Genomic DNA, 57,671 nt, shown 5'->3' on the forward strand with positions numbered 1-57,671 from the left:
GTCTCGATGGCCACGGCCGCGTGCGCGGCGAAGGACCCGAGGAGGGCGACCTGTTCGCGTTCGAAGACCCTGGCCCGGCGGTCGCCGGGGCCGGGCCGGCCGGGCCCGTGGGCTCCACGTCGTTCAGGTCGCGCTCGCGCGTCTCCTGCGCGCAGGCGATCGCGACGACCGTCAGCAGCGCGGCGGCGATCACGTACAGCGAGATCGGCGTCGAGGACCCGAAGTCCGCGAGGAGCGCCGTCGCGATGAGCGGCGCGGGCGCGCCGGCGGCGACGGAGGAGAACTGCGCGCCGATCGACGCCCCCGAGTACCGCATCCGCGTCGCGAACATCTCCGAGAAGAACGCCGCCTGCGGCGCGTACATCGCACCGTGCAGGACCAGGCCGACGGTGACGGCCAGCAGCAGGGACGGGAACGACGCCCGGTCGATCAGCGTGAAGAAGGGGAACATCCACGCGCCCACGCCCACCGCACCGATCAGGTACACCGGTCGGCGGCCGATCCGGTCGGAGAGGGCGCCCCACAGCGGGATGACCGCGAAGTGCACCGCCGACCCGATCAGCACCGCGTTGAGCGCGGTCTGCTTGCTCAACTCCACCGCGGTCGTGGCGTAGACGAGGATGAACGCGGTGATCACGTAGTAGCTGATGTTCTCCGCCATACGCGCGCCCATCGCGATGAGCACATCGCGCCAGTGGTGGCGCAGCACGGCGACGAGCGGCATCTTCTCCACGGTTCCGGCGGCCGCCTTGCGCTGCTCCGCCTGGGCCAGCGCGGCCTTGAAGACCGGGGATTCATCGACAGAGAGACGAATCCACAAGCCGACGATCACCAGCACACCGGAGAGCAGGAAGGGGATGCGCCAGCCCCAGGCCGTGAACGCCGCGTCCGAGAGCACGCCGGTGAGCAGCGCCAGCACACCCGTGGCGAGCAACTGGCCGGCCGGCGCGCCCGTCTGCGGCCAGGAGGCCCAGAACCCGCGCCGCTTGGCGTCGCCGTGCTCGGAGACCAGCAGGACGGCGCCGCCCCACTCGCCGCCGAGGGCGAAGCCCTGGACCAGCCTCAGCACCGTGAGGAGGACGGGGGCGGCCGAGCCGATCGTCGCGTGCGTCGGCAGCAGACCGATCGCGAAAGTGGCGCCGCCCATCAGCAGCAGGCTCAGCACCAGGAGCTTCTTGCGTCCGAGTCGGTCGCCGTAGTGCCCGAAGACCAGCGCGCCCAGGGGGCGGGCCGCGAAGCCGACCGCGTAGGTCAGGAAGGACAGCAGGGTGCCCACGAGCGGGTCCGAGTCCGGGAAGAACAGCTTGTTGAAGACCAGGGCGGCGGCCGAGCCGTAGAGGAAGAAGTCGTACCACTCGATGGTCGTCCCGATGAGGCTCGCGGCGACGATGCGCTTGAGGCTGGCGGGCGTTGGTGGAGCGGTCGCGGGGGAGGACATCGGCACCACTTCCTGGCGGTTGGCGGGGACGTTTCGTGTGTCGCCACACCGTAGGAACGCCCAGGTCACCGGCGTATGTGGTGGGACACCATAGTTCAAGGGGCCGGAGTGCGCGTGGCCACCATGGGGGCACGGCATATGTGCCGCGCCCATTGAGCCACCCTCAGCACTTTCTCTTGTTCGTGGACAAAGTATGGACGGTTCCGGAAGTTGTCCCTACTGTGAGCGTCGCTTTGCCACGGAACTGCGTTCGACCCGCTGAGTGCACGCAGGAGGAAGAGTGAAGCCCCGCCCCGCACCCGCCGTACCCCCCCGCACGCCCACCCCGCCCACGGCGAGTTCACGCCCGCCGCCCCCACCGCCCCCGCCGCCTCACCGGACTGATGCTCGCCGGACTCATGAGCGGCCTGATCGCGCCGGTCACCCCGGCCGCCGCCGCCCCGGCCACCCCCGCCGCCGACCCGCCGCCCCGCCCGTTCGGGGACCTGCCGCCCCAGGAACCCGGCGTCACCCTGCGGGTCTTCGACATCCGCTCGCCCCTGGAGCGGCTGTGCGACCTCAAGCCCGCACAGACACCCAATGTCGACAAACTGATCCCCACCGCCGACTGGACGTCCACCGACGGCTTCGGCTTCTCCGACAACTTCGTCTCCGAGATCACCGGCAACCTCGACGCGCCCTCCGCCGGCACCTACGGCTTCCGGCTGATCAGCGACGACGGCTCGCGCCTGGCTATCGGCGGGCAGCAGGTCATCGACCACGACGGACTGCACGGCCCCGAACCGAAGGACGGCGAGATCCACCTCAACGCCGGCTACCAGAGCCTGCGCATCGACCACTTCGACGCGGGCGGCGGCCAGCAGCTCACCCTCCAGTGGAAGCCGCCGGGCGCAAGCGGCTTCACGACCGTCCCCAACTCCGCCCTCAGCACCGACGCCGACGTCGTCCGGGTCACCGCGCCCGGGCGCAAGGAGTGCGAGGGCAGCCTCGACGGCCCGGGCGACGGGCTGCCGCTGGAGGACGTCAACCCCGGGTACACCCTGACCGACCTGCGGCCCGAGGGCTTCGAGCCGCAGGTCTCCGCGATGGACTGGCTGCCCGACGACCGCCTCGCCATCACCACCTGGGGCGGCAGCGACCAGACCAAGGGCGAGGTCCACCTCCTCGGCAACGTCACCGGTGACACCGGCCCCGACCAGGTGACCCACAAGAAGATCGCCGACGGGCTCAAGGAACCCATGGGCATCGCATACGTCGACGGCAAGCTCTATGTGTCCGAGAAACACCAACTCACCGAGCTGACCGACACCGACGGCGACGATGTGATCGACACCAGGCGCAAGGTCGCCGGGTGGCCCTTCGGCGGCAACTTCCACGAGTTGCCTTCGGGCTCCTCCACGACAAGGGCTCCTTCTACCTCAACCTCTCCGTCGCCATCGACTACGGCGGCGCCACCACCGACCCCCAGCCGGCACCGAACCGCGGCACCACCATCAAGGTCGACCGGGCCACCGGGAAGATCAGCTACCTCGCCGGCGGCCTGCGCACCCCCAACGGCATCGGGCGCGGACCCGGCGGCGGCCTCTTCGTCACCGACAACCAGGGCGGCTGGCTGCCCTCCTCCAAGCTGGTGCACATCGAGCAGGACCGGTTCTTCCACCACCGGACCAACCCGCCGGGCCCCTTCGACGCCCGGCCCGTCACCAAGCCCGTCCTCTGGCTGCCGCAGAACGAGATCTCCAACTCGCCCAGCACCCCGATGCGGCTGGAGAGCGGCCCCTTCGCCGGGCAGATGGTCTTCGGCGACGTCACCTACGGCGGCCTCCAGCGCGCCGACCTGCACAAGGTCGGCGGCGCCTACCAGGGCGCGGTCTTCCGCCACACCCAGGGCCTCGAAGCCGGCATCACCCGCGTCAGCACCGGACCGGACGGCGCGATCTACGCCGGCGGCCTCGGCGCGGACGGCAACTGGGGCCAGGCCGGCAAACTCCGCTTCGGCCTCCAGAAGCTCACCCCGAACGGGAAGACCGCCTTCGACATCAGGACGATGCGCCCCACCGCCGACGGCTTCGAACTCACCTACACCAAGCCCCTGTCGCAGGAGACGGCGGACCGGCTCACCGGAGCCGCCTACTCCGTCACCCAGTGGCGCTACGCCCCGACACCCGCCTACGGCGGCCCCAAGGCCGACGAGGAGGCCCTCACCGTCACCGCCGCCAAGCTCTCCAAGGACCGGCGCAAAGTGACGCTCACCATCCCGGGCCTGAAGACCGACCGGGTGTCCACGTCCGCTCGCCGCGCCCCTTCTCCGCGGCCGGCGGCGAGCAGCTCTGGTCCACCGAGGCCTGGTACACCCTCAACGCCCGCCCCGGCGGCGCGAAGGAGCCGGTCACCACATACGACGCCGAGTCCGGGCGGCTGTCCGGCGGCGCCGCCGTGGACACCGAGCACACCGGGTACACCGGTGGCGGCTTCGTCGACGGCTTCGGCGCCCAGGGCGCCACCGCCCGCGTCGACGTCGTGGTCGACAAGGCGGGCTCCTACGACGTCGGCCTGCGCTACGCCAACGGCCCCCACCCCTTCACCGGGACCAAGACCGTGAGCGTCGCCGTCGGCGACGGCGCGCCCCGGCAGCTGTCCCTGCCGTCCACCGGAGCGTGGAACCGCTGGTCCACCGCCACCCAGCGGCTGAACCTCGCCAAGGGCCGCAACGCCCTCACCTACGCGGTCCGTGAGGGCGACACCGGCCATGTGAACCTCGACGCGGTGGAGGTGCGCAGGCCCGGTTCGCGGATCACCCTCTTCGACGGCGGCAGCATCGCCGACGCCTGGCAGCACACCGACGGCCGGAGCCCCGACTGGCCGCGCACCGCCGAGAAGTCGATGGAGGTGTGCTGCGGTGACCTGCGCACCAAACAGCACTTCCAGGACTTCCGGGCCCATGTCGAGTTCCGCGTCCCCCAGCTCCCCGACGACGTGACCGGCCAGGACCGCGGCAACAGCGGCGTCTACCTCCAGGACCGCTACGAGGTGCAGATCCTCGACTCCTACGGGGTGGCGAAGCTCGCCGACAACGAGGCCGCCGCGATCTACCAGAAGAAGGCCGCCGACGTGAACGCGTCGACGGCCGCGGAGACCTGGCAGACCTACGACATCACCTTCCGCGCCGCCCGCTTCGACGCCGACGGGAAGAAGACGGAGGACGCGCGGATCACCGTCGTCTGGAACGGCCGGACGGTGCACGACGCCGTGGCCGTGAACGGTCCCACCGGCGCGGGCGATCCCGAGTCACCCGCGGCGGGGGCCATCCGTCTCCAGGACCACGGCAACAAGGTCCGCTTCCGCAATGTGTGGGTCGAACCACTGACCTGACCGATCCGTTCCGGGCGTGACCCGCTGACACCCCGTCAGCGGGTCGCGCCCGGTGCCGGCAGGAAACCGGAGCGGACGAAGAAGTCCAGGCAGACGCCGAACAGTTCCTCGTCCACGACCGGGCAGTCGACACCCGAGCCCGCCAGGGCCCTCCGGGTGGCCGTCGTGTCGAAGACGAGGCCGCCCTCGGAACCCGCGCCCTCGGTCTCCGCCGCCAGGGTGCTCAGCAGCGGGAAGGCCGCGTTGCCGGGGTCCGCCCGGACACGGTCCAGCCACTCCCGCGCGCCGAGGTCGTCGAGCCGGTAGCCGGCCCGGCGTAGCCAGCCCACCACCGTGTCCAGGCGGGTCAGCCGCCCGGCGGCCAGGTGGAAGGTGCCGGACGCGGCGCCCGGCTCCCGCGCGAGGGCGGCCACTGCCCCGCTGACGTAGTCCACCGGCGCCAGGTCGAACGCGGTCTCCACACCACGCGGCGCGCCCTGCGCCTGGACGCACGCCTTGAGGACCAGCCACAGGAAGTCGCCGGTCTGGCAGGCACCCGTCACCGAGTCCCCGAAGATCCGGGTGGGCCGGTACACAGACACCGGCAGTCCCCGCGAACGGGCCTGCCCGATCAGGCCCTCGGCCACCCACTTGCTCCGGGTGTACCCGTGCTCCAGGGCACCGGGCGGGCCGGTCGGGTGCCCGGCGCCGATCACCGTCCCCGGCACGCCCGGTGCGAACACGCCGACGGTGGAGACATGGTGGACGGGGACCGTCCGGTGGCGGGCCGCCAGCCGCAGGATCTCCTCCGTGCCCCGGACATTGGCGTCGCGCAACTGGGCGTAGGAGTAGACCAGGTTGACCGAGGCCCCGGCGTGGTGGACGACGTCCACCGTACGCGCGAGGCGGTCGAACTCCGCCTCGGTGAGGCCCAGTCGGGGTGCGGCGAGGTCGCCGGGCAGGACGCTGATCCGCTCCCGGGGCACACCGTCCCCCAGGCCGTACCGCTCCAGCGCCTCGCGCAGCCTGCCGGTGGCGTGGGCCCGGTCGCGTCCGCGCACCAGGCAGTGGACGGTGGCCCGGGTGCGGAGCAGCAGCTCGCGCAGGAGGAAGGCGCCGAGGAATCCCGTCGCTCCGGTGAGCAGGACGTTGCGGGGATCCTCGGCCACGGCGGTGACCTCGGCAGCCGGGACGATGTCGGCGGCCAGCCGCGCCTCCGCCGACAGGTCCGGCTCGGCGGGGGCGGCGGTCGTGGACGGTGCGCCGTCGTTGGCCGTGGCGTCGACCAGGCGCGCGAGACCGGAGAGCGTCGGGGTGGTGAACACCGCCTGGAGGGGGACGGCGGCGCCCAGTTCCGTGCGCAGCGCCAGGACCAGACGGGTCGCGAGCAGGGAGTCGCCGCCGAGGGCGAAGAAGTCGTCCCGGACGTCGATACCACCGGGACCGCCGCCGATACCACCGGTGTCACCGAGCCCGTCGAGCCCGTCGAGGCCCAGCAGCCCGGACCAGATCCGGGCGATCGCCGCTTCGGTGGGCGTGCCGGGCGCGGCCGTGGGCCCCGTGCCGCCGGGCGCGCCCGTGGACGTTACGCCGGAGGCGGGCCGCCGCGCCGCCAGGGCCCTGCGGTCGACCTTGCCGCTCACAGTCAGCGGAAACGCGTCCAGCGCGATACCGCGCGCCGGGACCATGTAACCGGGCAGCTCCCGGTGCAGCTCCGCCATGAGCGCGTCCGCCGCCGGGACCCCGGAACCGGCCAGGTAGTAGGCGATCAGGCGTTTTCCCGCCCCGGACCCCGGGTCGTGCGCCACCACCACGGCGTCCGCGACCCCGGGCACGGCCCGCAGCACCGCCTCGACCTCGCCCGTCTCCACCCGGTGGCCACGGATCTTGACCTGGTCGTCGTCGCGCCCGAGGCACTGGATACGCCCGTCCGGCAGGAACCGGGCCAGATCCCCCGTGCGGTACAGCCGGCCCTCGTCGGTGCGGACGAACTTCTCCGTGGTCAGCTCCGGCCGGCCCGCGTAGCCCCGGGCCAGCACCGGCCCGCCCACGCAGAGTTCGCCCACCGCGCCGACGGGCACCGGCCGCAGCCGCCGGTCGAGCAGCCGGACGCGCGCACCGTCCACCGGCCGCCCGATGGACGGCAGTTCCGGCCAGGCGTACGGGTCGCCGGTGAGCAGCCCGGCGGTGACCACATGGGTCTCCGACGGCCCGTACTGGTTGTCCAGCGTGGCGTCGCACAGCGCGGCGAAGAACCGTCGCACGGCCGGGGTCGTCTGCAACTGCTCGCCCGCCGTGACCACCTCGGTGAGGGAAGGGCACCGGCGGTCGGTGGCGCAGGCGTGCTCCACCAGTTGCTGCAGCGCCACGAAGGGCAGGAACAGTCGCTGGACGTGCTCGGCCTCGATGAGGTCGAGCAGCCGCTCCGGGTCCTTGCGCGTGTCGTCGTCGACCAGGACCAGCGTGCCGCCGGTGGCCCAGGTGGCGAACAGCTCCTGGAAGGCGACGTCGAAACCGAGGGAGGCGAACTGCAGGGTGCGGGTGCCCCAGCCGGCGGCGGACCGGCGGGACTGCCAGTCCAGCAGGTTGGACAGCGGGCCGTGCGGCATGGCGACGGCCTTGGGGCGACCGGTCGAGCCGGAGGTGTGGATCAGATAGGCGAGGTCGTCCCGGGTGACGGGCACCCGGTCCGCGTCGCTCGTGCGCGGGGCCTCGGGGACCTCGTCGAGGAAGCAGTGCCCGACGCCCGCCGGGAGTCCCGCCCGCCCGGCCAGGGCCCGCCGGGTGAGGACGGTGGTGACACCGGCGTCCTCGGCCGCGACGGCGAGCCGGCCGGCCGGATGGGCCGGGTCCAGGGGCACATACGCGCAGCCGGCCTTGAGGACGCCCAGGACGGCCACCGGCAGATCCCGGGAGCGCTCCACACAGACGCCGACCGGGGTGCGCGCCAGGCCCCGGGCGATCAGATGCGCGGCGACGGCGTCGGACCGCCGGTCCAGCTCGCCGTAGGTGAGGTCCTGCCCGCGCAGGCGCACCGCCACCTCCCCCGGCCGCTCACGCGCCCGCCGCCGGAACGTTTCGTGCGCGGGGACGAACGTTTCCGCCGCCGGGGCGGTCCCCGCCCGGCGGGCGAGCAGCTCCCGCTCCTCCCGGGGCAGGATCTCCAGGTCCCCGACAGGGCGGCCGGGTTCGGCGACGGCGCTCGCCAGCAGGGTGCGCAGGCGGCTCGCGAGCCGGTGCACGGTGGCCGCGTCGTACAGGTCGGTGGAGAACTCCCAGAGACCCCGGAAACCCTCCCCGGCGGGGATCAGGTGCAGGAAGGTGTCGTACTTGGCGGTCCCGGAGTGGACGTACAGCCGTTCCGCGGCCACGCCCGGCAGATCGAGGTCCGGGGCGGGCGCGTCGTCGAGCGCGAAGACGACCTGGAAGAGGGGGAAGCGGCTCAGCGTGCGCTCCACCCCCAGTCCGCGCACCAGATGGCTGAACGGCAGGGCGCGGTGGCGGACGGCCGACCAGACCGACTCCCGTGCGTCGCCCACCAGTTCCTCGAAGGACAGCCCGGCGGCGGGGCGTTGGCGCAGCGGCAGCACATCGGTCAGTGAGGCGATCATGCCGGCGGTCCCGGAGGTGTCCCGGTGGGAGACCGGGGTGCCGATGACCACGTCCTCCCGACCGGTGTGCCGGCCGACCAGCACGGCCAGCGCGGCGGCCAGGACGGCGAACGGGGTGGTCCGCAGCCGGCGGGCCAACTGCCTTACGCCGCGGCCGAGTACGGCGTCGACGGTGAACTCGATCCGGTCACCGCCGGGGCCGAGCACCCCCGGCCGGGGCCGGTCGGCAGGGAAGGAGGACTCCTCGGGGGCGTCCGCGAGCTCCCGCCGCCAGTGGGCGAGGGCCGCCGCCCGGGCCGCTTCGCCGTCCGCGCGCCGGGCGGCCGCGTACGGGCCGAACCGCGGGGGGAGCGCGGGCAGTGTCGGGCGGCTCCCGTCCAGGGCCCTTCGGTAGAGGGCGCCGAACTCCCGGTCGAGGATGCTGAAGCACCAGCCGTCGATCACCGCGTGGTGCACACAGACGGCGAGCACATGGTCGTCCTCGGCGAGGCGCAGCAGGGTGGCCGTCAGCAGCGGCGGCCGGGACAGCGCCACGGGCCGGGACACGGCCTCGCGCAGGGCCGCGTCCAGGCCGTCCGCCGTGACCTCGCGGACGGTCAGTTCGACGGGCGCGGCGGGCAGGACCTGCTGGACCGGGCTGCCCGCCACCAGGACCAGGCGGCTGCGCAGCGTCTCGTGGCGCTCCACGATGCCGGTCAGCGCGCTCCGCACGGCATCGGCGTCCACCGGCCCGCGCAGCCGGTTGACCCAGGACTCCAGATAGCGCGAAGTACCCTGCTGCGCCTGGTCGTTGAGCCAGATCGACTCCTGCTCGTACGACATGGGGTACTCGGCGAGCACCCCGTCCGCGCGCCGGGCGGGCTCGGTCGGACCGGCCAGCAGGGCGGCCCGGTCGATCTTGCCGTTCGGGGTGCGGGGGAGCGAGGCCCGCCGGTGGACGCGGGTCGGGACGAGGTAGCGGGGGAGGACGGCCGCCAGGTCCGCGCGCACGGTGTCCGGGCCGCCGTCGCGGTGCCCCTCCCCGTCCGGCGGGTCCCCCGGCAGGTCGCCGGGGGTGTAGAAGAGGGCGAGGCCGTCGTATCCGTCCGCGTCGCCGGGCCCGGGTACGGGGACGACGGCGCAGTCCCGTACCGCCGGCAGCCGCCGGGCCGCCGCCTCCACCTCGGCGGGCTCGACCCGGTGTCCGGCGATCTTCACCTGCCGGTCCCCGCGGCCCCGGAAGTGCAGCACGCCGTCCGCGTCCAGCACACCCCGGTCGCCGGTCCGGTAGAGCCGGGTGGGTCTTCCGCCGATCGGGACGGTCACGAAGGCGGCGGCCGTGGCCCGTTCGTCGTTCAGATAGCCGTCCGCGAGTCCGGCTCCCGCCGCGCAGATCTCGCCCTCCGCGCCGGGCGCCACCGGCACGGTCCCGTCCAGGAGGTGCACGCTCGTACCCGGCACGGGCCGGCCGACGGGGACGCCGCCCGGACGCTCGCAGTCCGCGGCGGTCACGGTGTGCGCGGTGACGAACACACAGCTCTCGACCGGGCCGTAGCCGTTGACCAGGGTCACCCCGGGGTGCGCGGCGAGGAAGGCGCGGGCGTGCGCGGCCGAGAGGCGCTCACCGCCGGTGAGGACCCGGGCCACACCGCTGAAGCAGTCCACGTTCTCGTCGACGAAGAGGTGGAAGAGCCCGGCGGTGAGCCAGAGGGTGTCCACGCCCTCGTTCTTGACGAGGTCCACCAGGTCGCCCGGGAGGAGGTAGTCGCTCGGCACGATCACGGAGGTCCCGCCGGTGGTGAGCATCCCCCACAGCTCCAGGCCGAACGCGTCCCAGGACGGCGGTGCGGCCTGGGGCATCACCCGTCCCGGGCCGAAGCCGGGGAGGCCGCCGCCCGGCGCGAACAGCCGGGTGGTGGCCCGGTGGGGCGAGACCACGCCCTTGGGCGCGCCCGTGGTGCCCGAGGTGAAGAACACCGCCGCGGGGGCGGTGGGCGGGACGGCGGCGGCGCGTCTCGCACGGACGGGCCGGTCTCCCGTGCGCGCGTCGGCCGCCGGGTCGGGGCGGCGGATGTCCGGGGCCCAGTGGCGTGGACCGGGGGTGCGGGTGACGACGACCGGGGTGTCCAGGGCGGCGGTGATCCCGGCGATACGGGCCGCGGGCCAGCGGTGGTCGAGAGCGGCGTACGCGGCACCGCACTTGAGGGTCGCCAGCAGCACCACGACCAGCTCCCGCGAGCGCGGCAGGACGACGGGCACGACCTGGCCGGGCCGCACGCCCCGGGCGGCCAGCTCGGCGGCGCAGGCGTCGGCGAGGGCGTCCAGCCGCCGGTAGCTGGTCCGCTCGCCGCCGCAGACCAGGGCGACGGCGTCCGGCCGCACGAGTGCCTGGTGGGTCACGGCCTCATGGATGAGCCGCCCATCGAGCGGCCCGCCCGCGGGCGCGCCGACCGGCCCGCCGACCGGTTCGCGGGCCGGCCCGCCGACCGGTTCGGGGGCCTTGCCGCGGGGGCGGTGGGCGGGTGCCGCGTCCCGGCTGTCCGCCCCGTCCGGCCCGCCGGGGCCGTCCCGCCTGTCCGGCCCGCCGGGCGGACGGGCGGCCGTCCCGGCGTCGGGCAGACGGCCGGCCGGGCCGGGCCCGGCGTGGTCACGGCGGCCGGGGCCACCGGCCTCCCCCGCAGGGGCCGCCCCCGGCGCACCGGGGCCGCCGGCCCGCGCGGCGGCGACGACCGCGCACAGCCCGCCCAGTGTGTCCTGGTCGAAGACGACCGCCGGGTCCACCCGGACGCCCAGCTCGTCGCGTATGCGCGCGCATATCCGCAGGGCGTGCAGAGAGGTGCCCCCGAGATCGAGGAAGCTGTCCTCCGCCGTCAGCCCGTCGACCGCGAGCACGGACGCCGCGATCCCCACGACGGCCCCCGGCAGGGTGCGGTGGTCGGCGGCGGGGCGAGGGGACATGGCGGGGACCTTCGGTTCGGTCGCGGGAGGCATCTCGTCGGTACGGACGGTCCGTTGGGGCGTCATGCCCCCATCGTCGCCTCCGGCGGCTCGCGCCTTCCCAGGGGATCGGCAGGACGGCTCTGAGCTGGGTGAACTCCGAGCACCCCGCCAAACTGAAACGAGAGTTCATTATTGACAGGGCGAGGCTCCGAGTCCAAACTGAAATGAAGCTTCACTTCAACAACTCTGGAGGTCGTCGTCATGTCCGGATCCGGACCCGGAGTGGTGCGGGTGCACCACCTGAACTGCGCGTCGATTCAGGGACTGTCGATCCACGGCAGGCACCTGGTCTGCCACACCCTGTTGCTGGAGACCGCCTCTTCGGGCCTGGTCCTGGTGGACGCCGGCCTGGGAACGGCGGACTACGCGGACATCACCTCGCGGCTCGGCAAGGAGTTCGCCTACGGCTACGCCCGCCCCAAGGTCGATCCCCGGCTGGCCGCCGTGAACCAGATCCGGGCCATGGGCATGGACCCCATGGATGTCCGCCACATAGTGCTGACGCACATGGATCTCGACCACGTAGGGGGTCTGTCGGACTTCCCGCACGCCCGGGTGCATCTGCACAGCCTGGAGCTGAAGGCGGCGATGGAACGGGCGTCGTTCCGGGCGAAGAAGCGCTACCGGCCGCTGATGTGGGCGCACGACCCGCACTTCGTGGAGTACCGGGACCTCGGAGAGCCATGGTTCGGCTTCGAGGCGGTGCGCCGGCTGGAGGGACTGCCGGAGGAGATCCTGTTCGTCCCGCTGTTCGGGCACACCCACGGGCACTCCGGGGTCGCGGTGGACACCGGGCAGGGCTGGCTCCTGCATGCCGGGGACGCCTACTTCGACCCCCGGGAGGTCAAGCAGGCCAAGCGCCGGTGCGCACCGAAGGTCGCCCTCTTCCAGCGGATCGTCACCACCAGCAGCGGGCAGCGCTTCGCCAACCAGGCGCGCCTGCGGGACCTGGCCCGCAACCACCCGGAGATCGAGATCTTCTGCGCGCACAACCCGCATGAGTTCCCCGGGGACCCGCTCGCGCCCCGGACAGGCGTCCGCCGGGTCGCCGACCGCACGGAGTGAGGCCCGCCATGCCCGGCCCCGAACCTGCGCCCGGCCCCGAAGCCGTACCTGGTCCCGAAGTCGCGCCCGGCCCCGAACCTGCGCCCGCCCCGGCGGCCGGTTCCCGGCCCGTGCCGGACGGCACCCGGGCCCGCCCGGACCGGCAGCGGGCCGGAAACTAGGGCGCGGCCGGCGCCGCCGGGGCTCCCGCCGCGAACAGGGCGGCGAACCCCCGGGCGTGCTCCCGCGCGGAGGTGTCGGCGAGCAGGGCCTGCTGGGCGGCGAAGCCCATGAGCAGGGAGAGCAGGGCGGCCGCCACTTCCGACGGCACGGCGTCGGCCGGGAGTTCGCCGTTCTCCTGCCAGGTGGTGGCCGCGGCGGTCAGCAGTTCACGGAAGGCGCGGTAGGCCGGGGCCGTCTTCTCCAGCAGGCCCGGGTTGCTCAGCGCGGCGCTCCAGCCGTGCAGGGCCACCCTCGGCAGCGAGTACGACTCCCGTTCGGCGAACCGTTCCAGCGTGCCGGTGAGCTGCGCCACGAGGACCGGCGGGGGCGGCAGCGGATCGGCGGTCAGATGGGGGAGCAGTTCCGCCGTCAGACCGTCCAGAGCCGTGCTCATGGCGGCCTCGATGCCCTCTTCCTTGCTGCGGATGTACTTGTAGACCGTGCCGGTGGACAGTCCGCTGAGCTGGATGATGCCTTCCATGGTCGCGCCCTGGAGGCCGTCGCGGTCCACGCACGCGCGGACGGCGTCGAGGACCTGGGTGCGCCGGGCGGCGAGATAGGCGTCGGAGACTCGGGGCATGCCGTCAAATTAGAGGTTCCGTTCAGTTTTGACAAGGCCGCCCCACCCGCGCTCGCCTCCCTGTCGCTCCCGCCTGCCTGCCGCATCCGCCCGCCCCGCCCCCGTGGAAGGGAAGACGAGGCCGCGCGCGGCGGGGTCGCGCCCGACCCGGGCCCGTGGCCGACTGGAGAGAACGGGAGAGACAGGTGCCGACTTCCGGGACGGGTGAGGAACAGGTGGCGAACCGGATGCCGAAGGGGACCCCGCAGGAGCGCCAGCGCCGGGGCGGCCGGGGCGGCGTGCTGGACGGACGGGTGGCGGTGGTCACCGGCGCCGGCCGGGGCGTCGGGGCCGCCCTCGCCCGGGAGCTGTCCGCGTACGGCATGCGGCTGGCCCTGCTGGGGCGGGAGGTCGACACCCTCTCCCGGGTGGCCGCCGGGCTCCCCGGAGAGGCCCGCTGCTTCGAGGTGGACGTCACGGACCGGGCGGCCATGGCCCGGGTCGCGTTCCGGGTGGCCGACGAGCTCGGCCCCGCCTCCGTCGTCGTCGCGAACGCGGGCATCGCGGCGACCGGCCCGTTCGAGAGCGGCGACCCCGGGCTGTGGGAGCGGGTCGTGGAGGTCAACCTGCTGGGCAGCGCCACCACCGCGCGCGTCTTCCTCCCGCACCTGCGGCGGACCCGGGGGTACTTCCTCCAGATCGCGAGCACGGCCGCGTTCGGGGCCGCGCCGATGATGAGCGCCTACTGCGCCTCCAAGGCGGGCGCGGAGTCCTTCGCGCAGTCCCTCCGCGCGGAGATCGCCCCGGAGGGGATCGCCGTGGGCATCGCGTACCTCCACTGGACCGGCACCGACATGACCCGGGACATCGGGGAGCATCCGGTGCTGCTCGCCCTGCGCGCCGCGCAGCCGCGGTTCGCCGGGCGGGTGCAGGCGGCGGGCGAGGTGGCGCGGCGGCTGCGACACGGCATCGAGCTGCGGGCGACGAGTGTGCACTGCCCGGCCTGGCTGCGGCTCGTCCAGCCCCTGCGGCCCCTCTTCCCGCCCCTGGTGGCACGCGTCGCCCGCACCCGTCTGGCCCGCCTCGACCCCGTCGAACTCGACCGGACCGCGGGTGTCCTCGGCCCCGGCGGCGAGGCGGACTGGCGCGCCGCCCACCGGGTCACCTGACCGCGATTCCCTCGGGAACCACGGCCCCGCCGCGGACGTGGACCCGACCGGCCGCCGTTCCCGGCGCCCGGGGGCTCCGTCGTACGCTGGAAGCGGCCCTGTCGAACCTCTGAACCCTGATGCAGAGGCCGCGATGACCGACCCCTTCGGCTTTCTCACGACACCCCGCAGCCCCGTGCCCGCGCGTCCTCCCGCCGAGCGGATCGGGGACTGGCAGGAGGTGCACGGCGGGCGGCCCCTGCTGCCCCTCGTCTCCCGGCAGGCCGCGCGCTGCATGGACTGCGGAATCCCGTTCTGCCACAGCCAGTGCCCGCTCGGGAACCTCATCCCCGAGTGGAACGCCTATGCCGCGCACGGGGACTGGGCGGCCGCCTCGGAGCGGCTGCACGCCACCAACAACTTCCCCGAGTTCACCGGCCGGCTCTGCCCCGCGCCCTGCGAGGACGCGTGCGTCCTCGCGATCAACGCGGACCCGGTCACCATCAAGAACGTGGAGCAGACCGTCGCCGACCAGGCGTGGGAGCGGGGGCTCGTCGCCCCGCTGCGGCCCGGGCGGCTCAGCGGCCGCACCGTCGCGGTCGTCGGCTCCGGCCCGGCCGGGCTGGCCGCCGCGCAGCAGCTCACCCGGGCCGGCCACCGGGTGACCGTCTACGAACGCGCCGACCGCGTCGGGGGACTGCTGAGGTACGGCATCCCCGCGTTCAAGATGGAGAAGCGGCACCTGGACCGGCGGCTCGCGCAGATGCGGGACGAGGGGACGGAGTTCCGCCCGGGCACCGAGGTGGGCCGTGATCTCGACGCGGCGGAGCTGTGCGGCGGTCATGACGCCGTGATCGTGGCCGTCGGCGCGACCGTGCGACGCGAACTCCCGGTGCCGGGACGTGAGTTGGGTGGCGTCCACCAGGCCATGGACTACCTGACGGCGGCGAACCGGGCCGCCGAGGGCGACGGCGACGAGCCGTCGGACGGACCGCCCGTCGGCGACGGCCCCGTGCCGGCGCCGCTCGACGCCCGGGGCCGGCGGACCGTGATCGTCGGCGGCGGCGACACGGGCTCCGACTGCCTCGGTACGGCCCTGCGCCAAGGCGCGGCCACCGTGGTCCAACTGGACATCAACCCCGAACCGGACGGGCGGCGCCCGGAGGACGAGCCATGGCCGGTGCACCCCCGCGTCTACCGGATCTCGCACGCCCACGAGGAGGCGCGGGGACGGCACGGCGCCGACCCGCGCGCGTTCGCCACGGCCACCGTCCGCTTCGAGGACGACGGCACGGGACGGGTGCGCGGCCTGCGCCTGACCGGGGTCGAGCCGTCGACGCGGCGGCCGCTCGCCGGGACCGAGCGCGTACTGCCCGCCGATCTGGTCCTGCTCGCGCTGGGATTCGACGGGCCCGAGCACAGAACGGGACTGACCCGGGCACTCGGCCTCACCCGGGACGACCGGGGTGCCTACGCGCGGAACGCGGACTTCAGCGCGCGCCCGGCCCCGCCCGGTGCGCCGGGAGCGGGGGAAACGGAGGAGGGGACGCCGGTGCCCGACGGGGTCTTCGTCGCGGGGGACGCCGGTCGCGGGCAGTCCCTCGTCGTCTGGGCCGTCGCGGAAGGACGGGCCGCGGCCGCGGCGGCCGACCGCTACCTCACCGGCGCGACCGACCTGCCCGCCCCCGTGACGCCCACGGACCGGCCCCTCCGGACCTGAGCCCACGCCCGGACGCCGGGCCCGCCGGACCTCGAACCCGCCCGGACCTCGAACCCGCCCGGGCCCCGGGCCCGCCGCATGCCGGGCCCGAGCGCCGGCCCGCGCCCCCGAAGAAACGTCACGCCGGAACCCGCGCGCCCGAGGCGAAACGTCACACCCGTTGCCCACGCCCCCTGGGCGAAACGTCACGCCCCGGTCAGCAGCTCCCGCACATACGCCGCCGTCTCCGCGTCCCGCGCCGCCGTGAGCGGGAGCGCGTTGCCGCCCGCGAGGCGGAACGGTACGCCCGCGGCCGTGGTCTGCGCGCCGCCCGCCTCGGTCACCAGGAGCAGGCCCGCCGCGTGGTCCCAGGCGTGCTCCCAGCAGAAGGCCGTGGCGTCGAGTGCCCCGCGGGCCACCGCCAGATACTCCAGCCCGGCGGAACCGGCGCACGGCCGGGGCGCGACCCCGTCGGTGCGCAACCGCAGCAGGGCCCGCCGCGGATCCGGAGCCGAGTGCTCCGGGTCCGAGACGGCCACGGTCAGCGCACCCGTACGCGGGGACGCGTCCGCCCGCAGCGCGGCCCCGTCGAGCCGGGCGCCCCCGCCGCGCACGGCGGTGGCCATCGTGTCCGGCACGGGGGCGTACGTCCAGGAGGCGAGCACCTCGCCCCGGTGGGCCAGCGCGACCAGGGTGCAGAACCCCGCCTCGCCGCGGACGAACGGTCTGGTGCCGTCGATCGGGTCGACGATCCACACGGGCCGGTCACCGCGCAGCGCGCCGTACACCGACGGGTCGTCCGCCACCGCCTCCTCGCCGACCACCGCGCTGCCGGGGAGCAGCCCGGTGAGGGCGGCGGTCAGCCGCTCCTCGGCGAGCCGGTCGGCCACGGTCACCAGGTCGTGCGGGCCGCTCTTCTGGGCCACCTCGTCGGCGGTCAGCGTGCGGAAGCGCGGCAGGATCTCGGCGGCGGCCACCTCACGGATCACCGCGGCGACCCGCTCCGAACACTCTGCGGGGAACCCCTCGTCGATCATCCGCCCATCAGACCACACCCGGCGGGGTCCGAACGCCACCCCGCCGGGGTGACGGTGGACGGACCCGCTGGATCCCGTGGCGCCGGGTCCCCCACAATGTCTCCCGCGGTTCCCGGGCCCACCCGGCGACCGCGCGAGACGAGCGCACACAGCGCAGGACCACACAGTGCACGACCACACAGCGCACGACCACACAGTGCACGACCACACACCGCACGACGCGAAAGGGAGCACCCCCGCATGGCCGGCAACGCAGACATGGTGGCCTTCATCCAGGCGCGGCTGGCCGAGGAGGAGCAGATCGCGCGGGACGCCGGGGGCGAGAGCTGGCGCTGCCCCGCCGATGTGCCGGGCGAGGTGCACGACCGCACCTCCGGTATCGCGTTCACCGTGCGCGGGGCCGGCTACGACCGGCACATCGCCCTCCAGGACCCGGCCCGCACCCTGGCGCGCATCGAGACCAGCCGGGTGCTGATGGGCGAGTACGTGGAGGTCGCGCATCTGGACACGGACCGGCCGGCCGCCGACTTCGACTCGGGCCGGGCCGTGGGGCTCGGCTTCGCCGTCCGCCAGCTCGCCGCGGAGTGGGCAGGGCACCCCGGCTACCAGGCGAAGTGGCTGCCGCGCTTCATCCGCTGAGAGCCCGGACGAAGGGCCCGCCAGGGAAGCGGGGGAGGGGCCGGGAACGGGCCGCCGGCGTGTGTGTCGGCCCGTCCGGGGCCGCGCGCGGGCGGTAGTGTCCGTGCCGTTCCCGCCCGCACACGGCCCGAAGGTCAGCCCGTGCAGCAGCCGTTCGTCGCCCTCGTCGTCAGCCGGGTCCTCGGGAGCCGGTGGTGGCGCGCCTTCCATGTCAGGGCCGCGCTGTCGGTGTCGCTGTTCACGGTCGTGGTGCTGCTCGCCGGGTCCGCCCTCGTGGTGACCGCCGAACGCGGCGCGCCCGGCGCCAACATCACCTCCTTCCCCCGGGCCCTGTGGTGGTCCGTGGAGACGGCGACCACCGTCGGATACGGGGACCTGTACCCCGTCACCCTCTGGGGCCGGGTGGTCGCCGGGGTGGTGATGCTCGCCGGGATCACCACCTTCGGGATGGTCACGGCGGCCATCGCCACCTGGTTCGTCGGCCGGGCGCACCGGGACGCGCGGGCGCTGGGCGAGGCCGTGCACCGGGTGGCGGGCGAGGGGGAGCAGGCCGCCCGCGACGAACTCCGTTCCCTGCACGAGCGGTTCGACCGCGTGGAGCGCCTGCTCGCGGAGCGCGGCGACCGCTGACCGCCGCGCTCCCGCGCCGGTGTCGGCCGAACCCGGCGTGGCACAGGGCGAGTTCGGCCGGTCTGATCCGGCGGCCCCGTGGGCAACCGGACAGTATGACGAAACTTCTGCGGAGGGACGGCGAGCCCGGCACGGGTTCCGCCGTGACGCGTGGTGCGAGGGGTACGGTCGCGGCCGTCGTGGCGGCGGGCGCGTGCCTCGTCCTGCTGGTGGCGCTGGTCGCCGGGTTCAATCCGTTCGGCGGGATCGGTGACCTCTTCGGCGAGCGCACCGAGGACCGGACCGGTCCCGCCCTGCTGAAATCCGTCCGGGACCTGGACCGTTACGAGGGCGCGGCCGGGGACTTCCAGGTCGTCGTGGACCTGGAGAAGGACACCAGGTTCCTGCCCGACGCCATCCGCGGCACCCGCACCCTGTTCGTCGGCGCCGGAAGCGTCTCGGCCTACGTCGACTTCGGCTCCCTCGGCGAGAAGAACGTCCAGGTGAACGAGGACCGGACGGAGGCCACCATCCGGCTCCCGCACGCCCGCCTCGGCTCCGCCACCCTGGACCCGGACCGCTCGTACGCGGTCGCCAAGGAGCGCGGGCTGCTGGACCGCCTCGGCGACCTGTTCTCCGGCAACCCGGCCGACGAACGCGCGGTGCACCGGCTCGCCGCCGACCACATCGACAAGGCGGCCCGGGAGAGCGAGCTGACCGGCCGCGCGGAGAAGAACGCCACCGCCATGCTGGAGGGCCTGCTGGGCTCGCTGGGGTTCCGAACCGTGACCGTCGTCTACGGTTGAGCCCTCTGATCCCCCCATCGCCGCCCGGACGAGGGCACGCGCGCCTGTGCCACTGTGTTCGACGGGGATCACGGGCGGCTACGGCTGGCCGCTGGTGCTGAGCCTGGCGGTCTCCGTCGAGATCGCGGAGACCGCCGGCGGCAAGACGGTCCGGGTGCGGCTGCCCCTGACCTGAGCCCCGGGCCGCCTGAGCCCCGGGTCGACGGCGGCGCGCGGGAACGGTCACACGGTATTCACACCCGGCGGGTCTTGCGGACGTCCGGGGCGGCAACACGAAGAACACCGGACAAGGAACCGCGTCCTCGGGAGGTTCTCCGTGACAGCCGTCGCCCTTCTCATACCCCCGCTCCTGCTCGGCCTGGTCGTGCTCCTCGACCGCTACGAGGAGTACATGCGGGCCACCAGCGCCCCTCGCCCACCGCGCGGAGTGCCGCCGGTCCCGCCGCTGCCCCTCGCCACCGGCGCCCGGACCGCGGGCGGGACCGGGCAGGCGGCCGGAGGTGATGTCCGCTGACCGCGGGAGAGTCCCGCGCGTCCCGGAAGCCGGCCGCCACCACCGACAGCGGGTGGGACGGCCGGCTTCCGGGACGCGCGAGGCGGGTCACGAGGTGTGTCGGAGGAGCGCGATCTCCGCGCAGATCGTCTTGCCGCCGTCGACGGGTGTGACCGTGACGTCCCGGCTGAGGCGGCGCACCAGGCCCCAGCCGAAGCCGCCGGGCCGCAGTCCGGGCGTGGTCGGGGCCTGCGGAAGTTCCGGGGAGCGGTCGGTCACACAGATGTGCACGGCGTCCCCCGTGAGCGTGGTCGCGAAGGCTGCCACGCCCCCGCCGTGGCGCAGGGCGTTGGTGACCAGTTCGGACGTCACGAGGAGGGCGTCGGCGACCGCCACGTCCGCCTCACTGCCGGTGTCCACCGGCCCGAGCGCCGAGACGAGCAACTCGCTCACCCGCCCGCGTGCTTCCGCTGCGGTGGCGGGCCGCTGCTTGTGGCCCGTGGCGAAGTGTTCCGTGGTCATCCTGCCCTCCTCCGTCCTGGTTCCCGCCCTTGGTCCCCGTCCCTGGTCCCGTCGCGCACGGCGGCGCACAGGCGAACGGTCGCAGAGGCGAATGGGAATCACACGCTCCTGGGCGTCCGCGGTGCGGGCGGCGCTGCGGCCGGACCCTTCCCGGGCCCGGGGCACGGCGGCGCGGAGCCGCCTGTCCGGCGGCCGGGGGGCGGATGGTGTGCCAACTCCGCCCCGCCGGGCTCGTGTACGTTGATGCGTGTTGCCCGTGGTCGCGTGAGCAAACCGCCCCGCAACGCCCGGGTGTCCGGCGGGCGCGGCCGGTAACCTCCTCGGCGCCCTCGCGGAGGGCGCCGACCCGGAGGACCCGCTGCTGGACGTGGTCGCCGCCGTGCAGGCCCGGGTCGGGGCGGAATGGGCGGCGAACCGGCTGACCGTGGCCCAGGAGCACGCCGCCACCGCCATCAACGAACGCGTCCACCCTCGTCCTCTCCGCGGCCGGGGATCTGGACCACGAGACCAGCCCCGACGCCCTCGCCCTGGTCCGCCGCGCGCTGGCCGGCCACCCCGGCCCGGCCGCCCTGCGCCTGGACCTCTCGGGTCTGAGCGTGATCGACTCGATGGGCCTGTCGGCCCTGCTGGTGATCCGCCGGCTGCCCCGGGACGCGGGCGCCGACCTGTGGCTCGACGGACGCCCGGAGCACCTGGACCGGCTCCTCGACCTCACCGGCACCCGGGAACATCTGACGGGCGGGGGCTGACCAGCGGACCCGCTGGTCAGCCCCCGCCCGTCGGCGGCCGGCCGCGCTCAGTGGGACCGCGAGGGCCGGTCCGTGCACAGCGCCCAGATGATGAAGACGTCGATGGCGATGGAGACGATCGCCCACACGGGCACATACGGCAGCCACATGAAGTTGAGCACCAGGCTCAGGGACGCGAGGCCCACGCCGAGCCCCCGGGCCCACGCCGCCTCGCTGAGGATGCCCCAGCCGGTGGCGAGCAGGACCACACCGAGGATCAGCAGGATCCAGCCCCAGGACGTGACGTCGAACTTGAAGACGTACTGCCCGAGCCGCGCGTAGACATCGTCCTCGGCGATGCCGGCGATGCCCTTGAAGATGTTGATCAGACCGTCGACGAGGAGGAGGACACCGGCGAAGACACTGCCGCCAGCCGCCCACGGGTTGGGCCCGGCGGACCCCGATCCACGTGACGTCGTCTGCTGGGACATGGGAACCTCCGGGCGCACGGGACGCCGGTCGCCCCGCGGGAAGGGCCCGTCCGGGCCACCTCCTCGATGCCGAGTCCCAGCGTGGGCCGAACGGGTGAGCACGGCGACCGGGATGCGCCCGAACGGGTGAAGCGGGTGGGCTCCCGCCGCGCGCCGCGCCGGGGGCGGCGGCACGTCCGAGCCGGGCCGAGAACGGCCGGCGGCGGGCGGGTGGCGGCAGGGCGCCGGCACTTCCAGGCCGGCGGCCGGGTGACGGTACGGGTGGGCCGGGCCGAGGACGGGTTGGCGGCGGCACTTCCGGGCCGGGCCGGGGACGACGGCCGGTGGGGTGTGGCGGTACGGCAGGCGGGCCGGACCGCCTCAGAGGGTCTCGCTCAGCGAGTCCGCCAGCCGCCGCCGCGCCGTGCGGGTCGCCGGCAGCGCCGCCGCCGCGGCCGCGCCCAGGACGGCCGCCGCCGCGACCCCCGCCAGGACCACCGCCGAGGGCGCCCGGGCCACACCCGCGCCCAGGCCGCTCGCGCGGGCCTGCGCGTCCACCAGCCAGCTGCCGGACACCACACCGGCCCCCACCGCGAGGACCGCCGCGGCCAGCGCGGTCAGCGCCGCCGCCGTCACGATCACCGCGCCGATCTGGCGCGGGGTCAGCCCGATCGCCTTCAGCGCCAGCAGATCCCGCCCCCGGTCCCGCACCCCGGTGCCGATCAGGGTCAGCAGCTCGATCAGGCCGATCAGGGCCAGCACCCCGACCACGGCCGTGATCACCGCCCGCGCCGGTTCCAGGCGGTCCGCGGGGTTGGACGTCTCCCGGATCTCCAGCGCGCCCCCGGCCGCCCCGGACAGCTCGTCGGCCACCGCACGGGGGTCCGCGCCCGGCCGCAGGACCAGCGCGTGGAAGCCGGTCCGCAGCTCCGGGTCGCGTTCCCGCAGGGTGTCGAGGGTGGTGACGGCGACCCGCCCGGCCGCGTCCGGCTCGATGCTGCGCCCGACGATGTGCAGCAGTTGGGGCCGCCCGCCGACCGTCATCCGCACCCAGTCACCCACCTCGGCCCCGAGCAGGTCGAGCAGCCCCTGACCGGCCACCGCCTCGTCCGGGCCGCTCGGGGCGCGGCCCTCGGCGACGGCGGAGGGGTAGGGGGCCTCGGCCGTGCCCAGGCCGCGCAGGACGACGGTGCCCGTCTGCCCCGGCACCAGCGCCGCCGTCTCGGCCCCCGGGTGGGCGGCCGCGACCCCGGGCGTCCGGGTGAGCAGCCGGGCCAGCTCCGCGTCCGATGCCCCACCGGGCTGCTCCGCGCGGACCGTCAGGGCGGCGGGCAGGCCCATTCGCTCCGGACGGTCCCGGAACTGGTCCAGGGTGGACCAGGCGACCAGCGCGGCCGTGATCAGCACCAGCGGCAGGGCGAGCCGCAGTACGGGCAGCAGGGTCCGCGCACGCAGCGGGAAGGCCGCCCGCCAGCCGAGCACCAGCGCCGGCGGCACCCGCAGCCCCAGCGCGCGCCGGCCGAGGGCGGTCATCGGCGCGGCGGCCGGGAACGCGGCGCGCGCCACCGGCACGGGCGGTACCCGGCCCGCCCGCCAGGCGGCCAGCGAGGTGGCGGCCGCGATCAGCAGCACCGCCCCGACCGGCACTCCGGTCATCAGCGCCGTATGGCCCGGCAGGTCCTGCCAGACGGCCACGGCGTCCCCGATGCGGCCCGGTATCCGGGGCCCGAGGACGGCCGTCGCCGCCGTGCCCAGCGCCACCCCGAGCAGCGCGAAGGCCAGATGTTGCACCAGGAACGCCCGTACCACCTGCCCCGGGGTGAAGCCCACGGCCTTGAGGACGGCGATGTCCCGCAACTGCCCGCGCACCCGCGCGGCGACCGCGCCCGAGGCGGCGAGCGCGGCGGAGAGCAGCGCGCCCAGGCCGAAGACGGCGAAGAGCTGCCCGAGGAGCCGGTCGTCACCGCCCGCCTCCGCACGGGCCTGCTGCCACTTGGTGACCTGGGCGACCCGGTCCGCGCCCAGCAGGGTCACGGCCCGCTGGACGGTGAAGTCGGTGTCGGCGGGGTCGGAGAGCCGCAGCCCGGTCGTCTGCTCCCCGGCCGCCCCCGTCGCGGGGCCCCCGGTGACCTGATCGAGAACGCCCGGGAGCACCCAGCCGACTCCCGGGTCGCCGCCCGGCCGGTACCGGGGCTCCGCCGCCTCGGCGACCCCCGCGACCCGCAGCGCGAGCGGGGAGCCGTCGGGGCCGGGGACCCGTACGGTGTCGCCGGGCGCGGCCCACAGGGCGGCGGCCACGGACCGCTCCAGCACGACCTCCGCCGCGCCGGGCCGCCCGCTGAGCCAGGAGCCGCCGGTGAGCAGCGGCCGGGCGGTCTCCGGCGGCTCGGTACCGGTGGCGCGCAGCTCTACCCCGGCCCGCGCGCCCCGGGCGGTGGCGGTCACCGTCGCGGTGCGGAAGGGGCCGGACACGGCCTCGACGCCGTCGAGCCGGGAGAGGGCCGCGGTGTCCGCGCCGGCGCGGGTGTGCAGCCAGATGTGGGCGCCCTGCGACTGGTTGAAGATCCGCTGCCAGGGGTTGGCCGCGTAGCCGAACAGGGCGCCCGCCAGCAGCAGGGAGGCGATGATCCCGGCGCTCGCGAGCACCACGAACAGGGCCTCGCCGCGGTGCGCGCGGAGATCGGCGTGCGCCCAGCGCAGCGTCGCCCGCACGGTCAGTCCCGCAGTTCGAGGACGCCGGACACCCCGCCGCGGGCGGCGCCGCCGCCGTCGCCCAGCTCCGCGTCGTCGGCTATCCGCCCGTCGAAGAAGCTGATCACGCGGTCGGCGGCGCTGGCCATCCGGGCGTCGTGGGTCACCATCAGGACCGTCTGGCCGCGGGCGTGGAAGCGGGAGAGCAGCCGCAGGACCTCGCGGGTGCCCTTGCTGTCCAGGCTGCCCGCCGGCTCGTCGGCCAGCAGCAGCGCCGGGTGGTTGACCAGGGCCCGCGCCAGGGCGACCCGCTGCTGCTCGCCGCCGGACAGCTCACCGGGCACGGCCCGCTCACGGCCCTCCAGGCCGAGTTCCGCCAGCAGTTCCGCGCGCGAGGCGCGGGCGGCGGCGGGGGAGGCCCCGGCGAGCAGGGCGGGGAGTTCGACGTTGTCCGCGACGGTGAGGTTGGAGACCAGGTTGAAGAACTGGAAGACGATGCCGATCCGCCGGCGGCGCAGCTGGGCCCAGCGGGCCTCGCGGTAGGTGTCGACGCGCTCCCCGTCGAGCCACAGCTTGCCGCTGTCGGGGCGCTGGAGGCCGCCGACCAGGTGCAGCAGGGTGGACTTGCCGGCTCCGGAGGGACCGGTGACGGCGACGAACTCGCCCGGCCGCACGGTCAGGTCCACGCCGCGCACCGCGTGCACGGGCGTGCCCTCCCCGTGGTGGGTCTTGACCAGCTGCTCGGCCCGCACGATGGGCGGTGCCTCGCCCCCGGCCGGGGCCTTGCTCACTCCAGCTCCTCCTGACAGCGCTCCAGCCAGTCCAGATCGGCCTGCAGATGCAGCATGGCGCCCTCGATCAGCAGCTGGGAGACCGTGTTGTCCCGGTCCTCGGCGGCGGCGAGCTTCGACAGGTTCCGCATGGTGTTGAGGTACTGCCGCCGCTGCCGGTTGATCAGGGCGACCGGATCGGCGAGGCCCGACTCGGGGGCGAGGGCGAGCTTCATGAAGAACTCGTCGCGCACCCGCGGCTCGTCGGTGGTCTCCTCGAACCAGGCCAGCACCGCCTCGCGCCCGGCCTCGGTCAGCCGGTAGGTGCGCTTGTTGGGCCGGCCCGACTGCTCGACGTCCTCGCCGTCGATCAGACCGCTCTTCTCCAGCCGGCCGAGGGTGACGTACACCTGGCCGACGTTCGGCTGAGGGTACGCGGCGCCCAGGAGCTTCTCAAGGTCCTGTTTCAACTCGTACCCGTGCGCGGGACCGCGGGTGAGCAGTGCCAGGAGCGGCAGCCGCACGCGCTCCCCCTCTCTCCCGCTGCGTAGTTTCCTGTTGGTGTCCGGTGGCCGTACGGTTCGACGGCACGGTGCGCCCGCCTGCGCCTTCGGGCACAGTGCGGACACCCCCTAGTATCGCCCATGCCTAACCGGTATATATAGGCCACGATGTTCGGCAGCGCAGCCGGATCGCGTACCGGGAGGAAACCTATGCGGTGGATGCGTGCCGCGGGTAGGGGTCTCCTGGTCGCGGCGGTTCTGCTCGCCGCGCACGCGGGCGCCGGGGTGCCCGGCGGCGGCGCGGCGGGTGCGGGCGCGCGTGGCCCGATGACGCTGGTGACGGCCGGCGATCTCACCGGCTATCTCCCGCCGCTGATCGAGGAGTGGAACGAGGAGCACCCCGAGGAGCGGGTCACCCTCGTCGAGCTGCCTGAGTCGGCGGACGAGACCCGGGCGCAGATGATCAGCGAACTGCGCGCCGGCAGTGACCGGTTCGACGTGCTGAACATCGACGTGGCCTGGACCTCGGAGTTCGCCGCCGCGAAGTGGATAGCGCCGCTGGAGCGGGACCGCTTCGAGCTCGACGCCTTCCTGAGCCCGGTGGTGGACACCGCCACCTTCGACGGTCGGCTCTACGCCGTGCCGTATGTGACCAACGCGGGGCTGCTCTACTACCGCAAGGACATCCTGGAACGCGAGGGCCTGGACCCGCCGCGCACCTGGGAGGAGCTGGCCCGCCAGGCGCGCGAGGTCGCCCCCCGCCATGGACTCGACGGCTACGCCGGCCAGTTCCTGCCCTATGAGGGCCTCACGGTGAACGCGACCGAGGCGGTGCACTCGGCGGGCGGATCGATCCTGCGGGACGACGGGGACCGGGTCAGCGTCGACTCCCGGGCGGCCCGCGCCGCCTTCGGCTTCCTGGCCGGCGGGGTCCGCGAGGGCTGGATTCCGCGCGAGGCCCTCCAGTGGAAGGAGGAGGAGTCCCGCCGGGCGTTCCAGCAGGGCGAACTCCTCTTCCTGCGCAACTGGCCCTATGTGTACGCCGACGCGGCGGCCAAGGGCTCCCCGGTCGCCGGCCGGTTCGGCGCGGTGCCGCTGCCCGGGCCCGGTGGGCCGGGCACCAGCGTCCTCGGCGGGTCGAACCTGGCGGTCAGCAGCCATGCCCGCCACCCCGCCTCGGCCGCCGACCTGATAGCGCATCTGACCGGCGAGACCGTGCAGCGCCGGGTGCTCACCGAGGGCTCGCTGCCGCCGGTGCGGGCGGATCTGTACGAGGACCCGGCCCTGGTGCGCGCGTACCCGTATCTGCCCACGCTGCGGCAGAGCGTGCTGAGCGCCGTGCCCCGCCCCAAGAGCCCCCGCTACGACCAGGTGAGCCTGGCCGTGCAGGCGGTCGTCCAGGACGTGATGGCCCTGCGGGGGACCCCCGACGAGGCGGTCGCCCGCCTGGCGCGCGAACTCGCCGCCATCTCCCGCCGGGGCTGAGCCCTCTTTCACCCGCTCTCGACCCCCTACTTACGCGTTAAGTAGGGGGTCGAGGTGCGTCCGGGTCTTCGATCATGAGTAAACAGGGACAAATCACCCCAGTTTTCGGCGTTCTCACGACACACCGTTGACACCTTTCCGTCGCTGCTACTTAACATGCATGCATAACGCGGCGCCCGCTCGTGGCGCCCCTCGCATCCAGCAGAAACAGGTCGACGCGAGATGCCCAGCACCCTTGCGGCCGGTACCGGCCATCCCTTCCGCAACGCCCCCGGCGCCGACGCCTGGTGGCGGGACGCGGTGATCTACCAGGTCTACGTCCGCAGCTTCCTGGACAGCACCGGCGACGGGATCGGCGATCTCGCCGGCGTCCGCGCCGGACTGCCCTACCTGCGCAAACTCGGCGTCGACGGCATCTGGCTCAGCCCGTTCTACCCGTCCCCGCAGCACGACCACGGCTACGACGTCGCCGACTACCGCGACGTCGACCCGGTCTACGGCGACCTGGCCGAGTTCGACCGCCTGGTGGCCGACGCCCACCGCCTCGGCCTCCGGCTCCTCCTCGACATCGTCCCCAACCACTGCTCCAGCGAGCATCCCTGGTTCCGCGCCGCGCTCGCCGCCCCTCCCGGCGCCCCCGAACGGGCCCGCTTCCACTTCGCCCCCGGCCGCGGCCCCGGCGGCGAAGAGCCGCCCAACAACTGGCGGGCCATGTTCGGCGGCCCCGCCTGGAGCCGCACCACCGGCCCCGGCGGCGAGCCCGGCGAGTGGTACCTCCACCTCTTCACGCCCGAGCAGCCCGACCTCAACTGGCGTGACCCGCGCGTCGGGGACGACTTCGAGGACGTGCTCCGCTTCTGGCTCGACCGGGGCGTCGACGGCTTCCGGATCGATGTCGCGGCCGGCCTCTACAAGCACCCCGACCTGCCCGACTCCGACGACCCCGAGGCCGACGAACGCAGCCGCGACTCCGTCAACCCCCTCGCCTGGAACCAGCCCGAGGTCCACGGGGTGTGGCGCCGCTGGCGGGCCGTCGCCGACGAGTACGCGGCCCGGGACGGCCGCGACCGGCTCCTCGTCGGCGAGGTCTCCGTCCCCACCGCCCGCGAACACGCCCAGTACGTGCGCCCCGACGAACTGCACCAGGCGTTCTTCTTCGACCTGCTCAGCGCCCCCTGGGACGCGGCCGCCTTCCGCTCCGTCATCGACGAGGCCATGCGGGACATCGCAGGCACCGGCTCCACCGTCACCTGGGTCCTCAACAACCACGACCAGGTCCGCACCGTCACCCGCTACGCCGGTGAACCCGGTGTCGAGGGCAGCGGACTCGGCGCCGCCCGCGCCCGGGCCGCCGCCATGCTGATGCTCGCCCTCCCCGGCGCCGCCTACGTCTACCAGGGCGAGGAACTCGGCCTCCCCGAGGTCCTCGACCTGCCCGACGAGGTGCTGACCGACCCCATCTTCCGCCGCACCGGCAGCCGCCGGCGCATCCGCGACGGCTGCCGCGTCCCGCTGCCCTGGTCCGGCCACGCCTCCCCGTTCGGCTTCAGCCAGGGCGAGGCCGGTGCCCGGCCGTGGCTCCCGCAGCCCGAGTGGTTCGCCGCCCACGCCACCGACCGGGCCCTCGCCGACACCCGCTCCTTCTGGCACCTCTACCGCGAGGGCCTCCAACTGCGCCGCTCCCTGCCCCAGTTGGGCGAGGGCACGCTCCGGTGGCTCGACGCCCCGCCCCAGGTGCTCGCGATGGCCCGGGGCGACGGCCTGATCTGCGCGGTCAACTTCGGCACCGAGACCGTCCCCGCGCCCGTCGCCGCCACCCCGCTGCTCGCCAGCGGCCCCTGCCCCGACGGTCTGCTCCCCGGCGCCACCGCCGCCTGGTGGACCGCCGACCACGCCTGAGCCCCCTGCTCGTCGACCCCTCCCACCCCTCCCGGAAGGACCCGGACCATGCCACGACCCGCCCAGCCCGCCCGCAACGCCCGCCGCAGGCGCACCCTCACCGCCACGGCCGCCCTCGCCGCCGCCGTCGCCCTCACCGCGACCGCCTGCGGCGGGAACGCCACCCCCGCCGGCGGCGGTGAACTCAGCGGTGAGACCGTCACCGTCGCCGGTGTGTGGACCGGCAGCGAGCAGAAGAACTTCAAGAAGGTGCTGGACGCCTTCACCGAGAAGACCGGTGCCAAGACCGTCTTCGTCCCCTCCGGCGACAACGTCTCCACCTTCGTCGGCAGCAAGATCGAGGGCGGCAACGCGCCCGACGTGGTGATGGTTCCGCAGGTCGGCGTGCTCAAGCAGTTCGCCGCCGAGGGCTGGCTCCAGCCCCTGTCGAAGACGGCCGAGAAGAGCGCCACGGACGGCCTCGCCCCGGTCTGGAAGGACTACGGCTCGGTCGACGGCACCTACTACGGCCTGTACTTCAAGGCCGCCCACAAGTCGACCGTCTGGTACGACCCCGAGGCGTTCACCCAGGCCGGTGTCGAGGAGCCCGCCACCTACGAGGAGCTGCTGGAGACCGGCCGCACCCTCGCCGACTCCGGCCGCCCCGCGTTCGCGATAGCCGGCGAGGACGGCTGGACCCTCACCGACTGGTTCGAGAACATCTACCTCTCCCAGGCCGGACCGGAGAAGTACGACAAGCTCGCGCAGCACGAGCTCAAGTGGACCGACCCCAGCGTGGTCACGGCGCTGACCACCCTCGGCGAGGTCTTCAAGGACCGGCAGCTCGTCGCCGGCGGCCCCCAGGGCGCCCTGCGCACCGACTTCCCCGCCTCCGTCGAGCACGTCTTCGGCCCCGAGCCCAAGGCCGGCATGGTCTACGAGGGCGACTTCGTCGGCGGTGTCGCCCGCGACGAGTTCGGCCGCACCCCCGGCGAGGACGCCAAGTTCTTCCCGTTCCCCGCGGTCGGCGGCGGCGAGGCCCCCGTCGTCAGCGGCGGCGACGCGGCCGTGGTCCTGAAGAAGGGGAAGAACCCCGACGCCGGTATGAAGCTCCTGGAGTACCTGGCCACCCCCGAGGCCGCCGAGGTCTGGGCGGGCGCGGGCGGCTTCCTCTCACCCAACAAGAACGTCTCCGCCGAGGCGTACGCCGACGACATCACCCGGCAGACCGCCAAGTCCCTGGTGGACGCGGGCGACTCGGTCCGCTTCGACATGTCCGACCAGGCCCCCGCCGCCTTCGGCGGGACCAGGGGAGCCGGGCAGTGGAAGCTCCTCCAGGACTTCCTGCGCGACCCGTCCGACCCGAAGGGCACCGCCGCGAAGCTCGAAGCCGCGGCCGCCAAGGCGTACGGGAACTGAGGCATCCCCATGGCCCCCACCGCCCCGGCCGCCCCGACGGCCGGGCGCGGGAGCCCCGCTCCCGCGCCCGGCCCGGGCGCCGCCGCCGACCGCAGGCGGCGCGCCCAGCGCCGCAAGCGCCTCGTCGCCGTCCTCTTCGTCCTCCCCGCCCTGCTGCTCCTCGGCGCCCTCGTCGTCTACCCGGTCGTCTTCTCCGTCGGCCGCAGCCTCTTCGACGCGAGCGGCGACCGCTTCGTGGGCGGCGCCAACTACGCCGAGATCTTCCGGGACCCGGCCACCCTCAAGGCCGTCCGCAACAGCACCATCTGGGTGGTGATCGCCCCGCTGCTGCTGACCGGCCTCGGGCTGATCCTCGCCGTGCTCACCGAGAAGGTGCGCTGGGCCACCGCGTTCAAGCTGGTCCTCTTCCTGCCGATGGCGGTCTCCTTCCTCGCCGCCGGGATCGTCTTCCGGCTCGCCTACGAGCAGGACCCGGAACGCGGTGTGCTCAACGCCGTCGTCACCGGCGTCCACGACACCTTCGAGGACCCGGCCGCCTACCCCACCGCCCGGGCCCGCGAGGGCGAGGGACTGACCGGGAAGCCCGGCGGCCCCTACACCACCGACCGCGCCCACGGGCCCGGGGACCCGGCCGCCCTCGGCTTCGTCGGCGTCGCCCCCGAGGACGTGCCCGCGGGCGCCCGGCCCGCCGCCCGCCCCGACGCGTCCGGCATCGGGGGAGTGGCCTGGCTCGACTTCGCGCCCGGCGGCGGCACCCGGGGCGAGATCGACCCCGCCGAGAAGGGCCTGCCCGGCCTCACCGTGGAGGCGGTGCGCGACGGGAAGACGGTGGCCACCACCACGACCGCCGCCGACGGCACCTTCCGCTTCGAGGGCCTCGCCGACGGCGCGTACGCATTCCGGCTCCCCGCGTCGAACTTCGCCGCCCCCTACCAGGGCGTCAACTGGCTCGGCCCGGCCCTGGTCACCCCCGCCGTCATCGGCGCCTACCTCTGGGTGTGGACCGGCTTCGCCATGGTGCTGATCGGCGCCGGGCTCGCGGCCATCCCGCGCGACGCCCTGGAGGCGGCCCGGATGGACGGCGCGAGCGAGGGCCAGATCTTCCGGAGGATCACCGTCCCGCTGCTGGCGCCCGTCCTCACCGTCGTCTTCGTCACCCTCGTCATCAATGTGATGAAGGTCTTCGACCTGGTCTGGATCATCGCCCCCGGACCCGTCCAGGAGGATGCCGGGGTGATCGCCACCCGGATGTGGCTGGTCTCCTTCGGCGGCGGCAACGACCAGGGGCTCGGCAGCGCCCTGAGTGTGCTGCTCCTGCTGCTGGTCGTCCCCGCGATGATCTTCAACGTGCGACGCTTCCGGAGGAACGGATCATGAGCGGACCCGGCACCGTCGAACGGCCCCGCGCCACCGCCGCCCCGCCCCCGCGGCCCCCGGCCAAAAGCCCCGCCGGCCCCTCCCGGCGCCGGCGCGGCCTCACCCGGTGGCTGAACAGCGCCGCCGTCCAGGCCCTGCTGGCCGTCGTCGCCCTGGTGTGGATCACCCCGCTCGCCGGGCTGCTGCTGTCCTCGCTCCGCTCGGAGCGGGACAACGCCGCCGGGGGCTGGTGGACCGCCCTGACCGACCCGGCCCAGCTGTCCCTGGACAACTACACGGCCCTCCTCGCGGACTCCGGCATCACCGACGCCTTCTGGAACACCGTCCTCATCTCCGTGCCCACCACGGTCCTGGTCGTCGGCATCGCCGCCCTCGCCGGGTACGCCTTCGCCTGGCTGGAGTTCCCCGGCCGGGACTGGATCTTCCTGGTGGTCGTCGGGCTGCTGGTGGTCCCCGTCCAGATCGGGCTGCTGCCCGTCGCCAAGCTCTTCGGCGCCCTCGGACTCTTCGGGACCGTCCCCGGTGTGGTCCTCTTCCACGTCGCCTACGGACTGCCGTTCGCCGTCTTCCTGCTGCGGAACTACTTCGCCGAGATCCCCCGGGAGATGCTGGAGGCCGCGCGCATGGACGGCGGCGGGGAGTGGCGGATCTTCTCCCGGCTGGTGCTGCCGCTGGGCCGGCCCGCGCTGGCCAGCCTGGCCATCTTCCAGTTCCTCTGGGTGTGGAACGACATGCTGGTGGCGCTGCTCTTCGCGGACAGCGGCTCCCAGCCGCTCACCGTCGCCCTCCAGTCCCAGATGCGCCAGTTCGGCAGCAATATCGGGGTCCTCGCCCCGGGCGCCTTCCTCTCCCTGATCGTGCCCCTGGTGGTGTTCTTCGCCTTCCAGCGGCACTTCGTCCAGGGGGTCATGGCGGGCTCGGTCAAATAGCCGGGCACCTTCCGGCCCGCGCCGGACGCGGCCCGCCCACGGGGGAGCGGGCCGCGTTCGGACGGGGGCCCGTCACGAGATATCTTGATGTCGAGCAATGTTGCAGACGTGGAGAGCGGAGCACCAGGTGACTGACTCGACCATCATCTATACGCACACCGACGAGGCGCCCGCCCTGGCGACGCACTCGTTCCTGCCTGTGATCCAGGCGTACGCATCGACGGCCGGTGTCACCGTGGAGACCCGTGACATCTCGCTCGCGGGACGGATCATCTCCCAGTTCCCCGAGTACCTCGACGAGAGCCGGCGCATCGACGACGCCCTCACCGAGCTGGGCGAGCTGGCGAAGACGCCCGCGGCGAACATCATCAAGCTTCCGAACATCTCGGCCTCCATCCCGCAGCTCAAGGCCGCGGTCGCCGAGCTCAAGGAGCAGGGCTACGCCCTCCCCGACTACCCGGACGACCCGAAGACCGACGAGGAGCGCGAGATCCGCGCCCGCTACGACAAGGTCAAGGGCAGCGCCGTCAACCCGGTCCTGCGCGAGGGCAACTCCGACCGCCGCGCCCCGGCCTCGGTGAAGAACTACGCCAAGGCCCACCCGCACCGCATGGGCGCCTGGAGCGCCGACTCCAAGACCAACGTCGCCACCATGGGCGTCGACGACTTCCGCGCCACCGAGAAGTCCACCGTGGTCGCCGCCGACGGCACCGTGCGCATCGAGCTCAAGGGCGACGACGGCAGCACCACCGTGCTGCGCGAGTCGGTCCCCGTCCTCGCCGGCGAGGTGATCGACGCCTCCGTGATGCGCGTCGCCGCCCTGCGCGAGTTCCTGACCGAGCAGGTCGCCCGGGCGAAGGCGGAGGGCGTGCTGTTCTCCGTGCACCTCAAGGCCACCATGATGAAGGTCTCCGACCCGATCGTCTTCGGCCACGTCGTCCGCGCCTTCTTCCCGAAGACCTTCGCCCAGTACGGCGACGTCCTCGCCAAGGCCGGCCTCACCCCGAACGACGGCCTCGGCGGCATCTTCAAGGGCATCGAGTCCCTGCCCGAGGGCGCCGAGATCAAGGCCGCCTTCGACGCCGAGCTGGCCGAGGGCCCGGCCCTCGCCATGGTCGACTCCGACCGCGGCATCACCAACCTGCACGTCCCCTCGGACGTCATCGTGGACGCCTCCATGCCGGCCATGATCCGCACCTCCGGCCACATGTGGGGCCCCGACGGCCAGGAGGCCGACACCCTCGCCGTCCTCCCGGACAGCAGCTACGCGGGCGTCTACCAGGCCGTCATCGAGGACTGCCGCGCCAACGGCGCCTACGACCCGGCCACCATGGGCTCCGTACCCAACGTCGGCCTGATGGCGCAGAAGGCCGAGGAGTACGGCAGCCACGACAAGACCTTCGAGATCCCGGCCACCGGCACCGTGCGCGTTGTCGACGCCGACGGCAACGCCCTGCTGGAGCAGACGGTCGGCGCGGGCGACATCTTCCGCATGTGCCAGACCAAGGACGCCCCGATCCGCGACTGGGTCAAGCTCGCCGTCACCCGCGCCCGCGCCACCGGCGACCCGGCCGTCTTCTGGCTGGACGAGGGCCGCGCCCACGACGCCCAGCTCATCGAGAAGGTCAAGGCGTACCTGCCCGAGCACGACACCGAGGGCCTGGACATCCGCATCCTCGCCCCGGTCGAGGCGACCAAGCTCTCCGTGGAGCGCATCCGCCGCGGCGAGAACACCATCTCCGTCACCGGCAACGTGCTGCGCGACTACCTGACCGACCTCTTCCCCATCCTGGAGCTGGGCACCAGCGCCAAGATGCTGTCGGTCGTCCCGCTGATGAACGGCGGCGGCCTCTTCGAGACCGGCGCCGGCGGCTCCGCCCCGAAGCACGTCCAGCAGCTCGTCAAGGAGAACTACCTCCGCTGGGACAGCCTCGGCGAGTTCCTCGCCCTGGCCGTCAGCTTCGAGCACCTGGCCACGACCACGGGCAACGCGCGCGCCCAGGTCCTCGCCGACACCCTCGACCGCGCCACCGGCACCTTCCTCAACGAGGACAAGTCGCCGAGCCGGAAGCTGGGCGGCATCGACAACCGCGGCAGCCACTTCTACCTGGCCCTCTACTGGGCGCAGGAGCTGGCCAAGCAGACCGACGACGCGCAGCTCGCGGAGGCGTTCGCGCCCCTCGCCAAGACCCTCGCCGAGCAGGAGGAGACCATCGTCTCCGAGCTGATCGCCGTGCAGGGCTCCCCGGCCGGGATCGGCGGCTACTACCAGCCCGACCCGGCGAAGGCGGCGGCCGTGATGCGTCCCTCGAAGACGCTGAACCAGGCCATCGACAGCCTGCGCTGACCCGTCCGCCGGGGCCCGGACCGCTCGGTCCGGGCCCCGGCGCATGCCCAAGGGCCCCGGCGCATGCCCAAGGGCCCCGGCGCATGCCCAAGGGGCGGGGCGCATGCCCAAGGGGCGGCCGCCCGTCCTCCGGGTGACCGCCCCTTCGGCCGGACCGCGAGGGTCCGGCGGATGCCTCAGTAGCGCTCGACGAGCGGCGCGCCCTCGTAGAGGGAGCCCGACAGGCCCAGGGTGGCGTCGTACGCCTTCTCCTGGTCGCCGTTGGCATCGTGCTCCTCGATCGCGTCGTTGACCGCGTCCCGCAGGGCCTTGTCGTCCTTGTCCATGCCGATGCCGTAGGGCTCCTCGGTGAACGGCGCCCCGACGACCTTCAGCTTGTCCGGGGTCTGGGCCGCGTAGCCCTTGAGGATCGCGTCGTCGGTGGTGACCGCGTCGACCTCGCCCGCGAGCAGCTTCGCGACGCACTCGGAGTAGGTCTCGGTGGAGACCGTGGTCGTCCGGTACTCCTTCTTCTGCATCTCCAGCAGCGCCGTCGAGCCCGTCACCGAGCAGACCGTCTTGTTCTGGAGCGAGTACGGTCCGCTGATCGTCCGGTCGTTCTTGCGGACGAGGAGGTCCGCGCCGGCCATGTAGTACGGCCCGGCGAAGCCGACCTTCTTCTTCCGCTCCTCGTTGATCGTGTACGTGCCCACGTACAGATCGACGTCCCCGCTCGCGATCGCGGCCTCGCGGCGGCTGGTCGGGAAGGTCTTGAACTCGATGGACCGCGCCGCGAACCCGAGGTCCGCCGCGACCATCTTGGCCACCTCGATGTCGAAACCGGACCGGGTGCCCGTCTCGTCCTGGTAGCCGAGGAAGGGCTGGTCGCTCTTGACGCCGATCACGAGCTTGCCCGCCTTCTTGGCGCGGGTGAGCGTGGGGGAGTCGAACGAGACGTCCGTGGCGACCTTGTAGGTCGGCAGCCGCGGCCGGTCGCCCAGCGTGGCGGTGCTGCTCGACGGCTCGCTCTCGGCCGTTCCGGAGTCCCCGCTGCACGACGTGGCGGTGAGGGTGACCGCAAGTACGCTGACCGCCGCGAACGCGGCCGACTTGCAGGGCTTCATGGTGCGACTTCCTTCGTTCCTGGCGATCCGGGAGAGCAGTGACTTCCGCGGATCTCGCGGTGCGCTGCTCCGGCACCGGGCGCACGGCTCCCCCTGCTGCGCCGCCCCCCGATTCCGAGCACCCTAGAGACAGACAAGTCCGACCGTCATCAGATCTGAGCTGAAATTGAGCATCACGTTCCGGAAACGGCCGTGACAGGGTGTACGCGGATCGGTCGATGGCCGTTTTGGGTGCTTTTGGTGGTATGTGGGGTCGAGGTGTCCGGGTGGGGCCTCAGTGCCGGGCGAGGGCGCGCGGCGGGCTGCTGTTGAGGTAGTGGTCCCCGATGTCGCGCAGACTGCGGGCCGGCGAGTGATGAGCCGTCAGGACGCGCGCGTTGCGCCAGAACCGGTCGAGCCCGGGATCGCCGTCCGCGGGGTCGCTGCTGTGGAAGAGCCCCAGGACCCGGGTGGTGATCCCCACCGCGGCCCGCGCGACGACCGCCTCGGCGGTGCCGACCAGCGCGGCGATGTCCGCGCCCTCCTCCGCGTCCAGGCCGGCCCCGGCGTCGAGCCCCCGGGCCAGCGCGCGGACGGCCTCCTCGGCGACGGCCGCCGCGGCGTGCGCCTCGGTGGCGGACTCCCCATACGCGAGCAGCAGATAGGGGTCCGCGTCCGGGAGCTCCCCGAAGGCCCGGCCGCCGTGGCGGGACCGGGCGGCGGCCCGGTCGGCGAGGCTGATGTCCCGGGCCTCCGCGAGCGCCCCCTCCGCCGTACCCAGGGCCACCTGGCTGAGCAGCAGCCGCAGCACCAGCGGGGCGAGAGCGGCGCGCGGCGCGACGGCGTGCTCGTCGCGGGGGACGGTCCCGATCACGGAGCGGGCGCTCACCGGGACGGCGTCGAAGACCACGCTGCCGGCCCCGGTCAGCCGCTGGCCCAGCCGGTCCGCGGACGGGCTCGCCGTCACCCCCGGGTGGGCGGGGTCCACCAGGACGACCACCGCGTCCCCGGACTCGGTGGACCGCGCGTCCACCACCAGCCGGTCGGCGACGGTGGCCCCCGCGTCGAGGGTCAGCCGCCCGCTCAGCACCCGGCCCCGGCCGGACGGCGCGAGGACCAGGGCCGGTTCGGCGCCGTCCGGGTCGCCGGGGAGCCCGCTCGTGCCGGGCAGGCCGGTCCCGCCCGGCCGGCCGACGGCGCCGGCCAGCAGCCGCCCCTCCCGGGCCGTCGCCGCCTCGAACCGTTCGGCGTCCTCGGGTGTCCCGAGCAGCCGCGCGGTCCAGGCCAGCGCGTAGTGACGGGCGAGGAGTTCGGCGACGGAGCTGTCGGCGGCGGCCAGTTCGGTCAGGGCGGTACAGGCGGCGGGGAGGTCCGCGCCCTCGCGGTCCGCTCCCGGCGGCACCAGCAGCGCGGGCAGTCCCGCCTCCTTGAGGCGGGCGACCTCGTCGTACGGCGGCTTGCCCGCCCGGTCGCGGGCCGGCGCGTCGAGGGCCAGGTCGTCGGCGAGCTCCCGGACGACGCGGGGCCAGTGGCCGTCATGGGCCGTACGGCCCACGGGAGTCGACGTGCGCACTGCCCACCTCACAGGTTCTCCGGTTTTCCTATCGGAATGGTAGGGATCGATGGTGTCAGAGGTGCGGGGGCCGCCCAAGAGGGCGTTCGAGGAGTGGACACCCGGCATCCGGATCCCGGACGACCCGCCGTGACGGGCGCGGTCGCTGACGGGGTGTCCGATCCGCTTGCCCAGCAGGCGGGGGAGGCGCGAGGGGGCGGGGGCGGCGGTGCTCGGGTCCGGGCTGCCGGGGCGTGGCGGCAGGGCCGGAAACGATCGGAACGGGGCCGGAAAGCGCCCCGGTCGGGCGGTCGGGCGGCGGTCCGGGGTCGGGCTGGTCGGGCCACGCGGCCGAGTCCCCGGTCAGGGACGGTTCGGCCGGCCGGGTCCGGTCGGGGGACCGGTTCCGGCCGGCGGTCCGTCAGGGGTTGGTCCAGGCGGCCGGGTCCTCCGTCAGGGCCGTCACCTCGTCCGGCAACTGCGCGGAGGCGACCGCCTCCAGCGTCACGCCCTCCAGGATCTGCCGCACCCCCGCGCGCAGCGCGATCCACAGCGGTTGCAGCGTCCGCGCGGGCCCGGTGTACGCCAGCTCCGGCGGGCGGGTGCCCCGCACCGAGACCAGTGGGCCGTCCACGGCCCGGATGACGTCCGCGATCGTGATCGCGCCCGGCGGCCGGGCCAGCCAGTAACCGCCGTTGCCGCCGCGCTGGCTCTGCACCAGTCCGCCCCGGCGCAGATCGCCGAGGATCCCCTCCAGGAACTTGTGCGGGATGCCCTGGGCCTCGGCGATGGCCTCGGCCTTCAGGGGCCCGCGGTCCCGGGCGGAGGCGAGCTGCACGGCGGCGCACACCGCGTAGTCGGCTCTGGCTGAAATGCGCATGAGCCCGAGTATTCCGTACCCCGGTTTTCGTCCCCGTCCGGACCGGGCAGCGGCGTCCGGCGGGGGAGGGCGCGCACCCGGGGCGCACGTCGGGCGGGACGCGCACGCCCCCTTGACGGGCCCCGCGCGCGGCTCGACACTCGGGCGGACAGAGCAGCGAGCGCGCGGGCCGAACGGACAGGCGGGCAGGACGTCATGAGACACGCAGCCACGGAGAACGGCGGTTCCGCGCGGCCGTCCGTGCTGCTCACCTCGCGCCGCCACATCGATCTGCTGCGCGTCTGCAGCGCCGCCTAGGACCGCTCGGGCCGCCCGGCACCGCCGCCCCCGCGCCGGGCGGCCCGCCTCCGTCCTCGCTTCTGTGCCGTGCCGCACGGCCGGTCACGACCAACGGCGGCGATCACCCGGTCACGGCGACCGGACGCCGATCGCCGCTTCTCCGTGCCGGCGCGCCCTGCCGTGCGTCCCGCCTCCGTGCATCCCCGCCGCCGTGCGTTCCGCGGGGCGCACGAGGGCGCACCGCCGCCGCCCGTGACCGATCCGATCCAGGGAGACTCATGTCCGCCACTTCCCCGGCCATCACCGCCCCGGCCTTCCGGGGCCGCATCGGCTGCGACATCCGCAGCGGCCACTACGCCGCCCCGCACCGCTACCGGCTCCATCTCTCCGTCTCCTGCCCCGCCTCCCTGCCGATCGCGGTCACGCACAGCCTCCTCGGGCTCGGCGACACCCTGCCCGTCCACCGGCTGCCCGCCGTCCCGGACGCCCCGGGCGACGGGTTCACCGCGCTGCGCCCGCTCTACGAGGCCGGTTCGCACCACCACCGCGGCCCCGCCGTGGCGCCCGCGCTCAGCGACACCTGGACCGGACGCGTCGTCAGCACCCACGGCGGCGACATCCGGCGCGACCTCGCCCTGCGGTTCGCCCCGGCCGCCGGCGGCCCGGCGCTCTACCCGGCCGAGGCGGACGCACGGGCCGGGGCGGTCGCCCGGCTCTGCGCGGAGGACATCGACGGCGCGGCGCAGAGCGCGGGCGAACTGGGTATCGCGGACCCGGCCCACGAGGAGCCCCTCGGGGTGCTGCTCGACGCCCTCGGATCGCTCGAACGCGCCCTGACCGAGGAGTGGTTCGTGCTCGGGGACGCGCTCACGGCGGCCGACGTCGACGTCTGGACCGCCCTCGTCCAACTGGACACCGTCCACCGCCGGCACCTCGACGCGGAGGCGGTCCGCCGGATCGCGGACCACCCCGCGCTCTGGTCCTACGCGCGCCGCCTCGCCGCCGACCCCGCCTTCGGCGCCCACCTCGACCTGGACGCGATCGGCCTGCGGCACGAGGCGCGATGTCGGGGTCACGAGGCGGCGGGCGCGGCGATGCAGATCGTGGACTGGCGCGCCCACACGGCCCGCTCGACCCGCTCGACTCGGGCGGTGTAGCACCGGGGCCGGGCGGGGGCCACGCCCCCGGCCCGCGCCCGGCCGGCTGTTTGACCGGCTTGCGCGGACCGGGCTATGTTGCGCGCCATGTACCGGTCCAAGCTGCTGACGACACGGGGGCACGTCGACCTCAAGCGTGTCTGCTCGGCGGCGTGTCGGCCGCGCTGAGCGCACGGCGGCCCCAGGCGCCCGGCGGACTCCGCCCGTTCCGGCCCTGAACCCCCGCCCGTCCGCCGCGGATTCCCGCGCCCGGGCCCCCATCTGCCCGGCCCGCGCTCCGCGCGCGAGGACGCCAGCGCTCCTCCGGAGCTCCCCGCGCAACCCGCCCGGCCCTCGCGCGCCCCTTTCCGTGCGCGAGCGCGACCGGGGTGGTGTGCGCATCCGCCGCCGAGCATCCTGGAAGGCCACCGTGGACCGACCCACGCCCACCGCCGCCACCGCCCGTTCCGCCGGACCCGCGCCGTCCGTTGAACCGGCGCCTTCCGCCGGCCCCGCCCGTCCCGCCGGCCCTGCCCGTCCCGGGGGACAGGCGGCCCCGCCCTCCGCCGGGCTGGCGCCCTCCACTGGGGCGGCCCGTCCCGCTGCCCCGCCCTCCGCCGGACTTGCGCCTTCCGCCGGACTTGCGCCTTCCGCAGGACCGGCGCCTTCCGTCGGGCCGGCTCGTTCCGGCGAGCCCGCCCGCCCCGCCGCCCCGCGTTCCGCCGGACTTGCGCCTTCCGCCGGACCCGCGCCCTCCGCAGGAGCAGTGCCCTCCGCCGGGGCGGCCCGTTCCGCCGGGCGCGCGGCGGCCGCCAAGCCCGCACGTCCGCGGCGCGGCGACATCCGGCCCGGCATCACGTCCCCCCGCCGGGCATCGGGCATGGAGTCGTCGTCGGGCGGCACGATGCCCGCGATCACGTCCCCCCGCCGGGGCCCCGGCACCGCCGCCGTGCTCGGGGCGGTGCTCGACCACGGGCCCGTCGCCCGCAGCACCATCGCCCGGCTCACCGGCCTCTCGCCCGCGTCCGTCACCGGCCACACCGCCGCGCTGCTCGCCCGCGGGCTGATCCGGGAGGGCGCGGAGACCACCGGACCCCGCGGCCTGGGCCGCCCGCACATCCCCGTCGAGACCGACACCAGCCGCTATCTGCTGGCCGGCGCCCATATAGCCGTTCCCCACACCACCCTCTCCCTGATGGACCTCGCCGGCCGGATCGTCGCCGAGGAACGCCGCCCCCACCGGGGCACCGACCCAGGCCGGGTGCTCGCCGCCGTCGCCGCCGGACTTCCCCGGCTGCTCGCCGCGCGCGGCGGCGGCCGGACCGCCCTCGCCCTGGGCGTCGCCACCGGCCACTGGGTGGACCCCGTCGCCGGAGTCGTCGTCCGCCACCCCCAACTCGGCTGGCGGGACGTCCCGGTGCGCGAGACCCTCGCCGCCTCGACCGGGCTCACCGTGCACGTCGACAGCCACGCACGGGCGCTGGCCCGCGCCGAGCAGCTGGTCGGTGACGCGGGTACCCGGGCGAGCGCCGTCGTCCTCTTCGTGGGCAATGTCGTCGACGCCGCCTTCGTGACCGCCGGCGCCGTCCACCAGGGCCCCCGCTCCGGCGCGGGGAACCTCGCCCATCTGCCGGTCGCGCCCCGCAGCGGTGCCCTGCCCTGCACCTGCGGGACGACCGGCTGCCTCCAGTCCGAGGTCTCCGAGCCGGCCATGCTGCGCAAGGCGGCGGAACACGGCCTGCGCGCCGGGTCCTTCGCCGGACTGCTGGCGCGGGCGGACGACGGCGAGGCGACGGCCCTGGGACTCTTCCGCCGCCGCGCACGGCTCGTCGGCCGGGCCGCGGCCGTGCTGCTGGACATGTTCGACCCCGAGGTCCTGGTGGTGGTCGAACCGGGGAGCGGCCGGCTGCCCGGCTGCATGGCGGAACTGCGGGCCGAGGTGACCGCCCGCTCCCTGGTGTGCGACGACGCCACCCGGTCCGTGGTGCCGAGCAGCTTCACCGGTTCGGTGCTCGCCACCGCGGGTGCCGCCGTGGCGCTCGGCGCCCTCCACGACGACCCGCTGGGCCCCTGGCCCGCGCTCCCCGCGGTGTCCTGAGACGCGTCCTTCGGGATTCCCTTCGCGATTCCCTTCGGGAATCCGACTTAATTCAGAGAGTTGCATTGTTGACCGGGCCCCGAGCCCGCCGGGAAGATGGATTCATGAGCAGCCCGCAGAGGATTACCCGGTTCGCGCCCCACGCGGCGCCGAACCGTTGTGTGATCCCACCGGCCTGCGCACCCGGTGGGCGCTGTTGTCGCCGCCGCGGTGACCGCCGTTGACGTGACGCCGCTGACGCGTCCGGCGCGTTTCTGAAACCTTTCCCCGGTATTTCCTGCCGGGTGAACGCGCTTCCTCCGTACGCCTTTCCGGGAACTCTTTCCGGTGCGCTTCCTCCCGAAGTATTCCGCCGTTCCATCGTTCCGCCGTTCCATCGTTCTGCCGTTCCGTCGTGCTTCCGACTCCTCCTGGGGGATGTCCATGTCCGTTTCCGTGTCCGCCCGCCCCGACGCGTCACCCGCGGGGCTCGCTCCCGCCCTCTTCAAGAAGGCCTTCCGCGGCTATCCGGCCGGCGTCGTCGTCGTGACCGCGGACGCCGGGTCCGGCCCGGTGGGGTTCACCGCGACCTCGCTCACCTCGCTCTCCCTCGAACCGCCGCTCGTCTCCTTCGGCATCGCCACCGGCTCCTCCTCCTGGCCGCACATCAGGCGCGCGGAGACCGCCGTGGTCAACTTCCTCGGCGCCGAACAGGAGGACGTGGCACGGCGGTTCGCCACCAGCGGCATCGACCGTTTCGCCGCGCCGACCGCCTGGCACCGGCTGCCGCAGGGCGAGCCCGTGCTCGACGGCACGGCGGGCCTGCTGCACCTCGCCATCGAGCGTTTCGTCCCCGCCGGGGACCACCGCATCGTCGTCGCCCGCGTCCTCGGAGCCGAACTCGACGAGGGCCGCCGTCCCCTCGTCTTCCACGACGGCGCCTACCACGCGATCTGACCCCAAGGACTCCCAGGACCGCCAGGACCCCCAAGGACCAGCCGGGCCACAGGAAAAGGACCACCCGATGACCTCCCCTTCCGCGTATTCCGCACCCGGGCGCAGACCGTCCGCCCTCGGCCGCAGAGGCTTTCTCGCCCTCGCCGGCGCCGCCGTGCTCACCGCCGCCGGATGCGCACCCCAGACCACTCCCGCCGCCCATTCCGAACCCGCCGGAGAACTCCCCACCGGACCCCCGCCGCCCGGGACCGAACTGACGATCGCCGTCCGCACCTCACGGATTCAGTTCGCCGAATCCGGACTGGGGAAGAAGCTGCCGTTCTCGGTCGCCGGATGGCCGAATCTCAGCGCCGGACCCGACATCATCCAGGGATTCCGCGCGCATTCCATCGACCTCGCGAGCAACGCCGGAATTCCGCCGATCCAGGCCGAGGCCATCGGGGTGAAGGCCCGCATCGTCGGCGTCCAGGTCCGCCACCACCCCTCCTACGTCTTCGCCACCGCCCCCGGTTCCACCGTCACCGACGTGGACGGCTTCACAGGGAAGAAGATCGCCTTCTCTCAGGGCCAGGCCCAGGGCGTCGTCGTCCTGCGCGCCCTGAAGCAGGCGGGCATCGCCCATGACGAGGTGCGCCTGGTCGAACTGCCGAGCACCCAGTTCCTGACCGCCCTCCAGTCGGGCCAGGTCGACATCGCGCCCCTCGGCGAGCCGACCCTGACCAAGTACCTCAGCCAGTACGCCAAGGACGGCGCACGCGGGGTGCGGACCGATGTCGTCGACCTGCTCAGCGTCCTCTGGGCGCCGGCCCAGGTCCTCGACGACCCAGCGAAGGCCGCCGCCGTGCGCAGCTTCGTCGGGCTGTGGGCGCAGGGCCAGGTGTGGGCGTGGGAGAACCAGGACCGCTGGATCGACGCCTACTACGTCAAGGACCAGGGCGTCACCGCCGCCGACGGCCGCCGGATCGTCGAGTCCCACGCCAAGCCGGTCTTCCCCGCCTCCTGGGACGAGGCCCTGGCCTGGGAGCAGGAGACCGCCGACCTGATGGCCGAGGGCGGCTTCGTACCGGAGATCGACGCCGAGAAGCTGTTCGACCGGCGCTTCGAGGGCCTCGCGGCCGCCGCCGTACCGGCCCGCTACCGGGAGGAAGGATGACCGACGCACTGACCCCGGTCCGCGAGGCGCGCCCCGCCGCCCTCGAAGGCCCCCACGCCCCGCCGGTACGCCCGCCGGGCGGCAAGGTCCCGGAGGCACCCCCGCGCACCGGCGCCCGCCGGCCCGCGCGGCGCCGCGGCCGACGGCTCGGCCCCGGCCGGGCCGTCCCGTTCGGCCGGCTCCTCGGGCCCGTGCTGCTGGTCGCCGCCTGGTGGGCCGCCTCCGCCGCCGGCTGGCTCGATCCACGCATCCTGTCCGGGCCGGGCGAGGTCCTGGCCACCGCCGCCGACCTGGTCGCCGACGGCCGGCTCCAGGGCAATGTCCTGATCTCCCTGCAACGCGCCGGTCTCGGCCTGCTCTTCGGGGTCGTCGCGGGTGTCGGGCTGGCCCTGCTCGCGGGACTCAGCCGCAGCGGCGAGTACCTGGTCGACGGGCCCCTCCAGATCAAACGCGCCATCCCCTCCCTGGCCATGCTGCCGCTGCTGATCCTGTGGCTGGGCATCGGCGAGGAGATGAAGGTGACGGTCATCGCCCTGGGCGTCGCCGTCAACATGTACATCCAGGTGCACACCGCGCTCACCGGCATCGACAGCCGCCATGTGGAACTCGCCGAGGTGCTCGGCCTCGGCCGCGGCCGCTTTCTGCGCAAGGTCGTCCTCCCCGGCTCCCTGCCCGGCTTCTTCGTCGGCCTCCGCCTCGGCGTCACCTCGTCCTGGCTGGGTCTGATCGTCGTCGAGCAGATCAACGCGACCAGCGGGATCGGCTACATGATGTTCCAGGCCCAGCAGTACGCCCAGTCCGACGTGATCATCGTCGGCCTGGTCGCCTACGGGGTCTTCGGCTTCGCCTCCGACGCTCTGGTGCGCGCGATCGAGAGGAGGGCCCTGTCATGGCGACGCACCCTCGCGGGCTGACCGCGGAGCACGGGACGACGGCACCGGCACGGGACACGGCGTCCCACCCGCCAACCGCACGGGACACCGGCCGCGCCCCGGCGGACGAGACGGCCGCCGCCGTCCGCACCCGCCGCCTCGTCCGCCGCTTCGGCGACCGGAGCGTGCTCAAGGAGCTCGATCTCACCCTCGCCCCGGGGGAGTTCACCGCCCTCCTCGGCCGCAGCGGCTCCGGGAAGTCGACCCTGCTGCGTGCCGTGGCCGGCCTGGACCACGATGTCGAGGGCTCCGGCGAACTGACCGTCCCCGACCGGGTCTCGCTCTCCTTCCAGGACTCCCGGCTGCTGCCGTGGCTGAGGGTGCTCGACAACGTGACCCTGGGACTGCGCGGCCCCGGCGCCCGGGAACGCGGCCGCACCGCCCTCGCCGAGACCGGTCTCGCGGGCCGCGAGCGCTCCTGGCCCCATGAGCTGTCCGGCGGCGAGCAGCAGCGCGCCGCCCTCGCCCGCGCCCTGGTCCGCGACCCCGAACTCCTCCTCGCGGACGAGCCGTTCGGAGCCCTGGACGCCCTCACCCGCATCCGGATGCACGGCCTCCTGCGCGAACTGTACGAACGCCACCGCCCCGCGGTCCTGCTCGTCACCCATGACGTGGACGAGGCGGTGGAACTCGCCGACCGGGTCCTCGTCCTCGACGAGGGCCGGATCGCGGTCGACCTCGCCGTGGACCTGCCCACACCCCGGATCCGCCGCGACCCCCGCTTCCAGGAGTACCGGGACACCCTGCTCGCCGCCCTCGGCGTCGCCGACCCCGCGCCCGTCCCCGAAGCCGCCCCCACCGACCACCCGAAGGACCCCGCCGATGCCCCGCACGCCTGAGACACCCGAGCGCAAGCAGCTCCACCTCAACGCCTTCCTGATGTCCGTCGGCCACCACGAGGCCGCCTGGCGGCTCCCGGAGAGCCCCGCCCGCACCGGCACCGGGATCGAGCACTTCACCCACCTCGCCCGGATCGCCGAACGCGGCAAGCTGGACTCGGTGTTCCTCGCCGACAGCCCCGTCCAGCAGGGCGACCCCGGCCGCCGGCCGGTCGGCAAGCTGGAGCCCACCGTCCTGCTGACCGCCCTCGCCGGGGCGACCAGCCGCATCGGCCTCATCGCGACCGCCTCCAGCAGCTACAACGAGCCCTACAACCTGGCCCGCCGCTTCGCCTCCCTCGACCATGTCTCGAACGGCCGCGCGGGCTGGAACATCGTGACCACCGCGGGCGCCGACGCGGCCCGCAACTTCGGCCTCGACGACACCCCGCTCCACCGCGACCGCTACCGCCGGGCCGCCGAGTTCGTCGACGTGGCCACCAAGCTCTGGGACAGCTGGGCCGACGACGCGGTGGTCGCCGACAAGGAGAACGGCGTCCACACCCGGGCCGACCGCGTCCGGCGCATCGACCACCGGGGCGAGTTCTTCCGCGTCGACGGCCCGCTGAACGTCGAACGCTCCCCGCAGGGCTACCCGCTCCTCGTCCAGGCCGGATCGAGCGAGGACGGCAAGGACTTCGCCGCCCGTTACGCGGAGGCCGTCTTCACCGCGCAGCAGACCCTCCAGGAGGGCATCGCCTTCTACAAGGACGTCAAGCGGCGGGCCCTCGCCCTCGGCCGCGACCCCGAGGGCGTCAAGATCCTCCCCGGCATCGTGCCCGTCATCGGGGACACCGAGGCCGAGGCCCGGGAACTCGACGCCGAACTCGACCGCCTGATCGTCCCCGAGTACGCCAAGCGGCAGCTCGCCGAACGCCTGCGCATCCCGCACGACCAACTCGACCTGGACGCCGAACTGCCCGAGGACATCCCCACCGAGGACGAGATCGAGGGCGCCAAGAGCCGCTACACCCTGATCGTGGAACTGGCCCGGCGCGAACGGCTGACCGTCCGGCAGCTCATCGGCCGCCTCGGCGGCGGCCGCGGCCACCGCACCTTCGCCGGCACCGCCGAGCAGGTCGCCGACACCATCGAGGAGTGGTACGACGCGGGAGCCGCCGACGGCTTCAACATCATGCCCGCCGTGCTGCCCTCCGGCCTGGCGGCGTTCGTCGACCGGGTCGTCCCGATCCTCCAGGAACGCGGCCTGTTCCGCACCGAGTACACCGGCACCACCCTGCGCGACCACTACGGCCTGCCGCGCCCGGCCAACCGCCACTTCGACACCGTGGCGCGGACCGGCACCGCGCACCTCGGCATCGGCCTCGGCGCCGGTCCCGCGGCCGGTCTCGACACCGCCGGCCTCGACACCGTGGAGGCGGCCCGATGACCGAGTACCGGCTGCTGGGGCGCACCGGAGTCCGGGTGAGCCCGCTCGCCCTGGGCACCATGATGTTCGGCGCCCGCGGCAACACCGACCACACCGACAGCGTCCGCGTCATCCACCGCGCCCTGGACGCGGGCATCAACCTCGTGGACACCGCCGACGTCTACTCGGCCGGCGAGTCCGAGACCATCGTCGGCAAGGCACTGGCCGGCGGACGGCGGGACGGCGTGGTCCTGGCCACCAAGTGCCACGGCAGCCTCGGCCCGGGACCCAACGAACGCGGCAACAGCCGCCGCTGGATCGTCCAGGAGGTGGAGAACAGCCTGCGGCGCCTCGGCACCGACTGGATCGACCTCTACCAGGTCCACCGCCCGGAACCGGAGACCGACTTCGACGAGACCCTCGGCGCGCTCACCGATCTCGTCCGCCAGGGCAAGATCCGCTACATCGGCACCTCCACCTTCGAGCCCTCGGCCGTCGTCGAGGGCCAGTGGACGGCCGAACGCCGGGGCCGGGAACGGGTGGTGGCCGAGCAGCCGCCCTACTCCCTGCTCGCCCGGGGCATCGAGCGGGAACTCCTGCCGGTCGCCCGGCGGTACGGGCTCGGCGTCCTCACCTGGAGCCCGCTCGCGGGCGGCTGGCTCTCCGGCCGCTATCGCGACGGCGCCGGGCAGCCGCCGTCCAGCCGCAGTGAGCGGCAGGCCGCCCGCTTCGACATCACGGCCCCGGAGAACGCGGCCAAACTGGAGGCCGCCGAGGCACTGGCCGGGCTCGCGGAGGAGGCCGGGCTGACCCTCGTCCAGCTGGCGCTCGCCTTCGTGCTGGAGCACCCGGCCGTCACCTCGGCCATCATCGGCCCGCGGACCTTCGAGCAGCTGGAGAGCCAGCTCGGCGCGGACCGTATCCGGCTGACCGAGGACGTGCTCGACCGGATCGACAAGATCGTGCCCCCGGGCACCAACCTCTCGGCCCGGGACGCCGGTTACGCCCCGCCCGCCCTGGCGGACCCGGCCCTGCGCCGCCGCCCACGCCACTGACGCGCCGCGCGCACCGGGCCGGACGGGCGCACGCCGGCGAGGCGACCGTGCCCGGGCCGGACGCGCGCACCGGGCCCGGAACGTGCCGCGCGGCCGCCGCCCCGCCTGTACGGGGTGGCGGCCGCGCGGCGACCCGGGGCGTCGGGCAGGGGGACCGTCCCGCGCCGCGCCCCGGGGGTCGGGGCCCGATCGGTGCGTCCGGGGCGGGCCGTCGGGAGACGGCCGCCGCACGGACGCACCGATCGGCTGTCCAGTTGCTGTTCAGGACGACCGACCGGGAAGGTCGGTTAGGCAAGGCTAACCTAAAGCACTCCTCGTCCGGCCGTCCAGGACCGCCGCCCGGCGCGCCCCGCGCCCGGCCGCGGAAAACCCTTGGCGCGGGCGCTCGTCCGCGGGCTAGCATCGCCGCGATGATCACTCCTGACTCGTATGAACGGAGGGTCCCGTCCGCGCAAGGTGAGTGCTGATGCCCACCTCCACCGCGTACGGGGACCGCTCCCCGCATTCCTTCTGGCCGCGCGTGCGCGAGTTCGCCGTGCCGCCCGCCATGATCGAGACCGCGACCGCGCGCCGGAACGCCGGTGACTGGGCCGGGGCCTGCGCCGCGGCCCGTGTCGACATCGATCTCGACCCGCGCGCCGTCGCCCGCGCCCATGGCCGCGAACTCGCGGCCCGGGTCCGTGCCGACCTGCGGCGGCTCGCCCCCGACCTGCTGCGCTGGCATCTGCCGAGGATCGCCCCCGACGGGCTGCTGCGCCCCGGCCTGACCGTGTCCCTGGCCCGCTACGACCCGCCGGACCGCCCCGGGGCCATCGCCCCGCACCTCGTCGTCCGGACGCCGCCGGCCTGGGCGGACGCGGGCCAGCGGGTCGCCCTCGCCCTGTGGGACGGCTCCCGCGACCGGGCCGGGGCCCGCCATCCGCACCCCCGCCCGGACCGGCGCTTCCGCCTCGACCTGCACCGGCACCTCTGGGACGCCGGCCGGGCACCGGAGTTGCGCACCCGCTGCGGCGCCGACGCCCCGGCGGAGGACGGGGGCGCGGACGCCCCGGGGAGGCGTCCCGCCACCGGCCGGTGGGCGGCCGAGGCGGCCATCCTGCTCGGCACGGAGGGCCGTGCCGAGGGCCGCTCCGACGGCCGGTTCACCGTGCGGCTCGGTACCCGGCGCCGTCTCCTCCTGGAGCTGAGACCTCAGCAGGCGGGCGGGGGCGCGGCCGCGTTCCGTGCCGTCCCACCCGGCGACCGCCGCCCGGGGCCCGTGCCGCCCGAACTGCCCGAGGCCGCGACCTGGGTCCCGCCGGACCTGGACCTCCTCCGCGCCGGACTCGTCGACGCCGGCCGGCTGCACCCCCTCGTCGCCGAAGCGCTCGCCCCGGGCGCCGCCACGCCCCGGCCACCGGCGGAGACCGGCCCGGCGGGGGCGGTCCGGACCGTCGACTGCCGTGGCGCGGAGCACCGCATCGGCATGGTCGACGGGACCCTGGCACCGCTCGACCACGACCCGGTGGAGCTTCGGCGCGAGGAACTGCTCGCCGCCCTCTCCGGCACACCGCTGCCCTGTCTGCGTGTCATCGACGAGGCGCACCGCAACCCGCAGGCTCTCCCCGAGGTCCGGGCGCGCCTCGCGCACGGCGACACCGCCGGGGCGATCGCCGCCGTCGAGGGCCTGCTCGGCCCCGGTGCCGTCCTGCGCGACGGCGCACTGCGCGAGGCGCTGGCGGAGGCGGCACGGCGGCGGATCGCGTACGGGCTGTTCCGGGCCGGCCTGGACACCCATGGGCTGCGCGGCCCCTGGGAGGAGACCCGGCCCGGACCGCGCGCCCGGACCCGCCCCCGTCACGCCCTGGCCCGCTGACACCCGAACGCCCCGACCTACCGCCGGACCGCCGCGCCCGCCCAACCGGCCCGCCGCCCCGGCGCGGCCGGCCCGACACCCCGTCATATCTCCTCACACCCACAGGTGATCACCCATGTCCGTACACACCACCGCCCTGCCCGCCGCGCCCGCACCGCAGCTCCCGCCGCCGGACGCCGTCCCCGCCCCCGCCTCTCCGCTCGATACGGCCGGTGACCTCATCGCCCTGCTGCGCGCCACCACCACCGAACCGCGCCCCGACGCCCAGTTGGAGGCGCTGACCCTCGCGGTCTCCGCCGATCTGCCCGTCCTGCTCTGGGGCGAGCCAGGTATCGGCAAGACCGCCGCCCTCACCCAGCTGGCCCGGACCCTGGACCTGCCCCTGACCACCGTCATCGCCAGCGTCCACGAACCGTCCGACTTCGCCGGACTCCCCGTGATCGGCGACGACCCGGCCGAGCGGGGCGTCCCGATGGCCCCACCGGACTGGGCCGTACGGCTCGTCCGCGCCGGCCGGGGCCTGCTCTTCCTCGACGAGCTGTCCACCGCGCCGCCCGCCGTCCAGGCCGCCCTGCTGCGCCTGGTGCTGGAGCGGCGGATCGGCGCGCTCCGCCTGCCGCCCGGCATCCGGATCGTGGCCGCCGCCAACCCGCCCGCCAGCGCCGCCGACGGCTGGGAGCTGAGTCCGCCCCTGGCCAACCGTTTCGTCCATCTCCACTGGGCCCACGACCCCGAGGTGGTGGTCCGCGGCCTCGGCGGCACCTGGCCCCGCGCCGTCCTGCCCCGTCTGGACCCGGACGCGCTGCCCGCCGCCGTGGACCGGGCCCGCCGCGCGGTGTGCGGCTTCCTCGCCGCCCGGCCCGCCCTGGTGCACCGGCTGCCCTCGGGCGAGGCCCGCCGGGGCGGCGCGTGGCCCTCGCCCCGGAGCTGGGACACCGCGCTGTGCCTGATCGCCTTCGCCACCGCCGCCGGGTCCGGCAAAGAGGTGCTGTCGCTGCTGGTCCGGGGAGCGGTCGGGGACGGGCCCGGCTTCGAACTGCTCGCCGCCGTCGACCGGATGGACCTGCCGGACCCGGAGGACCTCCTCGCCGACCCCGCCTCCGCGCCCCTGCCCGAACGCGGCGACCAGCGGCAGGCCGCCCTGGACGCCGTGGTGGCCGCCGTCAACGCGCGCCCGGAGAAGGCCCGCTGGGAGGCGGCCTGGGCCCTGCTCGCCCGGGCCGCCGGGACCGGCGCCCCGGATCTGGTGGTGGTCCCGGCCACCACCCTGGCCGCTCTGCGCCGCGAGGACTGGGAGGTGCCCGCCGCGATGGACCGCCTCACCGGGGTGGTGGCCCTGTCCCGGCGGGCGGACCGCGCGGCCGAACGGACCGCCGCCCGTGAGGCGTCGGGGCGGGAGCGGACCCGATGAGCGCCGCCTCCGGGGCCCTGGACCTCGACAGACTCCTCGCCGCCCGGCTGCACGCCGTCCGGGCCCGGCCCTACCTCGCCACCGCCCTCTTCGCCCTGCACCCCGTGGAGTGCCGGTCCGTGCCCACGATGGCCGTCGACCGGCACTGGCGGATGTACGTCTCCCCGTCCTTCGTCGCCGCCACCCCGGAGGAGGAACTGGCCGCGGTGTGGGTGCACGAGGTCTCCCACCTCCTGCGCGACCACCACGTCCGGGGCGACCGGATCGCCCGCGAACGCGGTCTCACCGGCACCGGCGCGCGGCTGCGCCTCAACATCGCCGCCGACCTGGAGATCAACGACGACATCTACGGCGACGGCCTGGTCCGCCCCGAGGGTGCCGTCGTGCCGGGGACCCTCGGCCTGCCCGACGGCGAGCTGATGGAGGACTACCTCTTCCGCTTCGGCCTCGGCCCCCGTACCCGGGACCTCGCCTGGCTCGACTGCGGCAGCGGCGCCGACGGCCTCGAACGCCCCTGGGACCTCGGCCCGGACGGCGCCCACGGGCTGGCGGCCCATGAGCACGAGGCGGTCCGGTTCCGGGTGGCCCGGGGCATCGCCGGCAGCCCGGGCAGCGCCTCGAAGGCATGGCGGCGCTGGGCCGAGGACGTGGTCCATCCCCCGCAGCCGTGGCGCACGCTGCTCGGCGCGGCGGTCCGTTCGGCCGCCACCGCCGGCGGCGCGGGGGAGGACTACACCTACGGCCGGCCCGCCCGCCGATCCGCCGGTGTCCCCGGCGCGGTGCTGCCCAGCCTCCGGCGGCGCCCGCCCCGGGTCGCCGTGGTCGTCGACACCTCCGGCTCGGTCAGCGACGCCGAACTGGGCAGCGCCCTCCTGGAGGTGGCCGCCATCGCCCGCGCCCTGGGCGGCCGGCGGGACCTCGTCACCGTGGTGCCGTGCGACGCCTCCGCCCGTGTCGTCCACCCGCTGTGCCGGGCCGAGGGCATCCCCCTGCTGGGCGGCGGCGGGACCGATCTGCGCGCCGGCTTCGCCCGGGCGCTGGGCGCCTCCCCGCGCCCGGACGCCGTCGTGGTCCTGACGGACGGCCAGACCCCGTGGCCCTCGCGGCGGCCCGGTTGCCGGACCGTGGTCGGCCTCTTCCCCCGGCACCGCCACCGGTCCGAGGAGGACGACTACGTGCCCGACGCCCCGCCCTCCTGGGCCCGGGTGGTCGTCATCGGCGAGAGCGGCCGCTGACCCCCGCCCCCGGTTCACACCGTCGGCGGCAGCCGCTGCTCGGTCCACACGGTCTTGCCCTCCCGCGCGTGCCGGGTGCCCCAGCGCTCGGTGAGCTGGGCGACGAGGAGGAGGCCGCGGCCGCCCTCGTCCGTGGTGCGGGCGCGGCGCAGATGCGGGGAGGTGCTGCTCGGGTCGGTGACCTCGCAGATCAGCCGGTGGTGGTGGATCAGACGCAGCGTCACCGGCCCGCCGGCGTACCGGTAGGCGTTGGTGACCAGCTCGCTGACGATCAGTTCGGTGGTGAACACCAGCTCCTCCAGCCCCCAGACGGTGAGCTGATCCGCCGTCAGCCTCCGTGCCCGGGCCGGGGCGGTCGCCTCCGCGGTCAGCTCCCAGGTGGCCACCAGCCCCGGCGCGAGGGTGTTCGTCCGGGCCAGCAGCAGCGCCACGTCGTCGCTCGGCCGCGCGGGCAGCAGGGTCTCGACGACCCGCTGCGCGGTCTCCTCCAGCGACCGCCCCCGGACACTCAGCGTCTCGCAGAGCCGGGCGACGCCGTCGTCCACGTCGTGGTGCTCGCCGTCGATCAGCCCGTTGGTGTACAGGGCGACGACGCTGCCCTCCGGCAGCGTCGCCTCCCCGGTCTCGAACGGCAGCCCGCCCAGGCCCAGCGGTGGCCCGGCCGGCAGGTCCGGCACCTCGGCCCGCCCGTCCGGGGTGACCAGCACCGGCGGCGGATGCCCGGCCCGCGCCATGCAGCACTGCCGGGACACCGGGTCGTACACGGCGTACAGACAGGTCGCGCCGACGACCTGCTCGCCCGGCCCGCCCTCGTCGTCCGGTTCCTGCTCGCCCGCCAGCCGGGTGACCAGGTCGTCGAGATGGGACAGCACCTCGTCCGGCTCCAGGTCCAGATCGGCCAGGGTGTGCACGGCGGTGCGCAGCCGCCCCATGGTGGCCGCCGCGTTGATGCCGTGCCCGACCACGTCCCCCACCACCAGGGCGACCCGGGCGCCCGACAGCGGGATCACGTCGAACCAGTCGCCGCCCACCCCGCTCGCACCGCCGGCGGGCAGATAGCGGTGGGCGACCACGACCGCCGGGTGCGCCGGCAGCTCCCGGGGCATCAGCCGCCGCTGGAGCGCCAGCGCGGTCCGGCGCTGCTGGGTGAAGCGGCGCGCGTTGTCGATGGAGACGGCGGCCCGGGCCGCGAGTTCACCGGCGAGGGTGAGGTCGTCGTCCTCGAAGGGCTCCGGCGCCCGGGAACGCCACAGGCTCATGAACCCGAGCACCAGGCCCCGGGCGGTCAGCGGCACCACCATCAGCGAGTGCGCCCCGGCCGCGCCGGGCTCCCCGCAGGCCGCCCCCTCCGCCCCCGGGCCCCCGGTGACCGGCCCCGGCGCCTCCTCCGGGGGGACGAGGACGCCCTCCAGCACCGGCCGCCGGGTCGCCAGACAGCGGCCCTGCGGCGAGTCCTGCGGGAAGGTGCAGAGCGAACCGACCCGGAGCATCCTCCGCTCCGCGGTCGGCAGCACACTGTGCAGCGCGGTTCTGCGCACCGCGCCGTCGGCGCCGTCCGCGACCGGCTCCTCGCCCCGGCTGACCTGCTCCAGCAGATCCACCGACACGACGTCCGCGAGCCCCGGGACGGCGGCCGCGGCCAGTTCGTCGGCGGTCGTCGCCACGTCCAGGGTGGTGCCGATCCGGGCCCCGGCCGCGCTCAGCAGCGCCAGCCGGCGCCGGGCGCGATGGCGGTCGGTGACGTCCTCGACGAGTTCGGCCACCCCCAGGACCCGGCCCGCGGAGTCCTCCATCCGGAAGGCCGACACGGCGACGTACCGTTCCTTCGCCGGGTCGGAGAGGAGCCGGCAGGACTGCTCGGTCCCGATCATCGGCAGCCCGGTCCGCAGCACCTCCCGCAGCCGGGACTCGATCGTCCCGGCGTCCGCGTGCACTAGGAAATCGCCGACCCGCAGCCCCCGCGCGGCCTCCGTCCGGATCCCGCCGATATGCGCCACGGCCCGGTTGACCCGCAGGATCCGCAGGTCGGGGCCGTGCAGGATCAGACCGATGGGGGAGCGGCGGAACAGGCCGTCGATCACCGACCGGTCGATCTCCCACTGGATCACATCGGCGGCGGGCGCCCCCACGATGTACCACTCGACCGTGCCGTCGTCCCTGGTCACCGGGCGGACGCGCATCCCCAGTCCCAGCCTGCCGCCGTCCTTGACGAGCACCGGCACGATCCCGAACCAGCCGCCGTGACGGACGCAGTCCTCCATCGCCTCCCGCACGGTGTGCGCGTCCTCGGGCGCCACCAGCAGCCCGACGACGGACCGCCCCAGCGCTTCGTCGGCGGTGTGCCCCAGCGTCGTCTCGGCCAGACCGCTCCAGCCGGTGATCCGGCCGTGCGCGTCGAGCACCACGGAGACGGCGCGACCCAGCGAGAAAGGGTCCTCCGGGCTCTCACTGAACAAGGTCACGGATCCGGTCATCGCTTCCATCCTCCGCCGGGTGCCCCGGTGGCGCACGCGGGCTGCGCCGGGACCCGTCTCCGGCGCGCCGATGAGTTCCGCGCACCCGGACGGTCTCAGATGGTGACACCCGCACGGCGGCGCGACCACCACCGCGCCACCACCGCACGACACCAGGAGAACGCCATGCCCCGCATCACCCCCAACCTGTGGTTCGACACCCAGGGCAAGGAAGCGGCCGAGTTCTATGTCTCGGTCTTCCCGAACTCCAAGATCACCAATGTCTCGTACTACGGCGAGGCCGGTCCCCGTCCCGCCGGGACGGTGCTCACGGTCGACTTCGTCCTCGACGGCGAACCCTTCACCGCGATCAACGGCGGTCCCGAGTTCACCTTCGACGAGGCCGTCTCCTTCCTCATCGACTGCGCGGACCAGGAGGAGGTGGACCACTACTGGTCGAAGCTGACCGAGGGCGGCGGGCAGGAGGGCCCGTGCGGCTGGGTCAAGGACCGCTACGGACTCTCCTGGCAGGTCGTGCCCGCCGTGCTCGGCGAACTCCTGGAGGACCCGGACCCCGCCCGCGCCCAGCGCGCGATGACGGCCATGCTCGGGATGTCCAAGCTGGACGTGGCGGCGCTCCGCGCGGCGGCCGACGCCGGCTGAGCCCGCCGGGCGGGCCGGGCCCGCCGCCCGGGGCCGCCGCGCGTTCGGACATCCCGCCGCCCGGGGCCGCCGCGCGTTCGGACGCCCGGCCCCCGTGCCGCGCGTTCGGACCTGCCCGCCCGCGGCTGATTCCCGACGGTGCGGTGTGCCGGTCCATGAAGGTGCGTCAGACTGACCCGGTGCGAGGACATCTGCCCCGGGAAGCCGGTGGATTCATGGGCCGGAGCGCCGAACTGGGCGCCCTGGCCCGGATGACCGGCGACAGCCGGCTGGTGACCGTCACCGGACCGGGCGGGGTCGGCAAGACCCGGCTCGCCCTGCGGGCCGCCGCCCTCGCCGCCCGCACCGGCGACCACCCCGACGGCGTCTGGTGGGCCGACCTGTCGGGCCTCCAGGGCGACCGGCTGCTCGTCGCGACCGTCTCCGACGCCGTCGACCTGCACGACCACACCCCCCGGATGCCGGTCGACGCCCTGTGCGAATGGCTGGCCGGAAAACGCCTGCTGCTCGTCCTCGACTCCTGCGAGCACCTGGTCGCCCCCTGCGCCGACCTGGTCACCGGCCTGCTCACCGCCGCGCCCGGCCTCACCGTCCTGGTGACCGGCCGCCAGCCGCTGCAGGTCCCGGCCGAGAGCGTCCTCGAACTCGGACCCCTGCCCGCCGACGGCCCCGACGCCCGCGCCCTCCTCGTCCGCCGCGCCGGCCGCCGCCCCGGCGGTCCCGGGGAGGCGCACGCGGTGACCGAGCTGTGCCGGCGGCTCGAAGGCATCCCGCTCGCCCTCGAACTGGCCGCCGCCCAGGTGCCGCAGTACGGCTACACCGGGGTGCTGGAGCGGCTGGACTCCCTCTTCGACGTCCTGGAGGGCCCCGAGGGGACCCGACCCCGGCGGCACCGGACCCTGCGCACCGCCGTCGGCTGGAGCCATGAGCTGTGCGAACCGCTGGAACGCCTGCTGTGGGCCCGACTCGCCGTGTTCCGCGGCTCCTTCGACGCGGACACCGCCACCGAGGTGTGCGCGGGCGGGCCGCTGGAGCCGCCCGCGGTCGCCAAGACGCTCGCCGGACTCGTCGCCAAGTCCGTGGTCGTCCGCGACGACGACGGCCGGCACCGGATGCTCGACACCATCCGCGAGTACGGCCTCGGCTGGCTCGGCGCCCTCGGCGAGGAGGACGCGGTCACCGGCCGCCTCGCCGAGCTGTGCCTGCGCACGGTGCGGCAGGCGGGAGCGGAGTGGCACGGGGTCCGGCAGCGCCACTGGTACGAGCGGATCGCCGCCTCCCACACCGACCTGTGCACCGCCTGGGAGCACCTCCAGGCCACCGACCCGCCCCGCGCCCTCGAACTCGCGGGCGGCGTCGGCTTCTTCTGGGCCTGCTGCGGACATCTGCACGAGGCGCGCGGCTGCCTGGAGCACTCCCTGGCGCGCACCGGCGCGAGCGGCCCGCACCGGGTGCGCGCCCTGTGGGCCCTCGGCGTCGCGCTCACCCTCCAGGGCGAGTACGGCCTCGCCCGGGCCCGCGGCGCGGAGTGCGCCGAGGAGGCCCGGCGCCACGCCGACGCCGAGGGCACCCTGGACGCCGCGTACCTCGCCGGGCTCATAGCGCTCCTGGAGGGCGACCCGGACGCCGCCCACGACCTCGCCGTCCGGGCCCTGCGCGCGGCCCCGCCCCGGGCCGCCGGCTCCGGCGCGGCCCTGCGCTGCCGGCTGGTGAAGCTCTTCGCCCGGACCGGCGCCGGGCGGTTCGACGAGGCGCGCGCGCAGGCGAAGGCGCTGCGCCGGGAGTGCGTGGCGGCGGGCGAGTACTGGACGCGCTCCTACGTCCACTACCAGCTCGCCCTGATCTGCCTGCTGACCGGCGAACCGGAGGAGGCCGCCGGGCACGCGCGGGCGATGCTCGCCGGCAAGCGCGGTCTGGGCGACAGCTTCGGCGTGGCGCTCGGCCTCGACC

At 74.7% G+C, this 57,671-nt stretch carries 40 protein-coding genes and 3 pseudogenes (1 of these 43 running past the window's edge); 30 read left to right on the plus strand and 13 right to left on the minus strand.

Going from position 1 to position 57,671, the window contains the following annotated elements; translation table 11 throughout:
- A partial coding sequence (locus ABZ457_RS20975) for an MFS transporter (protein WP_359159321.1) occupies positions 1–1,438 on the minus strand: 1,438 nt, incomplete at its 3' end.
- A gap of 383 nt (positions 1,439–1,821) precedes the next feature.
- Between ABZ457_RS20975 and ABZ457_RS20980 the strand changes: the two are divergent.
- A pseudogene (locus ABZ457_RS20980) lies at positions 1,822–4,810 on the plus strand (family 16 glycoside hydrolase).
- A gap of 35 nt (positions 4,811–4,845) precedes the next feature.
- Here the strand turns inward: ABZ457_RS20980 and ABZ457_RS20985 are convergent.
- Entirely contained in the window at positions 4,846–11,403 is a 6,558-nt protein-coding gene (locus ABZ457_RS20985; protein WP_359159323.1) for an amino acid adenylation domain-containing protein, read from the minus strand.
- A gap of 177 nt (positions 11,404–11,580) precedes the next feature.
- Between ABZ457_RS20985 and ABZ457_RS20990 the strand changes: the two genes are divergently transcribed.
- The gene (locus ABZ457_RS20990; protein WP_359159325.1) at positions 11,581–12,444 is read left to right on the plus strand and encodes an MBL fold metallo-hydrolase; all 864 of its coding nucleotides are present in this window, start codon (positions 11,581–11,583) and stop codon (positions 12,442–12,444) included.
- Between the two features lie 157 nt (positions 12,445–12,601).
- Here ABZ457_RS20990 and ABZ457_RS20995 read toward each other — a convergent pair whose 3' ends face one another.
- Positions 12,602–13,225 carry a TetR/AcrR family transcriptional regulator gene (locus ABZ457_RS20995; RefSeq protein ID WP_359159327.1) on the minus strand — a complete coding sequence of 208 codons (624 nt, stop codon included), beginning with the start codon at positions 13,223–13,225 and terminating at the stop codon, positions 12,602–12,604.
- Positions 13,226–13,452: 227 nt separating this feature from the next.
- Here ABZ457_RS20995 and ABZ457_RS21000 point away from each other — a divergent pair, with 227 nt between their 5' ends.
- Both ABZ457_RS21000 and ABZ457_RS21005 read left to right on the plus strand, forming a co-directional pair.
- Positions 13,453–14,373, plus strand: coding sequence for an SDR family oxidoreductase (locus ABZ457_RS21000; protein ID WP_359159329.1), 921 nt, complete (start codon positions 13,453–13,455; stop codon positions 14,371–14,373).
- A 133-nt stretch (positions 14,374–14,506) separates the two neighbouring features.
- Positions 14,507–16,072, plus strand: coding sequence for a glutamate synthase subunit beta (locus ABZ457_RS21005; protein WP_359159331.1), 1,566 nt, complete (start codon positions 14,507–14,509; stop codon positions 16,070–16,072).
- 185 nt (positions 16,073–16,257) lie between these two features.
- Here the strand turns inward: ABZ457_RS21005 and ABZ457_RS21010 are convergent, their stop codons facing one another.
- A complete protein-coding gene (locus ABZ457_RS21010; RefSeq protein ID WP_359159333.1) occupies positions 16,258–17,088 on the minus strand; it encodes an inositol monophosphatase family protein in 831 nt (276 codons plus the stop codon).
- Positions 17,089–17,328: 240 nt separating this feature from the next.
- On the opposite strand from ABZ457_RS21010, the gene ABZ457_RS21015 reads away from it, so the two are divergent.
- The 5 genes from ABZ457_RS21015 (at position 17,329) to ABZ457_RS21035 (ending at position 19,656) form a co-directional block, all read left to right on the plus strand.
- Positions 17,329–17,727: a DUF6221 family protein gene (locus tag ABZ457_RS21015; protein ID WP_359159335.1), complete on the plus strand. Its 399-nt coding sequence runs from the start codon at positions 17,329–17,331 to the stop codon at positions 17,725–17,727.
- A 141-nt stretch (positions 17,728–17,868) separates the two neighbouring features.
- The gene (locus tag ABZ457_RS21020; protein WP_359159337.1) at positions 17,869–18,357 is read left to right on the plus strand and encodes a potassium channel family protein; all 489 of its coding nucleotides are present in this window, start codon (positions 17,869–17,871) and stop codon (positions 18,355–18,357) included.
- A gap of 95 nt (positions 18,358–18,452) precedes the next feature.
- Entirely contained in the window at positions 18,453–19,142 is a 690-nt protein-coding gene (locus ABZ457_RS21025; protein WP_359159339.1) for a DUF4230 domain-containing protein, read from the plus strand.
- A 46-nt stretch (positions 19,143–19,188) separates the two neighbouring features.
- Entirely contained in the window at positions 19,189–19,317 is a 129-nt protein-coding gene (locus ABZ457_RS21030; RefSeq protein WP_359159341.1) for a hypothetical protein, read from the plus strand.
- 141 nt (positions 19,318–19,458) lie between these two features.
- Positions 19,459–19,656, plus strand: coding sequence for a hypothetical protein (locus ABZ457_RS21035; protein ID WP_359159343.1), 198 nt, complete (start codon positions 19,459–19,461; stop codon positions 19,654–19,656).
- Between the two features lie 87 nt (positions 19,657–19,743).
- Here ABZ457_RS21035 and ABZ457_RS21040 read toward each other — a convergent pair whose 3' ends face one another.
- Positions 19,744–20,157: an ATP-binding protein gene (locus ABZ457_RS21040; RefSeq protein ID WP_359159345.1), complete on the minus strand. Its 414-nt coding sequence runs from the start codon at positions 20,155–20,157 to the stop codon at positions 19,744–19,746.
- A 304-nt stretch (positions 20,158–20,461) separates the two neighbouring features.
- Between ABZ457_RS21040 and ABZ457_RS21045 the strand changes: the two are divergent.
- Both ABZ457_RS21045 and ABZ457_RS21050 read left to right on the plus strand, forming a co-directional pair.
- Positions 20,462–20,623, plus strand: a pseudogene (locus ABZ457_RS21045) (B12-binding domain-containing protein); the annotation flags it as partial.
- Between the two features lie 22 nt (positions 20,624–20,645).
- A pseudogene (locus tag ABZ457_RS21050) lies at positions 20,646–20,906 on the plus strand (STAS domain-containing protein); the annotation flags it as partial.
- Between the two features lie 47 nt (positions 20,907–20,953).
- On the opposite strand, the gene ABZ457_RS21055 reads toward ABZ457_RS21050, so the two are convergent.
- The 4 genes from ABZ457_RS21055 to ABZ457_RS21070 form a co-directional block, all read right to left on the minus strand.
- Positions 20,954–21,376, minus strand: coding sequence for a hypothetical protein (locus tag ABZ457_RS21055; protein WP_359159347.1), 423 nt, complete (start codon positions 21,374–21,376; stop codon positions 20,954–20,956).
- 360 nt (positions 21,377–21,736) lie between these two features.
- Complete coding sequence (locus tag ABZ457_RS21060) at positions 21,737–24,067, minus strand: FtsX-like permease family protein (protein WP_359159349.1); 2,331 nt, start codon at positions 24,065–24,067, stop codon at positions 21,737–21,739.
- A gap of 2 nt (positions 24,068–24,069) precedes the next feature.
- Positions 24,070–24,837 (minus strand): ABC transporter ATP-binding protein, encoded by a 768-nt coding sequence (locus ABZ457_RS21065; protein WP_359159351.1) that lies wholly within the window; start codon positions 24,835–24,837, stop codon positions 24,070–24,072.
- On the minus strand, positions 24,834–25,340 hold the full coding sequence (locus ABZ457_RS21070; protein WP_359159353.1) for a PadR family transcriptional regulator: 507 nt from the start codon (positions 25,338–25,340) through the stop codon (positions 24,834–24,836). Before ABZ457_RS21070 ends, ABZ457_RS21065 begins: the two co-directional genes overlap by 4 nt.
- Before the next feature lie 189 nt (positions 25,341–25,529).
- Here ABZ457_RS21070 and ABZ457_RS21075 point away from each other — a divergent pair, with 189 nt between their 5' ends.
- The 6 genes from ABZ457_RS21075 (at position 25,530) to ABZ457_RS21100 (ending at position 34,754) form a co-directional block, all read left to right on the plus strand.
- Positions 25,530–26,804 (plus strand): ABC transporter substrate-binding protein, encoded by a 1,275-nt coding sequence (locus ABZ457_RS21075; protein ID WP_359159355.1) that lies wholly within the window; start codon positions 25,530–25,532, stop codon positions 26,802–26,804.
- 222 nt (positions 26,805–27,026) lie between these two features.
- A complete protein-coding gene (locus ABZ457_RS21080) occupies positions 27,027–28,703 on the plus strand; it encodes a glycoside hydrolase family 13 protein (protein ID WP_359159357.1) in 1,677 nt (558 codons plus the stop codon).
- 48 nt (positions 28,704–28,751) lie between these two features.
- A complete protein-coding gene (locus ABZ457_RS21085) occupies positions 28,752–30,101 on the plus strand; it encodes an ABC transporter substrate-binding protein (RefSeq protein WP_359159359.1) in 1,350 nt (449 codons plus the stop codon).
- A 9-nt stretch (positions 30,102–30,110) separates the two neighbouring features.
- Positions 30,111–31,478, plus strand: coding sequence for a sugar ABC transporter permease (locus ABZ457_RS21090; protein ID WP_359159361.1), 1,368 nt, complete (start codon positions 30,111–30,113; stop codon positions 31,476–31,478).
- Positions 31,475–32,407: a carbohydrate ABC transporter permease gene (locus ABZ457_RS21095; protein ID WP_359159363.1), complete on the plus strand. Its 933-nt coding sequence runs from the start codon at positions 31,475–31,477 to the stop codon at positions 32,405–32,407. Before ABZ457_RS21090 ends, ABZ457_RS21095 begins: the two co-directional genes overlap by 4 nt.
- Positions 32,408–32,534: 127 nt before the next feature.
- Complete coding sequence (locus tag ABZ457_RS21100; RefSeq protein ID WP_359159365.1) at positions 32,535–34,754, plus strand: NADP-dependent isocitrate dehydrogenase; 2,220 nt, start codon at positions 32,535–32,537, stop codon at positions 34,752–34,754.
- Positions 34,755–34,930: 176 nt separating this feature from the next.
- On the opposite strand, the gene ABZ457_RS21105 is transcribed toward ABZ457_RS21100, so the two are convergent.
- The 3 genes from ABZ457_RS21105 to ABZ457_RS21115 form a co-directional block, all read right to left on the minus strand.
- The gene (locus ABZ457_RS21105) at positions 34,931–35,857 is read right to left on the minus strand and encodes a glutamate ABC transporter substrate-binding protein (RefSeq protein ID WP_359159367.1); all 927 of its coding nucleotides are present in this window, start codon (positions 35,855–35,857) and stop codon (positions 34,931–34,933) included.
- Positions 35,858–36,131: 274 nt separating this feature from the next.
- Positions 36,132–37,409 (minus strand): acyl-CoA dehydrogenase family protein, encoded by a 1,278-nt coding sequence (locus ABZ457_RS21110; RefSeq protein ID WP_359159369.1) that lies wholly within the window; start codon positions 37,407–37,409, stop codon positions 36,132–36,134.
- A gap of 400 nt (positions 37,410–37,809) precedes the next feature.
- Positions 37,810–38,268 carry an Rrf2 family transcriptional regulator gene (locus ABZ457_RS21115; protein WP_359159371.1) on the minus strand — a complete coding sequence of 153 codons (459 nt, stop codon included), beginning with the start codon at positions 38,266–38,268 and terminating at the stop codon, positions 37,810–37,812.
- 557 nt (positions 38,269–38,825) lie between these two features.
- Here ABZ457_RS21115 and ABZ457_RS21120 point away from each other — a divergent pair.
- The 11 genes from ABZ457_RS21120 (at position 38,826) to ABZ457_RS21170 (ending at position 52,605) form a co-directional block, all read left to right on the plus strand.
- Positions 38,826–39,704, plus strand: coding sequence for a glutathione S-transferase C-terminal domain-containing protein (locus ABZ457_RS21120; RefSeq protein ID WP_359159373.1), 879 nt, complete (start codon positions 38,826–38,828; stop codon positions 39,702–39,704).
- Between the two features lie 883 nt (positions 39,705–40,587).
- A complete protein-coding gene (locus ABZ457_RS21125) occupies positions 40,588–41,781 on the plus strand; it encodes an ROK family transcriptional regulator (RefSeq protein ID WP_359159375.1) in 1,194 nt (397 codons plus the stop codon).
- A 417-nt stretch (positions 41,782–42,198) separates the two neighbouring features.
- Positions 42,199–42,717, plus strand: coding sequence for a flavin reductase family protein (locus tag ABZ457_RS21130; protein WP_359159377.1), 519 nt, complete (start codon positions 42,199–42,201; stop codon positions 42,715–42,717).
- A 67-nt stretch (positions 42,718–42,784) separates the two neighbouring features.
- Positions 42,785–43,870 (plus strand): ABC transporter substrate-binding protein, encoded by a 1,086-nt coding sequence (locus ABZ457_RS21135; protein ID WP_359159379.1) that lies wholly within the window; start codon positions 42,785–42,787, stop codon positions 43,868–43,870.
- Positions 43,867–44,784, plus strand: coding sequence for an ABC transporter permease (locus ABZ457_RS21140; RefSeq protein WP_359159381.1), 918 nt, complete (start codon positions 43,867–43,869; stop codon positions 44,782–44,784). The genes ABZ457_RS21135 and ABZ457_RS21140 overlap by 4 nt, the downstream gene beginning before the upstream one ends.
- On the plus strand, positions 44,760–45,641 hold the full coding sequence (locus ABZ457_RS21145; protein WP_359159384.1) for an ABC transporter ATP-binding protein: 882 nt from the start codon (positions 44,760–44,762) through the stop codon (positions 45,639–45,641). Before ABZ457_RS21140 ends, ABZ457_RS21145 begins: the two co-directional genes overlap by 25 nt.
- Positions 45,625–47,070, plus strand: a complete 1,446-nt coding sequence (locus tag ABZ457_RS21150) for an LLM class flavin-dependent oxidoreductase (protein ID WP_359159386.1) — start codon at positions 45,625–45,627, stop codon at positions 47,068–47,070. The genes ABZ457_RS21145 and ABZ457_RS21150 overlap by 17 nt, the downstream gene beginning before the upstream one ends.
- Positions 47,067–48,104, plus strand: coding sequence for an aldo/keto reductase (locus ABZ457_RS21155; RefSeq protein ID WP_359159388.1), 1,038 nt, complete (start codon positions 47,067–47,069; stop codon positions 48,102–48,104). The genes ABZ457_RS21150 and ABZ457_RS21155 overlap by 4 nt, the downstream gene beginning before the upstream one ends.
- A gap of 466 nt (positions 48,105–48,570) precedes the next feature.
- Complete coding sequence (locus ABZ457_RS21160) at positions 48,571–49,959, plus strand: hypothetical protein (RefSeq protein ID WP_359159390.1); 1,389 nt, start codon at positions 48,571–48,573, stop codon at positions 49,957–49,959.
- A gap of 115 nt (positions 49,960–50,074) precedes the next feature.
- Positions 50,075–51,370, plus strand: coding sequence for a MoxR family ATPase (locus ABZ457_RS21165; protein WP_359159392.1), 1,296 nt, complete (start codon positions 50,075–50,077; stop codon positions 51,368–51,370).
- On the plus strand, positions 51,367–52,605 hold the full coding sequence (locus tag ABZ457_RS21170) for a VWA-like domain-containing protein (RefSeq protein WP_359159394.1): 1,239 nt from the start codon (positions 51,367–51,369) through the stop codon (positions 52,603–52,605). The genes ABZ457_RS21165 and ABZ457_RS21170 overlap by 4 nt, the downstream gene beginning before the upstream one ends.
- A 14-nt stretch (positions 52,606–52,619) precedes the next feature.
- Here the strand turns inward: ABZ457_RS21170 and ABZ457_RS21175 are convergent, their stop codons facing one another.
- Positions 52,620–55,079 (minus strand): SpoIIE family protein phosphatase, encoded by a 2,460-nt coding sequence (locus ABZ457_RS21175; RefSeq protein ID WP_359159396.1) that lies wholly within the window; start codon positions 55,077–55,079, stop codon positions 52,620–52,622.
- 165 nt (positions 55,080–55,244) lie between these two features.
- Here ABZ457_RS21175 and ABZ457_RS21180 point away from each other — a divergent pair, with 165 nt between their 5' ends.
- Together ABZ457_RS21180 and ABZ457_RS21185 are read left to right on the plus strand one after the other, a co-directional pair.
- Positions 55,245–55,721, plus strand: a complete 477-nt coding sequence (locus ABZ457_RS21180) for a VOC family protein (RefSeq protein ID WP_359159408.1) — start codon at positions 55,245–55,247, stop codon at positions 55,719–55,721.
- 179 nt (positions 55,722–55,900) lie between these two features.
- Positions 55,901–57,671, plus strand: partial view of an NB-ARC domain-containing protein gene (locus tag ABZ457_RS21185; protein ID WP_359159398.1) — the 5' portion only. Its footprint extends 254 nt past the window's final position; the window shows 1,771 of its 2,025 coding nt (coding positions 1–1,771); the start codon lies at positions 55,901–55,903; the stop codon falls past the right edge of the window.

The sequence above is a fragment of the Streptomyces sp. NPDC005805 genome, from assembly GCF_040630445.1.
In the GTDB taxonomy this organism is placed as follows: Bacteria; Actinomycetota; Actinomycetes; order Streptomycetales; family Streptomycetaceae; genus Streptomyces.

Bases quoted from the DNA above. Each gene is read 5' to 3' on its own strand.
- ABZ457_RS21055 (WP_359159347.1), bottom strand. From the start codon at position 21,376: ATGTCCCAGCAGACGACGTCACGTGGATCGGGGTCCGCCGGGCCCAAC.
- ABZ457_RS21075 (WP_359159355.1), top strand. From the start codon at position 25,530: ATGCGGTGGATGCGTGCCGCGGGTAGGGGTCTCCTGGTCGCGGCGGTT.
- ABZ457_RS21180 (WP_359159408.1), top strand. From the start codon at position 55,245: ATGCCCCGCATCACCCCCAACCTGTGGTTCGACACCCAGGGCAAGGAA.
- ABZ457_RS21125 (WP_359159375.1), top strand. From the start codon at position 40,588: ATGCCCGCGATCACGTCCCCCCGCCGGGGCCCCGGCACCGCCGCCGTG.
- ABZ457_RS21145 (WP_359159384.1), top strand. From the start codon at position 44,760: ATGGCGACGCACCCTCGCGGGCTGACCGCGGAGCACGGGACGACGGCA.
- ABZ457_RS21005 (WP_359159331.1), top strand. From the start codon at position 14,507: ATGACCGACCCCTTCGGCTTTCTCACGACACCCCGCAGCCCCGTGCCC.
- ABZ457_RS20985 (WP_359159323.1), bottom strand. From the start codon at position 11,403: ATGACGCCCCAACGGACCGTCCGTACCGACGAGATGCCTCCCGCGACC.
- ABZ457_RS21010 (WP_359159333.1), bottom strand. From the start codon at position 17,088: ATGATCGACGAGGGGTTCCCCGCAGAGTGTTCGGAGCGGGTCGCCGCG.
- ABZ457_RS21105 (WP_359159367.1), bottom strand. From the start codon at position 35,857: ATGAAGCCCTGCAAGTCGGCCGCGTTCGCGGCGGTCAGCGTACTTGCG.
- ABZ457_RS21025 (WP_359159339.1), top strand. From the start codon at position 18,453: ATGACGAAACTTCTGCGGAGGGACGGCGAGCCCGGCACGGGTTCCGCC.
- ABZ457_RS21175 (WP_359159396.1), bottom strand. From the start codon at position 55,079: ATGACCGGATCCGTGACCTTGTTCAGTGAGAGCCCGGAGGACCCTTTC.
- ABZ457_RS21080 (WP_359159357.1), top strand. From the start codon at position 27,027: ATGCCCAGCACCCTTGCGGCCGGTACCGGCCATCCCTTCCGCAACGCC.
- ABZ457_RS21140 (WP_359159381.1), top strand. From the start codon at position 43,867: ATGACCGACGCACTGACCCCGGTCCGCGAGGCGCGCCCCGCCGCCCTC.
- ABZ457_RS20995 (WP_359159327.1), bottom strand. From the start codon at position 13,225: ATGCCCCGAGTCTCCGACGCCTATCTCGCCGCCCGGCGCACCCAGGTC.
- ABZ457_RS21120 (WP_359159373.1), top strand. From the start codon at position 38,826: ATGTCCGCCACTTCCCCGGCCATCACCGCCCCGGCCTTCCGGGGCCGC.
- ABZ457_RS21115 (WP_359159371.1), bottom strand. From the start codon at position 38,268: ATGCGCATTTCAGCCAGAGCCGACTACGCGGTGTGCGCCGCCGTGCAG.
- ABZ457_RS21155 (WP_359159388.1), top strand. From the start codon at position 47,067: ATGACCGAGTACCGGCTGCTGGGGCGCACCGGAGTCCGGGTGAGCCCG.
- ABZ457_RS21090 (WP_359159361.1), top strand. From the start codon at position 30,111: ATGGCCCCCACCGCCCCGGCCGCCCCGACGGCCGGGCGCGGGAGCCCC.
- ABZ457_RS21085 (WP_359159359.1), top strand. From the start codon at position 28,752: ATGCCACGACCCGCCCAGCCCGCCCGCAACGCCCGCCGCAGGCGCACC.
- ABZ457_RS21150 (WP_359159386.1), top strand. From the start codon at position 45,625: ATGCCCCGCACGCCTGAGACACCCGAGCGCAAGCAGCTCCACCTCAAC.
- ABZ457_RS21165 (WP_359159392.1), top strand. From the start codon at position 50,075: ATGTCCGTACACACCACCGCCCTGCCCGCCGCGCCCGCACCGCAGCTC.
- ABZ457_RS21170 (WP_359159394.1), top strand. From the start codon at position 51,367: ATGAGCGCCGCCTCCGGGGCCCTGGACCTCGACAGACTCCTCGCCGCC.
- ABZ457_RS21015 (WP_359159335.1), top strand. From the start codon at position 17,329: ATGGCCGGCAACGCAGACATGGTGGCCTTCATCCAGGCGCGGCTGGCC.
- ABZ457_RS21040 (WP_359159345.1), bottom strand. From the start codon at position 20,157: ATGACCACGGAACACTTCGCCACGGGCCACAAGCAGCGGCCCGCCACC.
- ABZ457_RS21000 (WP_359159329.1), top strand. From the start codon at position 13,453: ATGCCGAAGGGGACCCCGCAGGAGCGCCAGCGCCGGGGCGGCCGGGGC.
- ABZ457_RS20990 (WP_359159325.1), top strand. From the start codon at position 11,581: ATGTCCGGATCCGGACCCGGAGTGGTGCGGGTGCACCACCTGAACTGC.
- ABZ457_RS21130 (WP_359159377.1), top strand. From the start codon at position 42,199: ATGTCCATGTCCGTTTCCGTGTCCGCCCGCCCCGACGCGTCACCCGCG.
- ABZ457_RS21160 (WP_359159390.1), top strand. From the start codon at position 48,571: ATGCCCACCTCCACCGCGTACGGGGACCGCTCCCCGCATTCCTTCTGG.
- ABZ457_RS21095 (WP_359159363.1), top strand. From the start codon at position 31,475: ATGAGCGGACCCGGCACCGTCGAACGGCCCCGCGCCACCGCCGCCCCG.
- ABZ457_RS21135 (WP_359159379.1), top strand. From the start codon at position 42,785: ATGACCTCCCCTTCCGCGTATTCCGCACCCGGGCGCAGACCGTCCGCC.